Origin of the sequence: Pseudoduganella violacea (genome assembly GCF_014191875.1) — a bacterium.
GTDB lineage: Bacteria > Pseudomonadota > Gammaproteobacteria > Burkholderiales > Burkholderiaceae_D > Rugamonas > Rugamonas violacea_A.
In genome coordinates, this window is the sequence record NZ_JACHXD010000021.1 from 1 (window position 1) to 56091 (window position 56091).

The 56091-nt window shown below is 65.2% G+C and carries 56 protein-coding genes and 1 riboswitch (1 of these 57 only partly in view); of the genes, 33 read left to right on the forward strand and 23 right to left on the reverse strand.

Features of this window, described 5'->3' with window-relative positions; translation table 11 throughout:
- Positions 1–271 precede the first annotated feature (271 nt).
- From FHS03_RS24525 to aqpZ, 6 genes are all read left to right on the forward strand, one after another.
- Positions 272–832 (forward strand): iron transporter, encoded by a 561-nt coding sequence (locus tag FHS03_RS24525; RefSeq protein WP_183443542.1) that lies wholly within the window; start codon positions 272–274, stop codon positions 830–832.
- 3 nt (positions 833–835) lie between these two features.
- Positions 836–2311, forward strand: a complete 1476-nt coding sequence (locus tag FHS03_RS24530; RefSeq protein ID WP_183443543.1) for a carbohydrate porin — start codon at positions 836–838, stop codon at positions 2309–2311.
- A gap of 8 nt (positions 2312–2319) precedes the next feature.
- Positions 2320–2673: a cupredoxin domain-containing protein gene (locus FHS03_RS24535; RefSeq protein WP_371871771.1), complete on the forward strand. Its 354-nt coding sequence runs from the start codon at positions 2320–2322 to the stop codon at positions 2671–2673.
- 9 nt (positions 2674–2682) lie between these two features.
- Positions 2683–3486, forward strand: coding sequence for an FTR1 family iron permease (locus FHS03_RS24540; RefSeq protein ID WP_183443544.1), 804 nt, complete (start codon positions 2683–2685; stop codon positions 3484–3486).
- 10 nt (positions 3487–3496) lie between these two features.
- Positions 3497–4858 carry a 4Fe-4S binding protein gene (locus FHS03_RS24545; RefSeq protein ID WP_183443545.1) on the forward strand — a complete coding sequence of 454 codons (1362 nt, stop codon included), beginning with the start codon at positions 3497–3499 and terminating at the stop codon, positions 4856–4858.
- Between the two features lie 261 nt (positions 4859–5119).
- Entirely contained in the window at positions 5120–5848 is a 729-nt protein-coding gene (gene aqpZ, locus FHS03_RS24550) for an aquaporin Z (protein WP_183443546.1), read from the forward strand.
- A 106-nt stretch (positions 5849–5954) separates the two neighbouring features.
- On the opposite strand, the gene FHS03_RS24555 is transcribed toward aqpZ, so the two are convergent.
- The 4 genes from FHS03_RS24555 to FHS03_RS24570 form a co-directional block, all read right to left on the reverse strand.
- Complete coding sequence (locus FHS03_RS24555; protein ID WP_183443547.1) at positions 5955–7220, reverse strand: hypothetical protein; 1266 nt, start codon at positions 7218–7220, stop codon at positions 5955–5957.
- A gap of 44 nt (positions 7221–7264) precedes the next feature.
- Positions 7265–9301, reverse strand: a complete 2037-nt coding sequence (locus FHS03_RS24560; protein WP_183443548.1) for a hypothetical protein — start codon at positions 9299–9301, stop codon at positions 7265–7267.
- A gap of 4 nt (positions 9302–9305) precedes the next feature.
- The gene (locus FHS03_RS24565) at positions 9306–9788 is read right to left on the reverse strand and encodes a twin-arginine translocation signal domain-containing protein (RefSeq protein ID WP_183443549.1); all 483 of its coding nucleotides are present in this window, start codon (positions 9786–9788) and stop codon (positions 9306–9308) included.
- 215 nt (positions 9789–10003) lie between these two features.
- The gene (locus FHS03_RS24570; protein WP_183443550.1) at positions 10004–11800 is read right to left on the reverse strand and encodes an ATP-binding protein; all 1797 of its coding nucleotides are present in this window, start codon (positions 11798–11800) and stop codon (positions 10004–10006) included.
- 120 nt (positions 11801–11920) lie between these two features.
- Here FHS03_RS24570 and FHS03_RS24575 point away from each other — a divergent pair, with 120 nt between their 5' ends.
- Positions 11921–12250, forward strand: a complete 330-nt coding sequence (locus FHS03_RS24575; protein ID WP_176345382.1) for a cupin domain-containing protein — start codon at positions 11921–11923, stop codon at positions 12248–12250.
- Here the strand turns inward: FHS03_RS24575 and FHS03_RS24580 are convergent.
- The 5 genes from FHS03_RS24580 to FHS03_RS24600 all read right to left on the reverse strand — a co-directional run bounded on the left by FHS03_RS24580 (position 12231) and on the right by FHS03_RS24600 (position 15173).
- Entirely contained in the window at positions 12231–13280 is a 1050-nt protein-coding gene (locus tag FHS03_RS24580; protein WP_183443551.1) for an NAD(P)H-dependent glycerol-3-phosphate dehydrogenase, read from the reverse strand. The genes FHS03_RS24575 and FHS03_RS24580 overlap by 20 nt on opposite strands.
- A 2-nt stretch (positions 13281–13282) precedes the next feature.
- Complete coding sequence (locus FHS03_RS24585; RefSeq protein WP_183443552.1) at positions 13283–13732, reverse strand: SH3 domain-containing protein; 450 nt, start codon at positions 13730–13732, stop codon at positions 13283–13285.
- 92 nt (positions 13733–13824) lie between these two features.
- Positions 13825–14307, reverse strand: a complete 483-nt coding sequence (secB, locus tag FHS03_RS24590; RefSeq protein WP_050409950.1) for a protein-export chaperone SecB — start codon at positions 14305–14307, stop codon at positions 13825–13827.
- A gap of 172 nt (positions 14308–14479) precedes the next feature.
- Positions 14480–14743, reverse strand: a complete 264-nt coding sequence (gene grxC, locus FHS03_RS24595; RefSeq protein ID WP_183443553.1) for a glutaredoxin 3 — start codon at positions 14741–14743, stop codon at positions 14480–14482.
- A gap of 28 nt (positions 14744–14771) precedes the next feature.
- Positions 14772–15173 (reverse strand): rhodanese-like domain-containing protein, encoded by a 402-nt coding sequence (locus FHS03_RS24600; protein WP_050412567.1) that lies wholly within the window; start codon positions 15171–15173, stop codon positions 14772–14774.
- Between the two features lie 115 nt (positions 15174–15288).
- Between FHS03_RS24600 and gpmA the strand changes: the two genes are divergently transcribed.
- The 18 genes from gpmA to FHS03_RS24690 all read left to right on the forward strand — a co-directional run bounded on the left by gpmA (position 15289) and on the right by FHS03_RS24690 (position 35488).
- Positions 15289–16035, forward strand: coding sequence for a 2,3-diphosphoglycerate-dependent phosphoglycerate mutase (gpmA, locus tag FHS03_RS24605; protein WP_183443554.1), 747 nt, complete (start codon positions 15289–15291; stop codon positions 16033–16035).
- 9 nt (positions 16036–16044) lie between these two features.
- Positions 16045–17550 carry a murein hydrolase activator EnvC family protein gene (locus tag FHS03_RS24610; protein ID WP_183443611.1) on the forward strand — a complete coding sequence of 502 codons (1506 nt, stop codon included), beginning with the start codon at positions 16045–16047 and terminating at the stop codon, positions 17548–17550.
- A 16-nt stretch (positions 17551–17566) separates the two neighbouring features.
- Complete coding sequence (locus FHS03_RS24615) at positions 17567–19012, forward strand: S41 family peptidase (protein ID WP_183443555.1); 1446 nt, start codon at positions 17567–17569, stop codon at positions 19010–19012.
- Positions 19013–19015: 3 nt separating this feature from the next.
- On the forward strand, positions 19016–19771 hold the full coding sequence (locus FHS03_RS24620; RefSeq protein ID WP_183443556.1) for a HesA/MoeB/ThiF family protein: 756 nt from the start codon (positions 19016–19018) through the stop codon (positions 19769–19771).
- A 33-nt stretch (positions 19772–19804) separates the two neighbouring features.
- Positions 19805–21928 carry an amidohydrolase family protein gene (locus FHS03_RS24625; RefSeq protein WP_183443557.1) on the forward strand — a complete coding sequence of 708 codons (2124 nt, stop codon included), beginning with the start codon at positions 19805–19807 and terminating at the stop codon, positions 21926–21928.
- 127 nt (positions 21929–22055) lie between these two features.
- Positions 22056–22502: a type II secretion system major pseudopilin GspG gene (gene gspG / locus FHS03_RS24630; RefSeq protein ID WP_183443558.1), complete on the forward strand. Its 447-nt coding sequence runs from the start codon at positions 22056–22058 to the stop codon at positions 22500–22502.
- 12 nt (positions 22503–22514) lie between these two features.
- On the forward strand, positions 22515–22979 hold the full coding sequence (locus FHS03_RS24635; protein ID WP_183443559.1) for a GspH/FimT family pseudopilin: 465 nt from the start codon (positions 22515–22517) through the stop codon (positions 22977–22979).
- A 1-nt stretch (position 22980) separates the two neighbouring features.
- Complete coding sequence (gene gspI / locus FHS03_RS24640) at positions 22981–23370, forward strand: type II secretion system minor pseudopilin GspI (RefSeq protein ID WP_183443560.1); 390 nt, start codon at positions 22981–22983, stop codon at positions 23368–23370.
- Positions 23370–24038 carry a PulJ/GspJ family protein gene (locus FHS03_RS24645; RefSeq protein ID WP_183443561.1) on the forward strand — a complete coding sequence of 223 codons (669 nt, stop codon included), beginning with the start codon at positions 23370–23372 and terminating at the stop codon, positions 24036–24038. Before gspI ends, FHS03_RS24645 begins: the two co-directional genes overlap by 1 nt.
- Positions 24035–25015, forward strand: a complete 981-nt coding sequence (gspK, locus tag FHS03_RS24650) for a type II secretion system minor pseudopilin GspK (RefSeq protein WP_183443562.1) — start codon at positions 24035–24037, stop codon at positions 25013–25015. The genes FHS03_RS24645 and gspK overlap by 4 nt, the downstream gene beginning before the upstream one ends.
- Before the next feature lie 33 nt (positions 25016–25048).
- The gene (gene gspL / locus FHS03_RS24655) at positions 25049–26281 is read left to right on the forward strand and encodes a type II secretion system protein GspL (RefSeq protein WP_183443563.1); all 1233 of its coding nucleotides are present in this window, start codon (positions 25049–25051) and stop codon (positions 26279–26281) included.
- Entirely contained in the window at positions 26278–26796 is a 519-nt protein-coding gene (locus FHS03_RS24660; RefSeq protein WP_183443564.1) for a type II secretion system protein M, read from the forward strand. The genes gspL and FHS03_RS24660 overlap by 4 nt, the downstream gene beginning before the upstream one ends.
- Positions 26793–27566, forward strand: coding sequence for a type II secretion system protein N (gene gspN, locus FHS03_RS24665; RefSeq protein WP_183443565.1), 774 nt, complete (start codon positions 26793–26795; stop codon positions 27564–27566). Before FHS03_RS24660 ends, gspN begins: the two co-directional genes overlap by 4 nt.
- 2 nt (positions 27567–27568) lie before the next feature.
- On the forward strand, positions 27569–29815 hold the full coding sequence (gene gspD / locus FHS03_RS24670; protein ID WP_183443566.1) for a type II secretion system secretin GspD: 2247 nt from the start codon (positions 27569–27571) through the stop codon (positions 29813–29815).
- Complete coding sequence (gene gspE / locus FHS03_RS24675) at positions 29815–31236, forward strand: type II secretion system ATPase GspE (RefSeq protein ID WP_183443567.1); 1422 nt, start codon at positions 29815–29817, stop codon at positions 31234–31236. The genes gspD and gspE overlap by 1 nt, the downstream gene beginning before the upstream one ends.
- Before the next feature lie 3 nt (positions 31237–31239).
- Positions 31240–32460, forward strand: a complete 1221-nt coding sequence (gene gspF, locus FHS03_RS24680) for a type II secretion system inner membrane protein GspF (protein ID WP_183443568.1) — start codon at positions 31240–31242, stop codon at positions 32458–32460.
- Between the two features lie 15 nt (positions 32461–32475).
- The gene (locus tag FHS03_RS24685; RefSeq protein ID WP_183443569.1) at positions 32476–33066 is read left to right on the forward strand and encodes a type II secretion system protein N; all 591 of its coding nucleotides are present in this window, start codon (positions 32476–32478) and stop codon (positions 33064–33066) included.
- Between the two features lie 88 nt (positions 33067–33154).
- On the forward strand, positions 33155–35488 hold the full coding sequence (locus FHS03_RS24690; protein ID WP_229426403.1) for a patatin-like phospholipase family protein: 2334 nt from the start codon (positions 33155–33157) through the stop codon (positions 35486–35488).
- Positions 35489–35538: 50 nt separating this feature from the next.
- Here the strand turns inward: FHS03_RS24690 and FHS03_RS24695 are convergent, their stop codons facing one another.
- The 6 genes from FHS03_RS24695 to FHS03_RS24720 all read right to left on the reverse strand — a co-directional run bounded on the left by FHS03_RS24695 (position 35539) and on the right by FHS03_RS24720 (position 40824).
- Complete coding sequence (locus tag FHS03_RS24695; RefSeq protein WP_183443570.1) at positions 35539–35739, reverse strand: hypothetical protein; 201 nt, start codon at positions 35737–35739, stop codon at positions 35539–35541.
- Entirely contained in the window at positions 35739–37073 is a 1335-nt protein-coding gene (gene hslU, locus FHS03_RS24700; protein WP_183443571.1) for an ATP-dependent protease ATPase subunit HslU, read from the reverse strand. The genes FHS03_RS24695 and hslU overlap by 1 nt, the downstream gene beginning before the upstream one ends.
- Entirely contained in the window at positions 37070–37618 is a 549-nt protein-coding gene (gene hslV / locus FHS03_RS24705; RefSeq protein ID WP_176345402.1) for an ATP-dependent protease subunit HslV, read from the reverse strand. The genes hslU and hslV overlap by 4 nt, the downstream gene beginning before the upstream one ends.
- 70 nt (positions 37619–37688) lie before the next feature.
- The gene (locus tag FHS03_RS24710) at positions 37689–39044 is read right to left on the reverse strand and encodes a hypothetical protein (RefSeq protein ID WP_183443572.1); all 1356 of its coding nucleotides are present in this window, start codon (positions 39042–39044) and stop codon (positions 37689–37691) included.
- A 156-nt stretch (positions 39045–39200) separates the two neighbouring features.
- Positions 39201–39650: an RNA polymerase-binding protein DksA gene (gene dksA / locus FHS03_RS24715; protein WP_183443573.1), complete on the reverse strand. Its 450-nt coding sequence runs from the start codon at positions 39648–39650 to the stop codon at positions 39201–39203.
- 115 nt (positions 39651–39765) lie between these two features.
- Complete coding sequence (locus tag FHS03_RS24720; RefSeq protein WP_183443574.1) at positions 39766–40824, reverse strand: CobW family GTP-binding protein; 1059 nt, start codon at positions 40822–40824, stop codon at positions 39766–39768.
- Between the two features lie 168 nt (positions 40825–40992).
- Here FHS03_RS24720 and FHS03_RS24725 point away from each other — a divergent pair, with 168 nt between their 5' ends.
- Genes FHS03_RS24725 through FHS03_RS24735 form a run of 3 tightly spaced genes read left to right on the forward strand, consistent with a single transcriptional unit; the run spans position 40993 to position 42391 of the window.
- Positions 40993–41484 carry an Hcp family type VI secretion system effector gene (locus FHS03_RS24725; RefSeq protein WP_183443575.1) on the forward strand — a complete coding sequence of 164 codons (492 nt, stop codon included), beginning with the start codon at positions 40993–40995 and terminating at the stop codon, positions 41482–41484.
- 11 nt (positions 41485–41495) lie between these two features.
- Complete coding sequence (locus FHS03_RS24730; protein WP_183443576.1) at positions 41496–42011, forward strand: M74 family metallopeptidase; 516 nt, start codon at positions 41496–41498, stop codon at positions 42009–42011.
- Positions 42008–42391, forward strand: coding sequence for a hypothetical protein (locus FHS03_RS24735; protein ID WP_183443577.1), 384 nt, complete (start codon positions 42008–42010; stop codon positions 42389–42391). Before FHS03_RS24730 ends, FHS03_RS24735 begins: the two co-directional genes overlap by 4 nt.
- A gap of 42 nt (positions 42392–42433) precedes the next feature.
- On the opposite strand, the gene xerC is transcribed toward FHS03_RS24735, so the two are convergent.
- The 4 genes from xerC to FHS03_RS24755 form a co-directional block, all read right to left on the reverse strand.
- Positions 42434–43384 (reverse strand): tyrosine recombinase XerC, encoded by a 951-nt coding sequence (gene xerC, locus FHS03_RS24740; protein ID WP_183443578.1) that lies wholly within the window; start codon positions 43382–43384, stop codon positions 42434–42436.
- A 4-nt stretch (positions 43385–43388) separates the two neighbouring features.
- Positions 43389–44060 (reverse strand): DUF484 family protein, encoded by a 672-nt coding sequence (locus tag FHS03_RS24745; RefSeq protein WP_183443579.1) that lies wholly within the window; start codon positions 44058–44060, stop codon positions 43389–43391.
- A gap of 94 nt (positions 44061–44154) precedes the next feature.
- Positions 44155–45450 carry a porin gene (locus FHS03_RS24750; RefSeq protein ID WP_183443580.1) on the reverse strand — a complete coding sequence of 432 codons (1296 nt, stop codon included), beginning with the start codon at positions 45448–45450 and terminating at the stop codon, positions 44155–44157.
- A gap of 136 nt (positions 45451–45586) precedes the next feature.
- Positions 45587–46621 (reverse strand): porin, encoded by a 1035-nt coding sequence (locus FHS03_RS24755; protein WP_183443581.1) that lies wholly within the window; start codon positions 46619–46621, stop codon positions 45587–45589.
- Positions 46622–47072: 451 nt separating this feature from the next.
- On the opposite strand from FHS03_RS24755, the gene FHS03_RS24760 reads away from it, so the two are divergent.
- Complete coding sequence (locus FHS03_RS24760) at positions 47073–48686, forward strand: tetratricopeptide repeat protein (RefSeq protein WP_183443582.1); 1614 nt, start codon at positions 47073–47075, stop codon at positions 48684–48686.
- 151 nt (positions 48687–48837) lie between these two features.
- Here the strand turns inward: FHS03_RS24760 and dapF are convergent, their stop codons facing one another.
- Genes dapF through FHS03_RS24775 form a run of 3 tightly spaced genes read right to left on the reverse strand, consistent with a single transcriptional unit; the run spans position 48838 to position 51496 of the window.
- Positions 48838–49701, reverse strand: a complete 864-nt coding sequence (gene dapF / locus FHS03_RS24765) for a diaminopimelate epimerase (protein WP_183443583.1) — start codon at positions 49699–49701, stop codon at positions 48838–48840.
- Positions 49698–50579, reverse strand: coding sequence for an LpxL/LpxP family acyltransferase (locus FHS03_RS24770; protein ID WP_183443584.1), 882 nt, complete (start codon positions 50577–50579; stop codon positions 49698–49700). Before FHS03_RS24770 ends, dapF begins: the two co-directional genes overlap by 4 nt.
- Positions 50576–51496, reverse strand: a complete 921-nt coding sequence (locus FHS03_RS24775) for a lysophospholipid acyltransferase family protein (RefSeq protein WP_371871772.1) — start codon at positions 51494–51496, stop codon at positions 50576–50578. The genes FHS03_RS24770 and FHS03_RS24775 overlap by 4 nt, the downstream gene beginning before the upstream one ends.
- Before the next feature lie 129 nt (positions 51497–51625).
- Between FHS03_RS24775 and metK the strand changes: the two genes are divergently transcribed.
- The 4 genes from metK (at position 51626) to metF (ending at position 55674) form a co-directional block, all read left to right on the forward strand.
- Positions 51626–52792 carry a methionine adenosyltransferase gene (metK, locus tag FHS03_RS24780; RefSeq protein WP_183443586.1) on the forward strand — a complete coding sequence of 389 codons (1167 nt, stop codon included), beginning with the start codon at positions 51626–51628 and terminating at the stop codon, positions 52790–52792.
- A gap of 115 nt (positions 52793–52907) precedes the next feature.
- Positions 52908–52980: riboswitch (S-adenosyl-L-homocysteine riboswitch) on the forward strand.
- Between the two features lie 26 nt (positions 52981–53006).
- On the forward strand, positions 53007–54434 hold the full coding sequence (ahcY, locus tag FHS03_RS24785) for an adenosylhomocysteinase (RefSeq protein WP_183443587.1): 1428 nt from the start codon (positions 53007–53009) through the stop codon (positions 54432–54434).
- A 63-nt stretch (positions 54435–54497) separates the two neighbouring features.
- Positions 54498–54854: a phage holin family protein gene (locus FHS03_RS24790; protein ID WP_050409888.1), complete on the forward strand. Its 357-nt coding sequence runs from the start codon at positions 54498–54500 to the stop codon at positions 54852–54854.
- Complete coding sequence (gene metF / locus FHS03_RS24795; RefSeq protein WP_183443588.1) at positions 54841–55674, forward strand: methylenetetrahydrofolate reductase [NAD(P)H]; 834 nt, start codon at positions 54841–54843, stop codon at positions 55672–55674. The genes FHS03_RS24790 and metF overlap by 14 nt, the downstream gene beginning before the upstream one ends.
- Positions 55675–55689: 15 nt before the next feature.
- Here metF and FHS03_RS24800 read toward each other — a convergent pair whose 3' ends face one another.
- Positions 55690–56091: the 3' portion of a 5-formyltetrahydrofolate cyclo-ligase gene (locus tag FHS03_RS24800; protein WP_183443589.1), read on the reverse strand. 195 nt of this gene lie beyond the right edge of the window; only the last 402 of its 597 coding nucleotides appear in the window; the start codon falls outside the window, past its right edge; it ends in the stop codon at positions 55690–55692.

Genomic DNA, 56091 nt, shown 5'->3' on the forward strand with positions numbered 1-56091 from the left:
CAAATGTTTTACGTTTTCTTGTCGTCATGCTTTAACTCCTCAGATAGTGGATTTTCCACCTATTGAGGTGTCCGGGCAAATTAGACCACGGCAGTCACCATGTCAGCTGAGGCGGTGGTAGCTAGCTTGTTACCATTAATTTTTTAAAACCTTGATTTTCATCAAGTGAGAATGATTCTCATTTGTAATAGCATGTTGGTCTTTCTTTGTAAGCGACAAGCAGAGCTTGGCGCGGCATCGAACTTCTACAACAACAAAGGGATTCCCCGCCATGCTATCTTCCGCCCGTTTTTTCACGCCGCTTAAAGCCACGCTCGCTGTCCTCGCCGCAGTTTCCAGTTTCAGCGCCAACGCCGTCGAATATCCGATCGGCGCGCCGCAGCAGCGCTTTGGTATGGAAATCTCTGCCGTGTATCTGCAGCCGGTCGTGATGGAGCCGGACGGCATGATGCGCAAGGCGGAGGAGTCGGACATCCATATCGAGGCCGATGTGCGCGCGCTGAGCGGCAATCCGAATGGCTTCGAGGAGGGCGCCTGGATCCCTTACCTGCTGGTGAAGTACGAAGTGAGCAAGGCTGGCAGCAACGACAAGATCGCCGGCGATTTCATGCCGATGGTGGCCAACGACGGCGCCCACTACGGCGACAACGTCAAGCTGTTCGGCCCGGGCAAATACCACGTCAAATACACCATCCTGCCGCCGAGCGAAAACAAGCATGCGCACTTCGGCCGCCATACCGACCGCCTGACCGGCGTGCGTCCATGGTTCAAGCCCTTCGTGGTGGAGTACGACTTCACCTATGCCGGCATCGGTAAGAAGGGAGGATATTGAGCGATGCGCCGCACCTTCCCCTTGTCCACGCCTAAGGCGCTAGCGCTGGGCGCTGCCCTGCTGTGCGCCACTGCCGGCGCCCAGGCGGCGCCTTCGCAGGCTGAATTAATCAAGCTGCTGGAAAAACTGAGCCAGAGGGTTGAACGTCTGGAGCAGCGCAACACGGAACTGGAGCGCGAACTGCGCACGGCGCATGCGCCGCAAAGCGCGGCCAGCAATGTCGAAGAACGCGTGCAGGTGCTGGAGAAGCAGCAGGAAAGCCTGGCGCGCAGCCTGGAGACGGATGCGATCAGCGAGAAAGAGCCTGAGCTGACCATGCGCTTGAAAGCGATCGAGTCCCAGGCCCAGGGCATGCTCGCCGCCGCGCGCAAGGTCGATGCGCTCGATGGCATCAGCGCTGGCCTGAGCCTGACCACCGTGGTACAGAAAAACGCCAAGGCGGGCAGCCAGCTCAATTATCGCGGCGACGGCTATGTCAGCCTGCCGCTGGAAGCGATCGGCGATATCAAACATAAGGTGTTCGCGCAATTCCGCCTCGGCCAGGGTTCCGGTCTGAACGAACATCTGTCCACGTATTCCGCGCCGAACGCCACCGCCTTCCGCCTGGCCAGTCTGCCCAACGACGACTCGGCGGCGATGCTGGCGCAAGCCTGGTATCAGGCCGATATTCCGCTGCCGTTCGGCGGTTTCGCGCCGCGTTCCAAGGAGAGGCTGGAAGTCAATTTCGGCAAGATGGATCCCTTCGTCTTCTTCGACCAGAACGGCGCTGCGGGCGATGAAACGCGCCAGTTCATGAACGCGGCCTTCGTCCACAATCCTTTGCTCGATGCGGGCCATGATATCGGCGTTGACGGCAACGGCTTTGCGCCGGGCATGCGCCTGTCCTACTACAACGTGCAGGATAAGCAGCAGCCGTGGCGCCTTTCGCTTGGCGTCTTCGGCGCGGGCAAGCGCGGTGCTAACTATGAACACAGCCTGGCGCAGCCGATGGTGATGGTGCAGGCGGAAACCGAGCAGCGCTTCTTTGGCGGCCTGGCGGGCAACTACCGCGTCTATGCCTGGCGTAATCCGCAGGCGGCCCACTTCGACGAAAGCATCGTCGAGCCGGAAGTGCATACCGGCTGGGGCATTTCGGCCGACCAGCGTGTCGGCGATGGCGTGACCCTGTTCGGCCGCTATGGCCATCAGGTGAAGGGCAATGTGCGCTTCAACCGCGCGCTGACCTTGGGCGCGGAACTCAATGGTTCCTACTGGGACCGTGGCGCCGACAGTCTGGGTCTGGCCTTCGGCCTGTTGAAGAACAGCCGCAGCTTCAATGACGCCGGCAGCGGCGAGCAGGTGGCCGAGCTGTATTACCGCTACCGCATCAACAAGCAGTTCGAGCTGTCGCCCAATATCCAGTACATCGGCCATCCTGGCGGCGAGCGCGGCGCGGATGCGATGAGAATCCTTGGCGTGCGCGCCCAGCTGACTTATTGAGGCCCGCCATGCAGATGATTCGCCACTTGCTGTTGCCTCTGCTGCCTTTGCTGGCCGTGCTGGGCATCCTGGGCGCCGTGCCGGTGCAGGCGGAAGAAATGCCGACCTTCACCCTGGTGATGCGCGCCGGGCGCTTCCTGCCGGAGACGATCGAGGTGCCGGCCAATACCAAGTTCCGTTTGCTGGTGAAGAACGAGGGACCGGGCGCCGAGGAGTTCGAAAGCGTGGAGCTGCGCAAGGAGAAGGTGCTGGCGCCTGGCGCGTCGAGCTTCCTGATCTTCCAGCCGCTCAAACCCGGCACGTATAAATTCTTTGGCGAGTTCCACCCGGCGACGGCGCAGGGACGCATCGTTGCGAAGTAAGGAGTATTCATGCTGAGTTCCCTCTTTATCGTCTGGCGCGAAAGCGTGGAGGCCATGCTGATCATCGGCATCCTCTACGCTTGGCTGAAGAGTAATCCTCAGGGTGCGGTTGGCCTGCGCGCGCTGTGGGGCGGCGTCGTGGCGGGCATTGCGCTGGCCGGTCTGCTGGGCTGGACCATGCTGGCGGTGCAGGGCGAGCTGGCCGGCGAGGCGCTGGAGTGGTTCCAGACGGCGATGCTGTTCCTGGCTGCGCTGCTGATCGTGCAGATGGTGCTGTGGATGCAGAAACATGGCCGCCATATGCGGCAAGGCCTGGAACGCGAGCTGGCGCAGGCGTCCGAAAAGCTCGGCGTCCTCGGCGTGGCCGTCGTCGCCGCGCTGGCGGTGGCGCGCGAGGGCGCGGAAACCGTGATCTTCCTGTACGGGATGCAGATGGATGATCCGGCCGGCAGCGCCATCGCTTTTGGCGCGGGCGTTCTCCTCGCAGGGATCACCGCCTGGATCGTCAACCGTGGCCTGGGCATGCTCAATTACCGCAACTTCTTTCGCGTCAGCGGCCTGCTGCTGCTGCTGTTTGCGGTGGCGCTGCTGGCTGCCGGAACGGACCGCCTGATCGGCATGGGCGCCTTGCCGCCGCTGGTCGATCCGCTGTGGGATACCTCGCTGCTGCTCGACGACAGCAGTCCTTCCGGCGCCTTGCTGTCGGCCTTCACCGGCTACCGCGCGCGTCCATCGCTGATGCTGGCCATCGTGTATGTGGTGTTCTGGCTTGCGGTGCTGCGGGTGCAAAGGCGATTGAAGCGCAATGCGTGAGGTGGAGCTGATGGCCGCACCCAGGGCCGGCATGCTGGCGCGTCTTGGCGACGCGATGGCGCGCCGGCGCGGGACCATTCTCGCGCTGCAGTGGTGCGTGATCGTCTTCTATCTGGTGCTGCTGGTGGTGCCGGCCTTCATGCCGATTCCGGACCAGGACGCGCATCTGTATTCGAATCTGCGCCTGTTCGCGCAGTTCATGTTCTGGGGCATCTGGTGGCCCTTCGTGATGCTGGCCACCATGCTGTTTGGGCGCGCATGGTGCGGCGTCTTCTGTCCCGAAGGCGCGCTGACCGAACTGGCGAGCAGGCATGGCCTGGGGCGCTCGATTCCGCGCTGGATGCGCTGGGGCGGCTGGCCGTTCACGGCTTTCGTCTGCACCACCGTGTATGGACAGCTGGTCAGCGTCTACGAGTATCCGCAGGCGGCCTTGCTGGTGCTGGGCGGTTCCACCGTGGTGGCGGTCGCCGTCGGCTTCGTGTATGGCAAGGGCAAGCGCGTCTGGTGCCGCTATCTGTGTCCGGCCAGCGGCGTGTTCGCACTGCTGGCGAAAATCGCGCCCGTGCATTTCCGTGTCAGCGAAGAGGCTTGGCAGCGCGATACCAGCCGCAAACCGATGGTCAATTGCGCACCGCTGATCGATATCCGCCACATGAAGAGTGCGTCGGCCTGCCATGCCTGCGGGCGTTGCAGCGGCTATCGCGGCGCGGTGCAGCTGGCGGCACGCAGTCCGGCCGCCGAGATTCTGGCGCGCGGCAATAAGGAGGCTGGGCGCGGCGAAGTGCTGACGCTGATCTTTGGCGTGATCGGCATTGCCACCGCTGCTTTCCAATGGTCGTCCAGCCGCTTCTTCGTGCAGATGAAAACCGCTGCCGCCACCTGGCTGATCGAGCGCGACTCCTTCATGCTGCTGAACGATAACGCGCCCTGGTGGCTGCTCACGCATTACCCAGCGGCCAACGATGTATTCAGCTGGCTCGATGGCCTGTGCATCCTCGCCTATATTCTCGGTGGTGGATCGGCTTTGGGCTTGGCCGTGTTCGCGGCGGTCTGGCTGGCGGCCCGGTTGGCCGGTCCAGGCGCGCTGTCGTGGCGGCGTCTGGCCATGGGGCTGGTGCCGATGGCGGGAACGGGCGTTTTCCTCGGCCTGACCATGCTGACGCTGACGCATCTGAAGGCGGAACGCATTGTGCTGGCCTGGGTGCCGGCGGCGCGCATGCTGCTGCTCACTGGCGGCAGTGGTTTCTCCGCGTGGCTGGGCTGGCGGCTGGCGGATCGCGCGCCAATCGCGCGACGGCTGGCGACGTTCGCGGTGTATGCGCTGCCTTTAGCCCTGATCGATGCGATCTGGGGCCTTGCCGTTTTTTCGTGATGGCGCCAGCAGGCGGAGTGTTACCAACGGTTAGGATGTAAGCTTCGACGATGAGTTGTTTACGGTGGCGGATGGCGCGCAAGCCCGTTTTTCCGGGGCAGCGCGTGAATCCGGCTCAAAGGACAACTTGTTACAAAGTAATTTCTCCCTGCATTGTCTTTATTCTTTTCCAACAGTACACTCGGTTACAACATTGGCTGAATTGCAGCCTGTGTTGACTCAACCGGGGCATGTCCTCCAAATAAAGAAAAGGAGTATGAAGTGAAAAAATATGGGGCAGAATTTTTTGGCACCTTCTGGCTGGTGCTGGGCGGCTGCGGCAGCGCCGTGCTGGCGGCGGCGTTTCCTAACGTCGGTATCGGCCTGCATGGCGTGTCGCTGGCCTTTGGTCTGACGGTGCTGACCATGGCGTTCGCCATCGGCCACATCTCGGGCTGCCATCTGAATCCGGCCGTTTCCATCGGCCTGTGGGCGGGCGGACGCTTCCCGGCCAAAGACCTGGTGCCATACATCGTGGCGCAGGTGCTGGGCGGAATTGCGGCAGGCGGCATTCTCTACCTGATCGCCAGCGGCAAGGCCGGTTTCGACGTGAGCGCCGGTTTCGCCTCCAACGGCTATGGCGAACACTCGCCGGGCGGCTACAGCCTGGTCGCGGCGCTGGTCACTGAGATTGTGATGACCGCCTTCTTCCTGATCGTGATCCTGGGCGCGACCGACAAGCGCGCGCCGCAAGGCTTCGCACCGATCGCCATCGGCCTGTGCCTGACCCTGATCCACCTGATCAGCATCCCTGTCACCAACACCTCGGTCAATCCGGCGCGCAGCACCGCCGTGGCCCTGTACGTTGGCGATTGGGCCGTAGGCCAGCTGTGGCTGTTCTGGGTCGCCCCGATTGTCGGCGCTATCGTCGGCGCGGGCATCTACCGCTTCATCGGCAGCGAAGAAAACGCTACCGCCCCAGCAGCGGCACAAGCCGGCGCGCGCAGCTAACTCAGCATCACCGCAGCAACAAAAAGGGGCGCGAGCCCCTTTTTTGTTGTTCAGCCCGTGTCCGATTGGGGTCTGACCCCAAGGTGGACACGGGCTGGGCTGTAGGTCAGGAGAGTTTGAGCACTTGCGGTTTGCGGTCTTTGGCGCTGCAGTAGACGAAGGCTTGCAGCGAGGGGATCCAGCGGAACTTGGACCAGATGTTGTTGACGGCGCTTTGCAGCTTGGGCTGGCCAGCGGTGTCGTTGGGCCAGTGCTGCAGCGGCATCACACTCCAGGTCCACGGGCTGCCGGCGGGATTGGTGGCGGGCGGCTTCAGCTTCACGACCACCGGCGGATTGGCCGATTGGTCGAGGCCGACGATGCAGCCCAGCTCGTCCACCCATTGCAGGCCGAGCGCGTCGGGACGGTGGAAGTTGATGCCGTTGCCGTCATAGCCCTCCTGCAGCGAGGGCACATTGCCCAGCGTCGTCACCTGGGCGCTGGCGCCCGTGGCCAGGTTGCGGATGTAGAGGTTGCGGAAGCGTGTGCCGGCATTCGGCCCCAGCGAGTAGCCGCCGTCGACCGCCACCAGCAGGTTGAGCGCATTGCACAGCACCAGGGCGCCATTGGCGAGATTGCCGCCCACGGCCGGGTGCTGGGTGATGGCGCCGGTCTTGCTGACGAACAGGGTGTAGTCGGTCGGCCCCACGGCCGTCACCCACCAGCCCTGGCGCGCATTGTCCATCACCGTGATCGGGTAGCTGCCGGTGCTGTTCGAATTGGCCGACAGGCGGATGCGGTTGGGATCGGCATTTTGCGCCTGGCGCGTGGCCAGCTGGCTGTAGCCGTTCTGGGTCTTCGAGATGTCGAGCAGGTTGATGCGGTTTTCGAAGGGGCTGCCGGCCCAGAAGAAGGAGGCCAGCGAGCCGCGCGTGCCGCCGCCCCAGGCGCGCGGGAATTCCTGCAGGCCCAGATAGGTGTGCGGCGTGTACGGCGTGCCGTCCGGCGCCAGGCCGTTGACGAAGGCGCTGGCCAGGTTCGGCGCGGCCGGCACATTGGCGACGCTCCAGCGCAGCGTGGAGAAGTCGCAGATCAGCGAGAACTGCACGTTCGGCACTTCGCGGCTGGGCTCATGCCCGCCCGAGTAATACACTTGCGCGCCCAGCGGGCTGTAATCGCGCAACACGGCACTGCCGCCCCAGACATTGAAGGGATTGTTCATCGCCGCCGTGTCGCTGGGCGAGGTGCGGTAGAGCGCGGGCGTGACGTCCTGCGCATTGTTCAGCATCGGCACGTCGGCGAAGTAGCCGGCCGGCGGCACCCAGGCGGGCAGGCCGACCACCGGCTTGGCCACGATCTGGATGGTGAAGGGATTGGAAAATGCTTGCGCCATGAGGCGGCCTTTCTAAAACTGATATCGTCTAAATGCCCGCCGCATCAGGCATGCGGCATCACGCTCCATACCGGCGCCACATTGAAGCCGGCCGCGAAGCCGCTCCAGTTGGGGGCGCCCAGCATGCGGTTGTAGGCCGCTTGCGCGCCCGGCACATTGTGCTGGACCGCATACGCCAGCGCCGGCTGCAGATTGCCCCAGTAGCTGGTGGGGTCGGGGAAGTTGCCGCCGCGTAGGCCATTGGCCGTGGGCAGGGTTTCGGCTTGCGCCACCCGCATCGCCTGCGATGCGCGGTACAGATCGCCCCAGTTGGCAAACCAGGGACCACTGCCGCCCGCGAAGTCCGGTGCGTCGGCCGGCGCCACCACGATGGTGTAGACGGCTGCGTCGTAGTACAGGTATTCGTTGGCGGCCGTGCCGCCGAAGCGGCCCACTACGCTGCGCGCCTTCCACTGGAAGAAGGCGGCCAGCTTGTCGCGGTTACCCCCGGCCAGCGGCAGGTCGAGGTCGATGGCGTAGCCGATGGCGGCGGTGAAGAAGTCCTGCATCCACGTCGCTTCGGACAGGAAGCCGGTGCCGGGCGTGTAGTTCGAATACGATTGCACGAAGCCTTGCGGATTGTTCGGCTGGGCCACGTACTGCGTGTGGTAGAAGTCGACGTTGGCGGCCAGCGAGGCCAGGAACTCGTTGCGCAGCACGGTGTCGCTGTCGGGCGTGACGCAGGCCGCTTGCGCCAGCGTGCGGATGGCCCAGGCCGCGCCGCGCGCCGTGTTGGCGCCGGCGGTGGACTGGAACACGCCGGCCGAGAATTTGCGCGTGGTGTCGGTGTTCTTCAGATAGTTCACGGTGGCCGAGAACAGCACTTCTTCCATGAAGTAGAAGCGGCCCGTCAGCAAATAGGCGGTGAAGCCGACCGAGGGATGGTGCGGCGAGTCCCAGGTGGCGGGCGCGGTGCCGGTCGGCGCCGGCGTGTACGTGCCCTTGCTCGATGCGCCGGTGTTGGCGATGGCCGTGGCTGTGCCTCCGTCCACCACCAGATTCGGGTAGCTGGAGAAGCGGAAGGGCCGCTGCGTGGTCTGGTCGCGGTAGTGGATGCCGTAGCGTCCCGCGCTATAGGCGTTGACGATCACGCCGGCAAAGGCGCGGGCGTCGTTGCTGGCGAGGTACAGCACATCCCATTCCGGCAGCAGGCCGATGGCGGGCTGGTAGCCGCCCTGGCCCATGCCGTTCGAGTAATTGCCCTGTTGCAGGGGCGTATAGCTTTGCGCCAGCTTGCTCCATACCGCCGCCGTCGGCGCCACGCTGGCGCGGTAGGCGGGCACCAGGCGGCTCGCCTGCAGATAGGCCTTGTCGTGGTTGATGCTCAGCGAAGGCGCGGCGCCTAGCCAGTGGCTCTGGGCCGCGCCGGAAACCAGCACGGTGCGGCAGTGGTTCGGCAAATCGATGGCGGCGCTGAAGCGCTGGCTGCCGCCCAGGGTGAAGGCATAGGTCGCGCTCTTATTGGTGGGCGCGGCCACCGATAGGTAGCCGTTCTCGATCCACGGCAGCACTTCCACCGCGCCGCCCGCGTACAGGCGCACTTCCAGCCAGCCCACCAGGTGGGCATCGCCGCCGATGGCTTTGCGGTAAATCCAGGAGCTCATTTGCGGGCCGCTGACCCAGGTCTGGAACGGCGTGCCCCAGTCCGCGCCCGACCAGGAGGCGCTGCCGAAACCGCCCGCAGCGATGCTGGCCGTGATGCCGGTGGCGGCCAGGTTGGCGGTGGTCAGCGCGGCGCCGCCGGCCGGCGTGCCGAGGGCCAGCGTCACGGTCTGCGTGGCGCCCGCGGCCAGGGTGGCGAAGCCGGAAATGGTGGCGAATTTCAGCGAGCCGTCGGACCAGTAATTTTTCGGCGTGACCTGCAGGCCCGGCAGGCTGCCGCTGACGCCGGAGCCGCCCGGCACATCGCCCTTGCGGAAGGCATAGCCCAGGGTGAAGGGCAGGTTGCTGCCGCCGCTGGCCGAATTCAATTGGAAGCTCGCCGCAAACGCGGCGGGCCGGCGGATCTGGATGGTAAACGGATTGGATACGGACTGGCCCATCGCCTTACGCTCCGGTGGCGGTCAGCACAAAGCCATCCACGCTGGCGAGTCCGCCCACGCCGTCGTAATCGAAGGAGCGGGTCAGGTCGTTGTAGATCACGCCTTCGGGCAGTTCGATGTCGTTGAGGCGGATCGCGGCCACACTGCCGCTCACATACTGGCCGATCGGAATGCTGCCAGCCACGCCGAGGGTGAAGGTCAGGGTGGGGATCTCGCTCCACGCTGGCGTGCTGCCGGTGCCGGTCGGTGGATTGGTGGTGGGCGGGTTGGTGGTCGGCGGCGGCGTGGTGGGCGGTGGTGTCACCGGCGTCACGCCGCTGGTGGTGGCGCTGCCGCCACCGCCGCCGCCGCAAGCCTGCAGGGCAATGCTGCCGGCGCCCGCTGCCGCGAATTTGATGAAGTGGCGGCGCGTGAGGGCAGGGCTGCCGGTGCTTGTGTCCGCATCAGGGGTTGCGGAAACCAGGGGAGTATCGCTCGAATGCTTCATTGCTAAGTGTCTGTCCAAAAAAGAAAAACATGGCGCTTGCCGGTAGAAACGACCTCAGCCATGTGTGCGCACAGTGTCGCATAAATCAAAAAAAGCTGCCTAAAAAAGTGGCGGCAATTGTGCGCAGGAAATCGCAGGAGGCCAGTAAACACGGGCCTTCCTGCTAACACTCAGTACTGGTCTGCAAGCTTGGTGAGCGCTTCGATAACTAGTTGTCAAGCGAGCCGGCGCGGCAGCCGGAAGCTGAAACGCACGCCCTGGCCGGGCGCACTATCAAGATGGATGCTACCTTTCAGGACGGCTTGCGCGATGTTGTGGACGATGGAGAGGCCCAGGCCATTGCTGCCCTGGCCCAGGCGGGTGGTGTAGAACGGTTCGAAGACGTGCGGCTGGATGGCAGGATCGATGCCGCAGCCATTGTCTTCGTAGACCAGCTCCACCTCGTCCTCGCTGGCGCTGGCCGACAGGCGCACGCGGCGCTCTTCGTCCTTGCCGGCGAAGGCATGGGTGATGGAATTGGCGGCCAGGTTGGCGATGATCTGTTCGATGTGGCCGGGGTAGCTGTCCATGGCGATGCCGGGCGCCACATCGAGCTGCAGTTCGATGCGGGCGCGCCGCAGCGAGGGGCCGAGCGCCGCCACCACATCGTGCACCGCCTGGTGCAGCTCGAATGCGCGCCGCTGCTGCGTGCTCTGGTCGACGGCGATCTGCTTGAAGCTGGCGATCAGGTTGCTGGCGCGCGTGGCATTGCGTTCGATCAGTTCGCAGGCTGCCTTGCCCTGGTGCAGAAAGTCGTCGAGCGCGCTGTGCGTGAGCTGCTTGCTGGCGGCCTGGCGTTCCAATTGTCCTATCCATTCCACCAGGGTGGAGGAGGTGAGCACCGCATTGCCCACCGGCGTATTCAGTTCGTGCGCGATGCCGGCCACCAAGCGCCCCAGGGACGCCATCTTCTCGGTGATGGCGATCTGCTCCATCGCCTTCTGCAATTCGGCGCTGCGCTCGGCCACGCGCTCTTCCAGGTGCTCGTTCAGGGCCAGCAGGTCCACCTGGGCCTGTTTGCGCAGCGTGATGTTGGAGCAGGTGCCGATCATGCGCAGCGGCTGGCCCAGCGCGTTGCGGCCGACCACCATGCCGCGCACCAGCAGCCATTCCCACTTGCCTTGCACGCGGAAGCGGTGTTCGGAGGCGAAGGTGGCGGCCGGGCTTTGCAGGCAGGTGTCGATGGCGGCCATGGCCGCCGCCAGATCCTCGGGGTGGATGTATTGCTGCCATTCGCCGAAGCGGTGCACGGCGCGTTCCGGCGGCAGGCCAAGCAGTTCGATGCAGCGCTTGGAATAGAACACCGTGTCTTTCGGCAGATCCCAGTCCCACACGCCGTCACCGGCACCCTCCAGCGCGAAATGCCAGCGCCGCTCGCTTTCCTGCAGGGCGGCCAGGGCGCGCTGCTCGCCGGCGCGCAGCTGGATGAATTCGCGCCGCACGCGCTCGGCCTCGTCGGCGCGCAGGGCGGCATCCTCGAAGCTGCGCCGCTGCGTTTCGTAGATTTGCTTCAGGTCGGTTTCGACGATGCCGCGAAATTGCTGCAGCAGCTGGAGGAAGGTAGTGCTATAGGCGTTTTCCTGCTTGTCGAGCACGCAGATTGTGCCGAACACATGGTCGTTGGGCCAGACCAGGGGCAGGCCCATATAGGAAATCATGCCAAGCTTGATGTCGGGATTTTCGCACCAGTCGCGGTCCGTCAGCGCATTCGGCACCAGCAGCGGGGCGCGTTTGGCCATCACGGTTTCGCAATACAGGCCGGTGCCGAGCGGGGCCAGCTCGTGTTCTTCGTAGGGATTGCCGGCCGATTGGCTGGAAAGGAAGACCTTGATCTGCGGCGGCTCGACCTTCATGATGAGGGCGGCCGGCACATTCACCAGGCGCGCGATCAGGTCCAGGATGCCCTGCCATTTATGCGCCACCTCGTCGGCGACGGTCAGCGTTCGCGTATCGATCACTTCGAGAGCACCCATCAGTTCCCTCCATTGACTGCCTCATTATAGAACAAGCCTCCAGCTCGGCAATACGGCCGCGCCGCAACCCATCCGCTCCTGCTACCATAGGGGCATTCACCGAGCACAGAGAGGCCCGCCATGGCACTACAGCACGCAGCGTCCGGAGAAGTCATCGTGATCCAGCGCGAGAGCGAAGACTTGTCGCAGTTTTCCTCGATCGCCCTGCGCAAGACGGCGCAGATGGAATTGATCCGCATGGTGCTGCCGGCCGGCAAAGGCCTGCCGGAGCATAAGGTGGCAGGGGAGATCACCCTGCAATGCCTGCAGGGCGAGATCGAGGTCGACGCTTACGGCCGCGGCGTGCTGCTGCGCGGCGGCGAAATGCTCTTCCTGGAAGGCGGCGCGCCGCACGCCGTGCGGGCGCTGCAGGACTCGCTGGCCCTGCTGACTATTTTGCTGAAGGACTGAGCCCGCTCAAGCCTTCGCCGCGCGGATCGCGCGCCAGCAGGCGCGAGACGGTGGCTTGCAGTTGCTGGCCGTCGAACAGCACGCTGGCCACGGCTTGCGTGATCGGCATGTCGACGCCGAGCCGGCCCGCCAGTTCGCGCACGGCCTTGGCGCAAGGCACGCCTTCGGCCACATGGCCCAGCTCCTTGACGATGGCGTCCAGCGCCTTGCCCTGGGCCAGGCCCAGGCCGACGCGCCGGTTGCGCGACAGGTCGCCGGTGCAGGTCAGGATCAGGTCGCCCATGCCGGTCAGGCCCATGAAGGTTTCCAGCTTGCCGCCCAGGGTGGTGCCGAGGCGGGTGATTTCGGCCAGGCCGCGCGTGATGAGCGCGGCGCGCGCATTCAGGCCCAGGCCCAGGCCGTCGGCCGCGCCGGTGGCGATGGCCAGCACGTTCTTCACCGCGCCGCCCACTTCCACCCCGACCAGGTCGTCGCTCGAATACACGCGCATGGAGCCGCCGTGCACCGTGCCCACCACCAGCTCGCACAGGGCGGGCGAGGCGCTGGCAATGGTCAGCGCGCAAGGCAGGCCGCGCGCCACTTCCTGCGCGAACGAGGGGCCGGACAGGGCGCCGCCGGGAATGGCGCCGCCCAGGATCTCAGCGAAAATCTGGTGCGGCAGCAGGCCGGTTTCGTATTCGAAACCCTTGCACAGCCAGACCAGATTGGGAATGGGGCGTCCCTTGAGCGTCTGCAGCAGCGGCCGCAGGCCGGCTACCGGGCAGGCGGCGATCAGCAGGCCGTCGCTGCCGGCATGGGCCACGGCGGCGTCGAAGTCGGCGCTCACCCGCAGGCTGTCCGGCAGCGGGAAACCAGCCAGGTAGGCGCTGTTTTCGCGCGCGCCGGCCATGGCCTGCATGGCGGCCTCGTTGCGGCCCCACAGCAGCACATCGTGGCGCGCGGCGACGGCGATCGCCACCGCCGTGCCCCAGGCGCCGGCGCCCAGGACCGCAACCTTGCGCCGTGGCGCTGTCGTTTGGCTTGCCTGCATATTCAATTGCCCCAGACTTCGCCGCTCTTCACATAGCCGACCAGGCCGTCGCGGTGGCGCACCTTGAGCCAGCCGTTGCCGCCCGGTTCCGCCAGCTCCAGCAGCACGCCCTTGTCGGCGCTGAAGACGATGGCCGCGCCATCCTCGGCGGCGGCGCGCACCTTGGCGTTCGGCACGCGCACGATCAGGCTGCGCTTGGCGCTCAGGCCGCGCGCCTCGGTCCAGGCCAGGTCGCCGCTGGCGTCGCGCACCTTGACCCAGTCGCCGTAGGTGAGCACCACTTCGAGCGGGGCGCCGCGCGGCACCACGAACAGTTTGCCGCCTTTGGTCGATGGCGCGTCATACAGCACGGCGGGCGCTGCGCCCACCGACTTGAAGTCGAGCGCGCTGCTCGCGGCGCTGGCCAGCAGGCAGGCGGCCCCCAATATCAAACGGGAAACGGTCGTTACCAAATTGTTCTCGCAAAAATAAGCAAAGGCCACGAGGGCCTTTGCAATACGGCGCCGCCAGACGGGCTGGCGGTGCCGGATGGGACGCGACAGGATTACTGTACGGTCGCGCTGCCGTCGGCGGCCGCGGTGGCGGCTTGCTGTTCGGCGATCGCTTGCAGGCGCTGCTGGTAGAACACTTCGAAGTTGATCTCAGCCAGGTGCACAGGCGGGAAGCCGGCGCGGGTGATCGTATCGGCGATGTTGGCGCGCAGGTAGGGGTACACGATGTTCGGGCAGCCGATGCCGAGCAGCGGGTCCAGCTGTTCGGCTGGGATATTGCGCGCTTCGAAGATGCCGGCTTGCTTGCCTTCGACCAGGAAGGCCACTTTGTCCTTGACCTTGGCGGTCACGGTGATGGTCACGGTCGATTCGTAAATGCCTTCGGCCAGCGGCTCGGCGCCCACGTCCAGCGCCACTTCGATGGTCGGCGCATCCTGTTCCAGGAAGATGGCTGGGGAGTTAGGCTGTTCCAGCGACATGTCTTTCAGGTAGACGCGTTGGATTTGGAATACGGGTTGCAGGTTTTCGTCAGACATGGAAACGCTTTCGATGTGATAGTGGGCTAGACGCCCGGATATGGTTTAAGTGCTTGGCCAGGCTTGGCAGCCCAAATCAAACGCGACGGCAATTGTATCAAAACCAATATGGCTGCCAACGTTTTCCGCCCTGCGGCATGGCGTTGGCTTGATCCATGTTGCTATCTGGTGCTTATTGGCCGTTTAACAAGGGGGTCAGGCCGCCCGCCTGGTCCAGCGCGTGCAGGTCATCGAAGCCGCCCACATGGGTGTCGCCGATATAGATTTGCGGCACGGTGCGGCGGCCGGTCTTTTCCATCATCAGCTGGCGCTGGGCCGGGTCGAGATCGACGCGGATCTTGTCGATCTGCGTCACGCCCTTGGCTTCCAGCAGGCGCTCGGCACGCACGCAGTAGGGGCAAACGGCGGTGGTGTACATCGTGACATTGGCGGTCATGGCGGATTCCTTGTGTTCTTGAACGTGCTTATTTTTTCAGCGGCAAGCCTTGGCTCTGCCAGGCGGCTTGGCCGCCCTCGAGCGCGACCACATCGCCGAAACCGGCTTTGCCCAGGATGCTGGCGGCGGCCGGGGCGCGCGCGCCTTTTTCGCATACCACGACAATGGTCTTGCTCTTGAACTTCTCCAGCTCGCCGCTGCGCTTGGCCAGCTCGGCCACCGGAATATGTTTCGCGTCCGGCAGGTGGCCGCCGGCAAAGGCTGCCGCGTCGCGTACATCCACAATGGTGGCTTTACCGCGGTTTATCAACTGCGTCACCTCCAGCGGGGTGGCTTTTTTCCCGCGCTGGGTGAGCAGCGGAGCGAGCAGGGCGCCGCCCGACAACACGACGATGGCGATCAGAAAAATATGGTCAAGAATGAATTTCACGGCGTTCCAATGGTTGAAGTGAATCCGCGCATTATAAAATAGAAGCTTGAAGCCGGGCTCAAGCCGCATCGCCCAGCACTTTCCACCCATTTCCCCAACTTTTAAAGATTGCTCTATGTACAAAATTGTTTTCATGCGTCATGGCGAATCCACCTGGAATCTGGAAAACCGCTTTACCGGCTGGACCGATGTGGACCTGACCGAAAAAGGCGTGGGCGAGGCCAAGGTCGCCGGCCAGGTGCTGAAGGAAGCCGGTTTCAAGTTCGACCTGGCCTACACCTCGGTCTTGAAGCGCGCCATCCGCACCCTGTGGCTGACCCTGGACGAGATGGACTTGATGTACCTGCCGATCAAACATGACTGGCGCCTCAACGAACGCCACTACGGCGCCCTGCAAGGCCTGGACAAGGGCGAAACGGCCGCCAAATACGGCGACGCGCAAGTGCTGGTCTGGCGCCGCAGCTACGACACGCCGCCGCCGGCGCTGGAAGCGGGCGACGACCGCGCCTCCTTCAACGACCCGCGCTACACCGGCCTGCCCAAGGACAGCATCCCGCTGACCGAATGCCTGAAAGACACCGTGGCGCGCGTGATGCCGGCCTGGGACGACGAAATCGCCCCGGCCATCCGCGCCGGCAAGCAGATCATCATCTCGGCCCACGGCAACAGCCTGCGCGCCCTGATCAAGATGCTGGACGGGATCAGCGACGAGGAAATTGTCGGCCTGAATATTCCCAACGGCCAGCCCCTGGTGTATGAGCTGGACGCCGAGCTGAAGCCGATCCGCCACTACTATCTGGGCGACGCCGCCGCCATCGCCGCCGCGCAAGCCGCTGTGGCCAACCAGGGCAAGGCGAAGTAAAACCCGATGATGCAGTTCTTCACCCGCCGCGCCGGCGCGCGGCGCGGGCTGTCCCTGCTGCTGGCCGCCTTGTTGGCGGGACTGGCGGCCGGGCCGGCCGGCGCCGCGCCCCGTCCCACGGAGCGCAGCAAGCAAAAGCAGGCCGCCGAAACCGAGCGCAATGCGCTGCAGCAGAAGCTGACGGCGCTCAAGCGCGACATCAGCAAGACCGAGAGCGCCAAGGACGACGCGGCCGACACCCTGGCCGAATCGGAGGAGGCGATCTCCAACGCCAACCGTTCGCTGCGCGAGCTGGCCGCCGAACAAGGCGAGACCAATGCCCGCCTGCAGCAGCTGGGCGCCGAGCATGCGCGCCTGCAGAGCGTGACGGCGCAGCAGAAGCAGCAGCTGGCCAAGCTGCTGCGCGAGCAATATGTGGCGGGCAATGAAGACCGCATTAAGTTGCTGCTGTCGGGCGACAACCCGAACCGCATCAACCGCGAACTGCAATTGATGGCCTATGTGTCGCAGGCCCAGGCGCGCCTGCTGGAATCGCTGCGCGCCAACTTGAAAGCGGTGGAGAGCAATCAGGCCGAGGCGCAGAACGCCAAGGATGAGCTGGAAGAAATCGCGCAGGAAGAGCGCCAGCAGAAAAGCGTGCTGGAACAGGAAAAGGCGCGCCGCGCCGGCCTGCTGTCCCAGTTGTCGAAAAAGCTGGTGGCCCAGCGCAAGGAAGCGGGCGACCTGGAACGCGACGAGCAGCGCATGTCCGGCCTGATCGAACGCCTCAACAAACTGATCGAAGAGCAGGCGCGCGCCGCCGCCGCCGAGAAGAAGCGCCAGGAGCAATTGGCCGCCGCGCGCGCCGCCAAGGCCAAGGCGGACGCCGAAGCGAAGGCGCTGGCCCTGGCCCGCGCCAAGGCCGCGAAAGAGGAGCGCGAGCGCCTGGCCCAGCAAAACCGCAAGCCGGGAGCCAAGCCGGCCGAGCCCCGTGTCGTGGAGCCGAAACCGGCCGAAAAACCGTTCAAACCCGATCCGATCGACGCCGACGAACCGAAAGTGGCGGCGCGCACGCCGGAACCGGCGCCGCAGCCGGCCGCCCGTCCCTCCGATATCGCGCTGGCCCCGGCCGCGCCGGATGGCGCTTTCGCCGCCCTCAAGGGCCAGATGCGCCCGCCGGTGGCGGGCAAGCTGGCGGCGCGCTTCGGCGCGCGGCGCGGCGATGGTCCGAGCTGGAAGGGCGTCTTCATCCGCTCCGGTGAAGGGGCGGAAGTGCATGCTGTGGCCGGCGGCCGCGTGGTCTTCGCCAACTGGCTGCGCGGCTTCGGCAACCTGATCGTGATCGACCACGGCGGCCAGTATATGAGCGTGTACGGCTTTAACGAGAGCCTGCTGAAACGTCCGGGCGACGTGGTCAGGGCCGGCGATCCGATCGCCGCCGTGGGAAACACCGGTGGCAACGAGGAAACCGGTTTATACTTTGAGCTAAGGCATCAGGGCCGGGCATTCGACCCCGCCGGGTGGGTGAAATTCTAAAGGCGCGGAAAGCATAATGGGCAACAAGTTCAAAAGCATGGGCCTGATCGGCCTCGGTATGGTGGCCGGCGTGGCCGCTTCTATGCAGTTTTCCGCCATTGCGCAGAAATCCGGCACACCCTTGCCGCTCGAAGAGCTGCGCCAGCTGTCCGACGTTTTTGGCCTGATCAAATCAGACTACGTGGAAGACGTGGACGACAAGAAGCTGGTGCAGGAAGCGATCGCCGGCATGGTGTCCTCGCTCGACCCGCATTCCGTCTACCTGGATAAGAAGGCCTTCAAGGAGATGCGCGAATCGGTGCAGGGCAAGTTCGTCGGCATCGGCATCGAGGTGGGCATGGAGGATGGCTACGTCAAGGTCGTCTCGCCGATCGAGGATTCGCCCGCCTTCAAGGCCGGCATCAAGGCCGGCGACCTGATTACCCGCATCGACAACGCGCCCATGAAGGGCTTGTCGCTGGACGAGGCGATCAAGAAGATGCGCGGCGAGCCGCACACCAAGCTGGTGCTGACCCTGTCGCGCAAGGGCGAGGACAAGCCGGTGGTGGTACCCGTGATGCGTGAGGAAATCCGCGTGCAGAGCGTGAAGGCGAAGATGGTGGAGCCGGATTACGCCTGGCTGCGCATCTCCCAGTTCCAGGAACCGACGGTGGAAGACATGGCGAAGAAAGTCACCGCCCTGTATGCCCAGAACCCAAACATCAAGGGCATGGTGCTGGACCTGCGCAACGATCCGGGCGGCGTGGTGCCGGGCGCGATCGGCGTGTCGGCCGCCTTCCTGCCCAAGGACGTGGTGGTGGTCTCCACCAACGGCCAGCTGCTCGATTCGAAGCAGACCCTGTATGCCCGGCCCGAATTCTATGCCGGCCGCCATCCTGGCGACCCGCTGCAAAAATTGCCGGCCGCGCTGAAATCGGTGCCGCTGGTGGTGCTGGTCAATTCCGGCTCGGCTTCGGCCTCCGAGATCGTGGCCGGCGCCCTGCAGGACTACAAGCGCGCCACCATCATGGGTAGCCAGACCTTCGGCAAGGGTTCGGTGCAGACCCTGCGCCAGCTGACCGCCGATACCGCCGTCAAGCTGACCACCGCGCGCTACTACACGCCGAACGGCCGCGCCATCCAGGCCAAGGGCATCGTGCCGGATATGGCGATCGACGATACGCCCGACGGCGAAGGCATCGACAGCCTGCGCCTGCGCGAAGCCGATCTGGAAAAGCATCTGGCCAACGGCAACGGCGAGGAAGAAGTGAAGAGCCGCAACGGCCGCGTCGATGAGCTGGAGGAAGAGCAGCGCATCCTGGCCCTGGCCAGGAAACACAAGCCGATCGAATTCGGCAGCAAGGAAGACTTCCCGCTGGCCCAGGCCTTGAACCACCTGAAAGGCTTGCCGGTCAAACTGGCCAAGGCCGACGCCCCCGTGGCCGCCGCCGCCAAACCGGAAGAGAAAGCGGCGAAGAAATAAGCAATGGATGACGCCCAGCTGCTGCGCTACTCGCGCCATATCCTGCTCGATGAAATCGGCATCGAGGGCCAGCAAAAGCTGCTGGCGGCCAGGGTACTGGTGATCGGCGCCGGCGGCCTGGGTTCGCCGGCCGCCATGTACCTGGCCTCGGCCGGCGTCGGCCGCCTGACCCTGGTCGACCACGACACGGTCGACCTCACCAATCTGCAGCGCCAGATCGCCCACACCACCGAGCGCGTGGGCCAGCCCAAGGCCGCGTCGGCGGCCCGGACCCTGGGCGCCATCAATCCCACCATCGACATCGTGGCGCTGTGCGAGCGCGCCGACGAGGCACGCCTGCGCGAGCTGGTGACGCAGGCCGATGTGGTGCTCGACTGTACCGACAATTTCCAGACCCGCCATGCCGTCAACCGCGCCTGCGTGGCGCTGCGCGTGCCCCTCGTCTCGGGCGCCGTGATCCGCTTCGATGGCCAGATCAGCGTCTTCGATCCGCGCGGCGGCGAGCAGCCCTGCTATTCCTGCCTGTTCCCGCAGGACCAGGCGTTCGAGGACGTGGCCTGTTCCACCATGGGCGTGTTCGCGCCGCTGGTGGGCGTGGTCGGCGCCATGCAGGCCGCCGAGGCGCTGAAGCTGCTGATGGGCATCGGCGAATCCTTGGCCGGCCGCCTGCTGCTGCTCGATGGCCTGCATATGGAATGGACCAGTATCCGCATCGCCCGCAATGCCGACTGTCCGGTGTGCGGCCAGCCGCACCCATAAAAACACCTAAACCCCTCTCAGGAGACGAAACCGATGAAGCGAGTTCCCGCAGTATTGGCGCTGGCGATCGCCAGTGCCTTTGGCGCGCAGGCGCAGGCAGCACAGACGACGAAGTATCTGATCCTTGCCGAAAACGGCAAGCAGACCGGCGAACAGGTGGTCGAGCGCGGGGACGACGGCCTGACCAAGGTGCGCTTCATCTACAAGGACAATGGCCGCGGCCCGGAGCTGAACGAGGAATTCCGCCTGGCCGCCGACGGCACCATGACTTCCTATGCGGTGAAGGGCAGCTCGACCTTCGGTTCGGTGGTGGACGAGCGCTTCACGCGCCAGGGCCGCCAGGCCAGCTGGAAGTCCACCACGGAGCAGGGCAGCACCAGCGTGGACGGCGCCGCCATCTACGTGCCGCTGAACTCCAGCTTTGAAGTGACGTCGGCCTCGATCACGGCGCTGGCGGCGGCCGGCGGCCAATTACCGCTGCTGCCTTCGGGTACACTGAGCCAGCGCAAGCTGGACGAGGTGCAGGTCGCCAGCGCCGACGGCAAGACCCAGACCGTGCAATTGCTGGCCCAGACCGGCCTTGGCCTGTCGCCGCAGTTCTACTGGGCCACCACGGGCGAGAAGCCGCGCCTGTTCGCGGTGGTGGTGCCGGGCGCCTTCACGGCGGTGGAAGAGGGCTGGCAGGCCAGCGGCAAGCTGCTGGCCGAGCGTCAGCAGAAGGCCGAGGACCAGATGCTGGTGGAGTTGGCGGCCAAGCTGCAGCATCCGCTGCCGGGCCTGACCGTGGTGCGCAATGCGCGCGTCTTCGACAGCGAAAAGGCGGTGCTGGGCGCGGCCTCCGACGTGTATGTGCTGCGCGGCCGCATCACCGCCGTGCTGCCGGCCGGCTCGCCGGTGCGCGGCGCCGTGGCCGAGATCGACGCCGCCGGCCGCGTGCTGCTGCCTGGCCTGTTCGATATGCACGGCCATGTGGGGCGCTGGGAGGGCGGCCTGAATCTGGCGGCCGGCGTGACCACGGTGCGCGATATGGGCAACGACAACGCCAAGATGCAGCAGATCCTGGACGGCACGGTGGCCGGCAAGCTGCTCTCGCCGCAGGTGGTGCCGGCCGGCTTTCTGGAGGGGGAAAGCCCGTATTCGGCCAACAGCGGCTTCGTGATCAAGGATTTGCAGCAGGCGAAAAACGCCATCGACTGGTACACCGAGCATGGCTATCCGCAACTGAAGATCTATAACTCCTTCCCCAAGGCCATCCTGAAGGAGACGGTGGCCTATGCCCACCAGCGCGGCCTGCGCGTCTCCGGCCACATCCCGGCCGGCCTGCGCGCCCAGGATGCGCTGGACGCCGGCTATGACGAGATCCAGCACATCAACCAGGTGATGCTGAACTTCTTGGTCACGCCGACCACGGAAACGCGCACCCTGGAACGCTTCATCCTGCCGTCGGAAAAGGTGGCGGGCCTGGACTTCGATTCGGCCGCGGTGCGGAAATTCATCGCCACGCTGAAGAAAAAGCAGACCGTGATCGACCCGACCCTGGCCACCTTCGCCTTCCTCAAGCAGAAGGATGGCGAGATGAACGAACCATTCGCGCCGATCGCCAAGCATATGCCGCCCGATGTGCAGCGCGGCTTCCACGTCGGCACCATGAAGATCGCCGACGAGGCGACCCTGCAACGCTACCGCAAGTCCTACGCCAAGATGGTGGAATTCGTCGGTCGCCTGCACCGCGCCGGCGTGCCGATCGTGGCCGGCACCGACGAACTGGCCGGTTTCACCCTGCAGGCCGAGCTGGAAATGCTGGTGAAAGCGGGCCTGAGCCCGGCCGAAGCCTTGCAGATCGCTACCCGAAACGGCGCGCGCTACACCCGCACCAGCCATGAACGCGGCAGCATCACGCCGGGTAAATTGGCCGATCTGGTGCTGGTCGACGGCGACCCGACCAAAAACATCGGCGACGTGCGCAAGGTGGCGGCGGTCATCACGCGCGGCTATCTGATTTACCCGCATGAGGTGGATCAGGCCTTGGGCATCCAGCCGTTTGTGGCGGCGGCGCCGCAGTTGAAGGCGCTGGAAGCGGTGTCCAGCAATATCGCGGCGAGCGGCAACGAGGCGGCTTTGCAGCGTATTTCGGCCGGCGCCCGCCAGCGCGATTAAGCTCCCGCCGGCCGCCGCTGGCGGCCGGACCCCGGGTCCGCATGTTTTGCCATAGGCGGCGCGGCGATTCCGTCTTATACTTGTGGACCTGTCAATCTGTTCCGAATATCAACCCGAACCGTATCTTATGAAAAACTTGAAGCACCGTACCGTCCGCCGCGCGCGCGGCTTCACCCTGATCGAAATCATGGTGGTTGTCGTCATCATGGGCGTGCTGGCCGCACTGGTCGTGCCCAAGCTGCTGAGCCGCACCAGCGAATCGAAGGTGGCCGCGGCCAAGGTCGATATCGCCACCATCATGCAGTCGCTCAAGCTCTATAAGCTGGACAACAGCCGCTATCCGACCACCGAGCAAGGCTTGCAGGCGCTGCTCACCAAGCCCACCTCCGGCCCGGCCGCGAATGGCTGGAAAGCCGGCGGCTACCTGGAAAAAATGCCGAAAGACCCTTGGGGCAACCCCTACCAGTTCCTGTCCCCCGGCGTGAAAGGCGAGATCGACGTGTTCTCGCTGGGCGCCGACGGCCAGCCTGGCGGTGCCGGCGAAGACGCCGACATCGGCTCCTGGGACAACTGATCCCCGACGGCCATGGCGAACCGCCAGCGAGGCTTTACCCTGATCGAGCTGCTGGTGGTGATGGTTATCCTCGGCATTACGCTCGGTCTGGTGTCGCTGAACGCGGCGCCCAGCCTGCGCCAGAACATGGAGCAGGAGGCGCAGCGCGTGGCCTTGCTGCTGCAGCTGGCGCGCGACGAGGCCATCGTGCGCAACCGTCCCATCGCCTTCGAGGCGAACCAGGAGAGCTACCGCTTCCTGGTGCGCAATGAGCGCAGCTGGGAACCGCTGGCCCAGGACGATATGCTGCGCGAGCGCCAGTTCAAGTTCAGCCCCATTACCTTGCTGCTCGACCCGCCCACCAATCTGCCCGGCGCCAACCTGCGCGTCGTTTTCGGCCGCGAACCGGTGGATAAACCGTTTGTGCTGACCTTCGTCAATGGTGACGCCAGCGTCGCTATCCGCGCCGACGGCATCGGCCATTTCACCGTTGAATAAGATGCGCACCTTCCGTCTCCGGCCCGCCGCCGTGCGCGGCTTCACCCTGCTGGAAGTGCTGGTGGCGCTGGCCATCGTGGTCACCGCGCTGGGCGCCTCGCTGCGGGCCATCGGCAGCCTGACCCAGAACAGCGACGGCCTGCGCTCGGCCATGATGGCCACCTGGTCGGCCGAGAACCGCCTGGTGCAGATCCGCCTGGGCAAGGTCTTTCCGGCCGTCGGCAAGACCAGTTTCGAATGCCCGCAGGGCGACCTGCAGCTGACCTGCGTGGAAGAGGTGATCGTCAGCCCCAATCCGCTGCTGCGCCGGGTCGAGGTCAGCGTCTACGATATCCGCCAGCCCGAGCGCCGCATCATCAAGCTGGTGCAACTGGTGATGAGGGAGCTCTGATGGCGCGCCGCGGTTCGCGTTTCCCTTCCCATTCCGGCTTCACCCTGGTCGAGCTGCTGGTGGCGATCGCCGTGCTGGCCATCGTGGCGGTGCTGGGCTGGCGCGGACTGGACGGCATCGTGCGCTCGCGCCAGACCCTGACCGGGCAGATGGAACAGGCGCGCGGCATGCAGCTGGCCTTCGCCCAGATGGAGAGCGACCTGGAACAGCTGGCCGGCAAGGAGTTGCTGCAGCAGCGCGAAAACCTGGTGGCCGACAACGAAGGTCTGACCCTGGTGCGCACCTCTTCGCCGGAAAATGGCCCGACTCAGATGATGGTGGTGGCTTACCGCTTGAACAATGGCGTGCTGACGCGGCGCGAATCGCGCGGCACGCGCGACCTGGCCCAGCTCGACGCGCTGTGGCAGGCCAGCGTCGGCCATGCCGATGCAACGCCCGGCATCGCCCTGCAGTCCGAGGTGCAATCGCTGGCGGTGCGGGTGTGGGAAGCCGGCAACTGGCGCGCCCTGGGCAGCGGCCAGGCCGTTAATTCGAATGCCCCACCGCCGCCACTGGTTGCACCGCCGCCAGCGTCCGCGCAGGTTGGCCCCGAAGGCCTGGAAATCTCGCTGCGGCTGAACAATCTGCCGAACACCCTGGTCAAAGTCTTCCTGCTGGGGGCCAAATGAAGATCCCGCACCGCTCCCGCCAGCGTGGCGTGGCCGTGGTCACGGCCCTGCTGCTGACCACCTTGGCCGTGACCATCGTCGCCAGCCTGTTCTGGCAGCAGCAGGTGCAGGTGCGCTCGATGGAAAACCAGCGTCTGCACCTGCAGACGCGCTGGATTCTGCGCGGCGCCCTGGACTGGGCGCGCCTGATCCTGCGCCAGGATGGACTGGACAGCCAGGGCAAGGGCACGGTCACGCTGAACGGGGTCTGGGCTACGCCGCTGGCCGAAACCCGCCTCGATCAGTACGTGGAGCGCGAGCGCCTGCAGAACGAAAGCTACGATGCCAGCCTGTCGGGGCAGATTCAGGACGCCCAGTCGCGTTACAATCTCATTAATCTTGCCGATAAAGTACCCGGCCAGAAGAAGCCGGAGGAGCTGCAGATGTTTACGCAGCTGCTGGTGAACTTGCAGATGAATCCAAGCCTGGCCCCCTTGATCGCCGACTATGTGGCGCAGTCGCAGTCCTTTACCGGTACGCCGAACCAGCCTTTGAGCGGTTCGAACAATGGTGAGGAACCGATGCCGCTGACGCGGGTGGAGGATTTGCTGGCGGTGAAGGGTATCGATGCGAATACCGTGGAAAAGCTGCGCGACTTCGTCATCGTGCTGCCGGTGCAGACGTCGCTGAATGTGAACACGGCGCCGGCCGAGTTGCTGGCGGCGCTGGTGCCGGGAGCGTCGGTGGCGCAGGCGAAGACATGGGCGGAATACCGTAAGCGGACGCCGTTTGAGGATAAGGTTGCCTTTACTACTTATATGAACGGAATCATGGCGGATAAGCCCATTAAAGCGGCGCACGATGTTAAAAGTACCTACTTCCTCGTGCAAAGCCGCATTTTGCTGGACCGCGCCGCGCTGAACGCCCAGACGCTGATCCATCGCGCGGATGGCAATAACGGCTGGCGCGCCTCAGTGGTCTGGACCAGGGAATATTGAGAGCAGGGCAGCAATCAACGAAAGCGAGATTCTTTGACAACTCTATACATACGCTATCCGGCCCGCAGTGCCGCCGACAGCGGCGCGCTGCACAACTGCCAGTTCGCGCTGGTGGGCGAGGGCGGCAATGTGATGCAGCAGGGCGCGGGCGCGCCCGGCAACCTGGCCAGCGTGGTGGCCGGCGCGCGCCGCGTGGTGCTGCTGCTGGCCGCTTCCGACGTCAGCCTGCTGCGCGTGAAAGTGCCGCCGCTGAGCGGCGCGCGTTTGAAAGCGGCCTTGCCCGGCTTGGTCGAAGAACAGGTGCTGGGCGACCCGGCCGACTGCGCGCTGGCGATCGCCCCGGCCCAGGCCGAGGAAAGCGAACGCACCGTGGCCGTGGCGCAGCGCGCCTGGCTGGAGGTGCTGGTGCAGGCCGTGGTGGCGCAGGGCGCGCACAGCGTCTCGGCCCTGCCGGCCCAGCTTTGCCTGCCTTTGCAGCCGGGCGCCGTCTCGGCCGCGCTGACACCGGCCGACGGCGCGCTGGAGCTGGCGCTGCGCCAGTCCCAATACCAGGGGCTGGGCATGACCGTCGCCATCGACGCCGACAACGCCCTGCACACCCTGCGCGCCTTGGCCGGCGACACCCCGATCACGCTGTATCTGCCGGCCGCCCTGCGCGCCCAGTACGAGCCGCTGCTGGCCAACCATCCCGGCATCACGCTGGAAGAAGAACACTGGGCGCACTGGATCGCCGCCGCGCGCGGCCTGCAGCTCGACCTGGCGCTTGGCCTGTCCGCGCTGAGCGGCACCCAGGCGCGCAAATGGCAGCGCTGGCGCTGGCCGTTGCGCATTGCCGCGCTGGCCGTGCTGGTGAATGTGGCGGGCATGAATATCGAGTGGCTGCGCCTGAAGCGCGAGGCCGACTCGGTGCGCCAGGCCATGACCCAGACCTTCCGCGCCGCCTATCCGAAAGAGGCGGTGATCCTCGACCCGGCGGCCCAGATGCGCAAGAACATCGCGCTGGCCAAGGCCAATAGCGGCGAGGTCGCGCCCGACGAGTTCACCGCCCTCAGCGCCGCTTTCGGCGAAGCGCTGGCCGGCCTGGCGCGCCACGATATCGCCGCCAGCATCGAATACCGCGAACGCAGCCTGACCGTCAAACTCAAGCCGGACAGCGTGGACGCCAACGGCCTGGCCCAGGTCAAAGCCGCGCTGGCCGGGCGCAAGCTGGCGCTGACCGAAACCGCGCCGGGCATCTGGAAGATCAGCGCCGGAGGAAAATCATGAGTTCATTGCGCACTAGCCTGGCCCAATATCAAGCGCGGGCTGGCGAGTTCTGGAATGCGCGCACGGAGCAGGAGCGCAAGCTGTTGACCATCGGCGGCGCGGTGGTGGGCCTGGCCCTGTTCTATGTGCTGCTGGTCGATCCTGCCCTGAGCGGACGCGCGAAACTCAACAAGGAATTGCCCGAGCTGCGCCAGCAGGCCGCCGAGCTGCAGGCCTTGGCGGTGGAAGCGGCGGCCCTGAATGGCCAGCCGTCCGTGCCGCCGGCGCCGATGTCGCGTGAAAGCATCAACACCAGCTTGCAGGCGCGCGGCCTGACGGCGCAGAACGTGATGGTCACGGGCGAGTATGCCAAGCTGGAATTCAAGGGCGTGGCCTTTGCCGGCCTGGTGACCTGGCTGGACGCCATGCGCCGCGAGAATCAGCTGACCGTGCAGGAGACCACGGTCACGGCGCAAAGCACGGCCGGCATGGTGGATGCGGCGGTGACGCTGCATCAGAGCGGCGCGGCCCGATGAAGCGTCTGGTTTTATGGTTGCTGGCGGTGGTGGGGAGCGTGCTGGCGACGGTGCTGGTGTGCTTCCCGGCCAGCTGGGTGGCGCAACTGGTGGAAGAGCAGAGCGGTGGACGTTTGACCTTGGGCGACGCGCAAGGTACGCTGTGGCGCGGTTCGGCCTTTCTGGGCGGGGCGGCCAGCGGCAAGGGGGCGGTAACGCCGCTGCTGCCGGGCCGCTTCAGCTGGAAGATTTCGCCGCTGGTGCTGTTCGGCAGTGTCGATCTGGTGCTGGAAAACCCGGAGGCGCTGAGCCAGCCCGTGAATTTCCGCGGCGGCTGGAAGCAGTGGCGGCTCAGCCCCGCCGCCCTGAACCTGCCGGCCGATGGCCTGGCTGGCCTGGGCGCGCCCTTGAATACCCTGGCGCCGAGCGGCCAGATGCGTCTGTCGTGGACGGCGCTGGAGCTGGCCCTGAACGGCCAGCAGTTGGCCGTGAACGGCCGCACCACGCTGGAGATGCAGGACATGTCGTCGCGCCTGTCGCCGATCCGGCCGCTGGGCAGCTACCAGCTGGCGCTGGATTGGCAGGGCCAGAACGCCGGCCTGGCACTGAGTTCCGTCAAAGGACCGCTGCTGTTGAGCGGTTCCGGCAGCCTGAATCAGGGCCGCCTGCAATTTTCCGGTCAGGCCGAAGCGGCCGGCGGATATGAAGAAACCCTGGGCAATCTGCTTAACCTTCTGGGCCAGCGCCGTATGGTTGGCGGTAAAAACATCATCGCATTAGAGTTCAGATAAAAATGAAAAAACAGTCTGCTAGCAAACACACCATTCCCGCCCTGCGCCGCCTGAGTGCTGCCGTGCTGCTGTGCTGCGCGATGGCGCCCACCGTGGCGCCGGTATGGGCCGCCCCCAACGATGAGGCGGCGCTGAACTTCGTCAATGCGGATATCGAGTCCGTCATCAAGGCGGTCGGCCACTACACCAATATCACCTTCCTGATCGACCCGCGCGTGAAGGGGACGCTGACCCTGGTGTCGGAAAAATCGATCAGCAAGTCGCAGGCATTCAGCCTGCTCACTTCCGCGCTGCGCCTGCAAGGCTTCGCCATCGTCAGCGGCGACGGCTATGCCAAGGTGGTGCCGGAAGCGGAAGCCAAGCTGCAGGCCAGCCCGACCCAGATCGGCACCGGCGGCGCCGTGCTCAAAGGCGACCAGGTGGCGACCCAGGTCTTCCACCTGAATTACGAGGCGGCCACTAATGTGGTGACGGTGCTGCGCCCCCTGATCACGCCGAACAACACCATCAACGCCAACCCGGGCAACAACACCGTGGTCATCACCGACTACGCCGACAATCTGAAGCGCCTGTCCAAGATCATCGCCGCCCTCGATGCGCCGGCCGCCACCGACCTGGACGTGATCCCGGTGCGCCACGCCATCGCCAGCGACCTGGCGACCATGATCAACAAGCTGATGGAACCGAGCGCCGGCTCCGGCGGCGACAGCGGCAAAGTCACCGTACTGGCCGATCCGCGCACCAATTCCCTGGTGCTGCGCGCGCCGTCGGCGGCGCGCGCCAACTTGGCCAAGTCGCTGATCGCGAAACTGGACCAGCCCACCACGGAGCTGGGCAATGTGCACGTGGTCTACCTGAAGAATGCGGAGGCGGTGAAGCTGGCCGAAACCCTGCGCGCCGTGATGGCGGGCGACAGCTCGGCCGGCGGCTTGAGCGGCAACGCCGCCAGCGCGGCGGGCAGCCTGTCGCAGCAAGGGAGCCAGCAGGGCCAGAACACGCAGGGCAGCAGCTTTAACCAGGGCGGCAGCGGCGGTACCGGCGGCCCGACCAACCCGGCGCTGACCGGCGGCGGCAACCGCAGCCAGGGTTCGACCGGCGGCGCTGGCTTCATCCAGGCCGACGCCTCGACCAACACCCTGATCATCACCGCGCCCGATGCGGTCTACCGCAATCTGCGCGCCGTGATCGACCAGCTCGATATGCGCCGCGCCCAGGTGTATATCGAAGCGCTGATCGTCGAGCTGAGCGCCGAGAAGGCGTCCGAGTTCGGTGTGCAGTGGGTGGGCTTGAGCGGCAACGAGAAGAGCACTTACCGCATCGGCGGTCTGCAGACCATGACTGCCGGCCCCAATAATCTGGCCACTTTGTACGCCGGCTCGCGCGCCGGCAAGCTGGCTCCGCCGGGCAACGGCCTGACCATCGGCGTGTTCAAGCAGCTGGCCGACGGCAAGCTGGGACTGGGCGCCGTGGCGCATACGCTGGAGAACGACGGCAACGCCAATATCCTGTCCACGCCGAATATGCTGACGCTCGATAATGAGCTGGCCATGATCCGCGTCGGCCAGAACGTGCCGATCCTGACCGGCCAGTTCACCACGTCCTCGGGCACCAACAGCAACCCCTTCCAGACCATCGACCGCAAGGATATCGGCGTGACGCTGAAGGTGCGGCCGCAAATTTCCGAGGGCGGCACCGTGAAGCTGGCCATCTATCACGAGACTTCCTCGGTGGACGGCTCGGCCCCGGTCACCAATGGCTTGACGCTGAACACGCGCACCCTGGAAAACAATGTGATCGCCGATGACGGCCAGATCATCGTGCTGGGCGGCCTGATCGAAGACAAGACCAACGACAATGTGGAGAAGGTGCGCGGCCTGGGCGACATCCCCGTGATCGGCAATCTGTTCAAGTACCAGAACCGCGGCCGCAAGAAGACCAATCTGATGATCTTCCTGCGTCCTGTGGTGGTGCGCAGCCGCGAGCAAAGCATCAGCCTGACCACCGACCGTTACGATTATATGCGGACCTCGGAGCAGGAATACAAGCCGAACGACACCTTGCTGCTGAAGGATGTCGGCCGTCCGCTGCTGCCGGTGCTGCAGGATGGCCAGCCGACCGCCGGTCAAGGCATGTTGGCCTCGCCGGTGCCGGCCCTGCCGCCGCAGCCGCAGCGCGGCAACACCGCGCCCGGCGCCGCCGTGCCGGCCACCCAGCCCACCACCCCAACCGACGCGGGCCAGCGCAAATAATGAGCAACCTCCTGCCTTTCGCCTTCGCCCGCGACTTCCTGCTGCTGGCCCGGCCCGGCGAGGAAGCCGAGCACACGGTTGATGTGCTGGTGTGCGGCGCCACCGCGCCGGCCGCCATCGCCGAAGTGTCGCGCCGTTTCGGCCGCATCCGCATCAAGACCCTGCCGCGCGCCGACCTGGACGCCGCCATCGCCGGCGCCTATGCCGGCGCCGGCGGCGACGTCTCGCAGGTGGCCGACGAATTCGACGCCGATCTCGACCTGACCAAATTGCTGCAGGACGTGCCGGCCATCGAGGACTTGCTGGAATCGTCGGACGACGCGCCCGTGATCCGCATGATCAACGCGCTGCTGACGCAAGCGCTGCGCGACGGCGCCTCGGACATCCACATCGAGCCATTCGAGCAGACGTCGGTGGTGCGCTTCCGCGTCGACGGCGCCCTGCGCGACATCGTGCGGCCGCGCAAAGCCATCCACGGCTCGCTGATTTCGCGCATCAAGATCATGGCCCAGCTGGACATCGCCGAGAAGCGCCTGCCGCAGGACGGCCGCATCACCCTGCGCGTGGGCGGCAAGCCGGTCGACGTGCGGGTCTCGACCCTGCCGACCGGCCACGGCGAACGCGCCGTATTGCGTCTGCTGGACAAGGAAGCGGGCCGCCTCGACCTGCAGCACCTGGGCATGAGCGACGGCATGCTGGGCCAGTTCAACGGCCTGCTCAAGCAGCCGCACGGCATCGTGCTGGTGACCGGCCCGACCGGCTCCGGCAAGACCACCACCTTGTACGCCGCCCTGTCCCTGCTCAATTCCAGCACCACCAATATCATGACGGTGGAAGATCCGGTCGAGTACGACCTGCCCGGCGTCGGCCAGACCCAGGTCAACGCCCGCATCGACATGACCTTCGCCAAGGCCCTGCGCGCCATCCTGCGCCAGGACCCGGACGTGATCATGATCGGCGAGATCCGTGACCTGGAAACGGCGCAGATCGCGGTGCAGGCGTCGCTCACCGGCCACCTGGTGCTGGCCACCTTGCACACCAACGATTCGGCCGCCGCCGTCACCCGTCTGCTGGACATGGGCATCGAACCGTTCCTGCTCTCGTCCTCGCTGCTGGGCGTACTGGCCCAGCGCCTGGTGCGCAAGCTGTGCGGCGCCTGCAAGAGCTTCGAGCATGGCGAGTGGCGCGCCGTCGGCTGCGAGCAATGCGGCAACACGGGCTACCAGGGCCGGGTCGGCATCTATGAGCTGCTGCAGACCACGGAACAGATCCGCGCCCAGATCCACGACCGTTCGTCCGAGGCCGAGATCCGCACCGTGGCCCAAAGCGACGGCATGCTCACCATGCGCCAGGACGGCGAACGCTGGCTGGCGAACGGCACCACCACGCCGGCCGAGCTGCTGCGCGTTACCAAGGACTAAACCATGCCAGCCTTCCGTTATGAAGCCGTGGATGCGGGCGGCGCCACCCGGAAAGGCGTGGTCAATGCCGACAGCGCGCGTTCGGCGCGCTCCGACCTGCGCGCGCAAGGCCTGGTGCCGATCAAGGTGGACGCCATCGCGGCCCAGGTGGACGCCAGCGGCACAGCCACCCGGCGCGGCCTGGGCGAGCGCCTGAGCACCGTCGAACAAGCCCTGTTCACGCGCCAGCTGGCCAGCCTGCTGGAAGCGGGCCTGCCGTTGGAGCAGGCGTTTACCGCCTTGCTGGAGCAGGCCGAACGCACCTATGTGCGCGACCTGATCGCCTCCATCCGCTCCGAAGTGATGGGCGGCTCCTCGCTGTCCGACGCGCTGAGTCGCCATCCGCGCGACTTCCCGGAGATCTACCGCGCGCTGGTGGCCTCGGGCGAGCAGATCGGCCAGCTCTCGCGCGTGCTGTCGCGCCTGGCCGACTATATCGAGCGGCGCAATGCCCTGATGCAGAAGGTCAAGCTGGCCTTCCTCTATCCGGGCATCGTGACCGTGGTGGCTTTCGCCATCGTCATCTTCCTGCTGACCTATGTGGTGCCGCAGATCGTCTCGGTGTTCGCCAACACCAAGCAGAAGCTGCCCTTCCTGACGGTGATGATGCTGGCGGTGTCCGATTTCACCCGCCACTACGGCATCCTGGTGGCGGTGGCGCTGGGCGGCGCCTGGTGGGCCTGGCGCCGCGCGCTGCAGAATATCGCGCTCAAGACGCGCTGGCATACCTGGTTGCTGACCGCGCCGCTGTACGGCAAGTTCGAACGCAGCCTGAACACGGCGCGTTTCGCCAGCACGCTGGCGATCACCACCGGTTCCGGCGTGCCGATCCTGCGCGCGCTGGAGACCAGCCGCGATACGCTCAACAACGTGGCCATGAAAAACCTAGTGCAGGAAGCCAGCGACGCCGTGCGCGAAGGCGTCAGCCTGGCGCGCGCGCTGTCGGCGCAGAAGCATTTCCCGCCCATGCTGGTGCATATGATACGGGCCGGCGAAATCACCGGCGAGCTGCCGAGCATGCTGGAACGCGCGGCCACCGCGCAGGAAGCGGACCTGGAACGGCGGACCCTGACCATCGCCGGCTTGCTGGAGCCGGCCCTGATCCTGACCATGGGCCTGGTGGTGCTGCTGATCGTGCTGGCGGTGCTGATGCCCATTATCGAAATCAATCAGCTGGTGCGCTGATACTGGAGAAAAGAATTGAAGCGTTTGCCCTTGATTAGCACGGTGGCCGCGGTGGCGGCTTTATCGGCCTCGCTGGCTTACTGGGGCCTGCAACTGTATAAGCCGCAGCAGCGTCCCATCGCCGCGCCGCCGGTGCAGGCGGCGCCCGGCCCGCAGATCGACAGCGCGCGCGGCCTGTTCGGCGGCGAGGTCGCGGTGGCCGCGGCCAGTAGCTACCAGTTGCGCGGCGTGGTGGCGGCGGCCAATGGTCGCGGCAGCGTGGCCATCATCGCCACCGACAGCCAGCCGGCCAAGGCCTTCCCGGTGGGCGCCGAGGTGGTGTCCGGCGTGACGGTGAAGGAAGTGCAGCCGCGCTTCGTGCTGCTGCAGGAAGGCGGCGTGCAAAAGCGCGTCGACCTGATGCCGGTGGATAGCGCGCCCTCGGCCTCGCTGGCGCCGCCGCTGCCGGGCCAGCCCGGCCAGCCGATGTCGCCACCGCCGAATGTGCAGCCGCAGTCGCCGATGACGGGCGGCCCGGCCGAACCTACGCCCGGTCCGATCCTGACCGCGCCGCCGCAGCGCGTGGTCACGCCGCCGCCCGGCAACGCGCCGCCGCAGCTGCAGTAAGCCTGCTCCGCGCAGCCCGGCCGCCCGGCCGGGCTGGCATGCCCCACCCCGACATGCAGGCCACTCTGCTGACCATCTGGAGAGCCCCATGAAGCCGTTCCGCTTCCTGCTGCTGTGCTGCGCCCTGGCGCTGGCAGCGCCCACCCGCGCCCAAATCCCCGTTGAAGCCCAGACCCGGCCGGACGCCGTGCTGCTGCCGCCCATGCCGCTGCCGCGCACGGCCACGCCGGTGGGCGAGCCGGTGCTGCTGCCCCTGGCCGTGCCGACGGCATCGGCCCCGGCGCAATCTGCGCGGCAGGCGCCGGCGGATGGCAAGCGCCCGCGCGTGGCGCTGGTGCTGTCCGGCGGCGGCGCGCGCGGCTTCGCCCATATCGGCGTGCTGCGCGTGCTGCAGGAAATGAAGGTGCCGATCGACATCGTGGTCGGCACCAGTATGGGCAGCGTGGTGGGCGGCGCGTTTGCCGCCGGCGCCTCGGTCGAGGAACTTGAGCACCTGGCGCGCAAGACCGACTGGAACCGCGTGATGGCTGACCGCTCGCCACGCGACGAGCTGAGTTTCCGCCGCCGCGAGGAAGACGTGCGCCTGGCGTCCCGCCTCGAATTCGGCATCAGCAAAAAGGGCGCGACCCTGCCGCCGGCCGCCGCCAGCAACGCCGCGTTGGAGATGGCGCTGGAACGCCTGCTGCCGTCCGGCACCCGCAATATCGCGGTGGACCAGCTGCCGCTGCCCTTCCGCTCGGTCGCCTCCGACCTGGTGACGGGCGAGCTGGTGGACCTGAAGGACACGCCGCTGTTCCTGAGCATGCGCGCCTCGCTGGCCGTGCCGGGCGTGTTCGCGCCGGTGCGCATCAACCACCGCTTGGTGGTTGATGGCGGCCTGGTACGCAATCTGCCGGTCGACCTGGCGCGCGATATGGGCGCCGACGTGGTCATCGCCGTCAACGTTGGCACGCCGCTGGCGCCGGAGTCGGAACTCGATAGCGCGCTCGACGTCGCCAACCAGATGCTGCAGATCCTGACCGAGCAGAATGTCCAGCGCTCGCTGAAGGAATTGCGGCCCGAGGACATCCTGGTCGCGCCCGACCTGAGCGGCATCAGCTTCCTCGACTTCGAGCTGCACGACAACGCCATGAAGGCCGGCATGGCGGCGGCGCGCGCGCTGGCGCCGCGCCTGGCCCGCCTGGCATTGAGCGATAGCGAGTTCATTGCCTTCGAGCGCCGCCGTCTGGCCGCGCCCGCCCTGGACGACCATGCGCGCCCGCTGGGCAAGGTGGAGATCGCCGGGCAGGGCGAGATCAATCCCGCCATCCTGCGCGCCCAGAGCGGCCTGGTGGAGGGCCAGCCCTTCACCAAGGCGCAGATCCGCGACGCCGCCGCCAGCCTGTATGGACGCGGCGACCTGGCCCGCGTCGAAACGGAAATCCACGACCGCTTCGGCGAGCGCAATGTACTGATCCGCACCAGCGAGGCGGAATGGACGCGCAACCGCGTGCGCGTCGGCCTCGAACTGCAAAGCGACTTCCAGGACAGTAACAGCTTCGCGCTCAAGCTGCTGCACGTGAGCTCCTCGCTGAACCGCTGGGGCGGCGAACTGCGGACCGATCTGCGCATCGGCAAGGAGCGCGCACTCGGCGTGCAGTTCTGGCAGCCGCTGGGCGAGGGTTCGCGCTGGTACCTCTCGCCCACGCTGCAATACAACTCGACCGGGGCCGATCTGTTCAACGATGGCCGGCGCATGGCCCGCCTCACCTACAGCAAGCGCAGCGCCCAGGTCAGCCTGGGACGGGAGCTGGGCAACTGGGGCGATATCCAGGCCGGCGTCACGCGCCAGAGCTTCCACGGCCGGGTGGCTGTGCCGGAAGACTTGAAGCTGCCCTTCGATTCGGTGTTCGGCACCGCCTATTTCCTGCGCTTCCGCGTTGACACGGTCGATTCCCTGGCCTTCCCCACGCGCGGCACCCTGCTCGACGCGACTTACTCGCGCCCCATCGGCGAAGACGCCGCGCTGACCACCGCCACCTCCGCCGTCACGGCCATGCGCGCCTTCACCTATGGACCGTGGAGCGGCCATGTGTACGGCGAATGGGCGCGCGCCAGGAGCGGCGCGGCGCCGCTCAATCTGGGCGGCTTCATGCGCCTGTCCGGCACGCCGGCCGAATCGGTGCAGGGCCGCACCGTGGCCTTCAGCCGGGTGGTGATGGCGCGCCGCTTCGACACCCTGGGCAATGATGTGCGCGTCGGCTTCTCGCTGGAGGCGGGCGGCGGCTTCGAAGGCGTGAACGGCGTGCGCAGCCGCTCGGTGATGCAGGCCGGCAGCGTCTTCCTCTCGCTCGACACGCGCGCCGGCCCGATCTATCTGGGCGGCGGCGCCACCAAGGGCGGTTACCAGTCGCTGTATCTCTTCCTCGGCCCGATCTGGTAAGAAGAAAGGGGCAGGCGTTTCCGCCTGCCCCTTTCTTTTTTCGCCCGGATTTACTCGGGTTTCTTGAATGGATCGATTTTCTTCAAGGCCTGCTTGTCGGCCTGGCGCTGCGCGCCCTTGCTCTTGCCATGCGGCCCGGACGCGCGCGCCTTGGCCAGCCCCGCAAACGGATTGCGCGGCTTGCCGAAGGTTTGCGACGGCTCGATGCGGATGCGCATTTTCTGCCGGGTCGCCAGGGCCTTGTTCGCCATTACAGCACGTAGCGCGACAAGTCTTCGTTGACGGCCAGCGCGTCCAGGCGCTGGTTGACGTAGGCGGCGTCGATCAGCAGCAGCTTCTCGCCCGTTTCGGTGGCGCTGAAGGAAATCTCTTCGAGCAGCTTTTCCATCACGGTGTAGAGGCGGCGCGCGCCGATGTTTTCGGTGCGCTCGTTGACCTGGTGCGAAATCTCGGCCAGGCGCGTGATGCCGTCCGGCGTGAAGTCGATCTGCACGTCCTCGGTCGCCAGCAAGGCCTGGTACTGCTTGGTCAGGCAGGCGTCGGTGCTGGTCAGGATGCGTTCGAAATCGGCGATCGACAACGACTCCAGTTCCACCCGGATGGGGAAGCGGCCCTGCAGTTCCGGAATCAGGTCGGAGGGCTTGGCCAGGTGGAAGGCGCCGGAAGCGATGAACAGGATATGGTCGGTGCGGATCATGCCGTACTTGGTATTGACGGTGGTGCCTTCGACCAGCGGCAGCAGGTCGCGCTGCACGCCGGCGCGCGAGACGTCGGCGCCGCCCACCTCCGAGCGCGAGGCGATCTTGTCCACCTCGTCGAGGAAGACGATGCCGTTCTGCTCCACATTGTGGATGGCTTTCTGCTTCATTTCGTCTTCGTTGACCAGCTTGGCCGCCTCTTCCTCGACCAGCAGCTTCATGGCTTCGGCGATGCGCACCTTGCGCGCCTTGCGGCGGCCGGCGCCCATGCCGGAGAACATGGACTTGATCTGCTCCGTCATTTCCTCCATGCCGGGCGGCGCCATGATTTCCATCTGCGGGCTTTGCTCGGCCAGCTCGATCTCGATTTCCTTGTCGTTCAAGTCGCCCTGGCGCAGGCGCTTGCGGAAGGTCTGGCGCGTGGCGTCGCTGGCCGGCGCTTCCTGGGTGCCGGCGTTGAAGCCGAAGTCGCGCGGCTGCGGCAGCAGGATGTCGAGCACGCGGTCTTCGGCCGCATCCTCGGCGCGCGCGCGCACCTTGGCCATTTCGGCCGAGCGGGTCTGCTTGACGCCGATGTCGATCAGGTCGCGGATGATGGTGTCGACGTCGCGGCCCACATAACCGACTTCGGTGAACTTGGTTGCTTCCACCTTGATGAAGGGCGCGTCGGCCAATTTGGCCAGGCGGCGCGCGATCTCGGTCTTGCCGACGCCGGTGGGGCCGATCATCAGGATATTCTTGGGCGTGATCTCATGGCGCAGCGGCTCTTCCACCTGCTGGCGGCGCCAGCGGTTGCGCAGCGCGATGGCGACCGCGCGCTTGGCCTTGGCCTGGCCGACCACATGTTTATCGAGTTCGCCGACGATTTCCTGTGGAGTCATATTCATGCTGGGCTTTCTTCCAGGGTTTCGATGATGTGGGAGAGGTTGGTGTAGATGCACAGCTCACCCGCGATGGTCAGCGATTTCTTCACGATGTCGGCCGGCGCCAGCTCGGTGTTTTCGAAGAGCGCCTTGGCGGCCGACAGGGCATAGCTGCCGCCCGAGCCGATGGCGCCGATGCCGTCTTCCGGTTCCAGCACGTCGCCGTTGCCGGTGATGACCAGGGTCGATTCGCTATCGGCCACCAGCAGCATCGCTTCCAGGCGGCGCAGCACGCGGTCGGTGCGCCAATCCTTGGCCATTTCGACCGAGGCGCGCAGCAGATTGCCCTGGTGCTTTTCCAGCTTGGCTTCGAAGCGGTCGAGCAGGGTGAAGGCGTCGGCCGTGCCGCCGGCGAAGCCGCACAGCACTTTGCCCTGGTACAGCTTGCGCACCTTGCGCGCGGTGCCCTTCATGACGATATTGCCCAGGGTGACTTGACCGTCGCCGCCGATGGCGACTTGCTTGCCGCGGCGCACGCACAGAATGGTGGTGCCGTGAAATTGTTCCATAGTTGCCTCAATGTTATGACGCTGCGTGCGTCCCAGCGCCGAAATGGGGCTGTTTCGCCGGATTGCAAGTTCAATACTTGTGGGGAAACAGTCGCACGCTGGCGCCCGCGCCCAGCAGGCGCAGCAGGGCCGCCGCCAGATGGTTCAGGTCCCGGAATTCTATCCTGCGCTCGCCCAGGCCTTGCAGGGCGCCGAGCAATTGCTGGGCCGCGCCATAGTCGATGCGGGCCAGGCGCGCGCAGTCGAAGACCAGGGCCGGATACTGTTCAGCATAGGCGAGAATGGCTTCGATGACGGCGCTGGCGTCGCCGGCGAGCAGATAGGGCAGGACGAAGCGGTCGGCGGCGGCCGCCGCCAGCGGCTGCTCGGGCGCCAGCGCCACGCGCTGCGGCGGCGTGAACGGCGGCGGCGACACCTCGAAGGTGACGCAGTAATCCATGCTGCTTTCCTCGAAATCCTTTTCGCGGTGTTGCAGGCGCAGCAGTTCCAGGCGCAGCAGCCAGGGCGCCTCGCCCTCGTCGCGCCGGCCGACGGCGAGGATGGCGCCGACCTGGCGTTCCAGCTCGGCTGCGCCGGCCACGGTCAGCTCGCGCTCGGCCGCCTGCACGGCGCGCAAGGCGGCCAGCAACAGGGCGCAGCCTTCGGGCGTCACGCCGCGCACGCGGCTGCAGTCGAGGCGCAGCGGGCCGGTATGGTCGGCACCGTGCTCGGTGGCGGCCGGGATGGCGCCGTCCTGGACCGGGTGCAGGCGCGCCAGCTGGGCGGCGGCGCCGGCGTCGAGCATGCCGCTGAGCGCCACGGTGGGGACCAGGCCGGCCGGCGGCGGCACGGCGCTGTCGGGCGCGGCGGGCGGATTCCACGGCGGCGGCGAGGTTTCGAAAGTGCTGGCGTAGTCGATCGAGAGGCTGTCGAACGCGTCCTGGCGGCCCAGGATCTGGTACAGGTCGAACAGCATCCACCACACGGTACGGTCGCGCTGGTCGCGCGCGGCGGCGGCCAGCAGTTCGGCGGCCAGCTCGGCTTGGCCGTTGGCGTAGAGCAGGGCCACTTCCTCGACCACGGGCGCGGTTTCGGCGGCGGCGGCCTCGGCCGGGATGTCGGGTTCGCCGAGCAGCTCGGTGGTGCCGGCGTCCAGCAGGGGCAGGGTATTGCCGTCGATGGCGGCGGCGCGCGGCGGGCGGGCCGGGCGGCTGGCCCAGGGCATCTCCTCGTCGTCGAAGATGTCGGCCGCCATGGCCGCCTCGATGGCGTCGATCTTCATGGCGGTGGCGCGCGCGATATCGCGCTGCAGTTCTTGCTGGACGCGCTGGCGCTCCAGCTCGCTATGCGCGGCCAAGCGCGCGGCGGCCTCGCCCTCGTCCTCGGCCATGGTGCCGGCTTGGTCTTCCGCGGCCTTGTTTTTTTTGAACAGAGAAAACAGTCCCACCGCTTTTCCTTGTCCGCTCCCGGAGCAGATAGTGTAGCCCAAGGGCCGCCGCCGCTTCGCAAAGCCGGCCGTGGAAATGAAAAAAGCACGCGCGGGGCGTGCTTTTTTGCTGCAAAGCAGGGGGGGCGGCCGCTGCGGAAGCGGGGCCGCGGCGGCTTAATCGCCGTAGAGCTTCTGCTTCAGCTCGCGGCGCTGCTGGGCTTCCAGCGACAGCGTGGCGGTGGGGCGGGCGATCAGGCGCGGAATGCCGATCGGCTCGCCCGTTTCTTCGCACCAGCCGTATTCGCCGTTATCGATGGCCACGATGGATTGCTGCACTTTTTTCAGCAGCTTGCGCTCGCGGTCGCGGGTGCGCAGCTCCAGGGCGTGCTCTTCCTCGATGGTGGCGCGATCGGCCGGGTCCGGCACCAGCACGGTTTCGCGCAGGTGTTCCGTGGTTTCGCCGGCATTTTTCAGCAGTTCTTTTTCCAGCGCCTGGAGCTTGGCCTTGAAAAACGCCATCTGCGCCGGGTTCATGTAGTCCTTATCGCTCATCGCCAGAATTTCTTCGTCGGTGAGGATACGGTCGGGACTAGCGGCGGAGGTCGATTTATTAGTTTTAGTCATCACTTCTTACCTTCGATACGACAGAGTTTTCAAATTTCAGCTGTCGGACTCTCAAGGCCAACAACTGTACCGGCTTGCGCTGGGCTAACCGGCACCCCAGAAAAACCCGGTTAGTTTATACCAAACATTGTTCCAGGCCGCGAATAAAGATATCTTTCGGTAGATTTTTACCAATAAACACCATTTTACTGCCGCGAGCCTCATTTTCCGCCCATTTGGCGCCCAGGTCGCTACCCATCAATTGGTGCACGCCCTGGAATACGACTTTACGATCCGCGCCCTGCATTAACAATACGCCTTTGTAGCGCAACATGCGAGGGCCGTACACATTGACCAGGCCGGCAAGGAATTCATCGAGCTTTTCCGGATCGAATGGGCGCTCGCTTTTAAACACGAAAGCGGCGATTTCATCGGTGTGGTGGCTGTGGTGGTGGTCGTGGGCGCAATGCTCGCCGTGTTCGTGGTCATGCTGGCAATGTTCGTCATGCTCGTGCTCGTGCGCATGGTCGTGCTCGTCGGCGGCCAGGAAATCCGGGTCCAGCTCGAGCTTTTCATTGAGATTGAAGCCGCGCAGGTCGAGCACCTCGGCGATCGGGGCGCGGCCGAAGTCGGAAGTGCCGATCGGCGCGCGCGGATTGATGCGTTTCAGGCGCGCCGTCAGCGCGGCGACGGCATCGGCGTCGACCAGATCGGTCTTGGACAGCAGGATCTTGTCGGCGAAACCGACCTGGCGCTGGGCTTCCTCGTTATCGTCCAATTGCTGCATGGCGTGGCGCGCATCGACCACGGTGACAATCGCATCGAGCAAGTAATTACTGCCCACTTCATCGTCGACAAAGAAAGTCTGGGCCACCGGGCCGGGATTGGCCAGGCCCGTGGTTTCGATGACCACGCGGTCGAATTGCAGCTCGCCGGCCGCGCGCTTTTTCGCCAGATCGGACAGGCCGATAATCAGGTCGCCGCGCACGGTGCAGCAAATGCAGCCATTATTCATTTCGACGATTTGCTCGCGGCTTTCCTGCACCAGGATCTCGTTGTCGATATTTTCCTGCCCGAATTCATTCTCGATGACGGCAATGCGCATGCCATGCTGTTCCTGCAGAATGCGGTTGAGCAAGGTGGTTTTGCCGGCGCCGAGGAAGCCGGTCAGGATGGTGGTCGGAATCAGGTCCATGGTCTGCCTTGCTGCAAATAGAATCGGCCGATTATGCCGGAATTTCCGGCGCGCTGCCAAATCGGGGCGGTCACGCTTGAAATCACGAATGCTTGCGAATGGGCAATTCATCCGGCCATGTGTTGTTGGAGAATGATTTCTCCCAGCAACGCTACGGAGAGCATGACCATGGCAACCGACGCATATTTGTACATTGATGGCATCAAGGGCGAGTCGGCCGATTCCGCCCACCCGACTTGGATTGAAGTGACGGCAGCGCATTGGGGCGTGACGCAGCCCCGCAGCGCCACGGCATCGACGGGCGGCGGCCACACGGCCGAGCGCTGCGAGCACCGCACCTTGTCCCTCTCCAAGCTGGTTGATCTGGCCTCGCCCATTCTGATGCAGACCTGTTCAATGGGCAAGACCATTCCGCAAGCCAAGCTCGAGTTCATGCGAGCGGATGGCGACGGTATGCGGGTGAAGTACTACGAAGTCGAGCTGGATAACGTCATGATCGCCCATGTGGAACAGGTACTGGGTGAAAGCGGCCTGTTGCACGACGAGATCGGGTTGCGCTTCTCCAAGGTCAAATGGAAGTACGCCCAGCAAAAAATCGGTGGCGGCACAGGCGGCAATACCGCCGGTGGGTGGTGCCTTGCAAGTAATCGGTGCGCGTGAGGAGGCCGCTCATGTCCACTGGCGTTCCAATCCAGCCGCGCGATTCACGCGGCTATGTCATGTTGCCGCAGGCGCCCGAGGATGCCGGTTACTACGTGTATGGAAACGTAGGCCATGTGCGGGGTACCGGCCACTTGGCGCAATACGCTCACCCTAATCTGCTGTCCCTGATTTTCTTCATTGAACGGGAGTGGCAGGCCGTCGATGAGCGGAAGTTCGGCATCGGCAATATCAGCTTGGCCGAGGGCCGCAAATACGAACACGATGGGCACCGAAAAGGTATTGAGATGGATATCCGACCGGTCCGGAAGGACAAATTGACAGGCGAAGCGGCGCGCTGCTCACGCTTTGATGTGAAGGTCTATGATCGCGAGGCCACAATCAAACTGATCTGCCTGTTTTTGCAGCATCCGATGGTGAGCAAAGTCTTTTTTAACGATGACAAGGTGCAGCAGGCGTGTGGCCGCGTTCGCTCTCTGAAAGGCCATGATGACCATATTCATATCGAGATCCGGGAGTGTCCATGACGGCGCGGATCGTATGCTTGGTCGGTGCGTTAGCGCTCTATCCCTTATCACACGCTGTTGAGAAGAGAGAGGAGCGTCGCTACGGCGCCCAGATGCTTAAGGGCGACTACTATGTCTATGGCGGCACATTGGCGGAGATGCTGCCGCCGACGCGCAAAGACCGGAAAGTGGCGTTCATGCTCAAGGGGGCGCTGGCGAAGGAACTTTTCGACCAGATCGGGCCGGATGTGAAAAAAGCCGATGCATGTAGTTCCGCTTTGGATTTCCGGCAAAGGCGAAGAGCCGATCTCGATTGCACCTATACGCAAGAAGACGGCTATTCATGCTATTTCGGACTGGACGTGGTTACCGGCAAAGGTACCCATGGCTCCATCTGTTGATGTTCAGTGATGGGGCGGCGCGCTTGCCTTGGACCGCCGGGCTTACTTGATTTTAGCCCGTGGATGGGCCTTGTCGTAAACCTGGGCCAGATGCTGGAAATCGAGGGCGGTATATACCTGGGTCGAGGTGATGCTGGCGTGGCCCAGCATATCCTGCACGGCGCGCAGGTCGCCCGAGGATTGCAGCACGTGCGAGGCAAACGAATGGCGCAGCATATGCGGGTGGACGTGGACCGGCGCCCCCGTGGCTTGGGCATGGCGGGCCAGGCGCAGCTGCACCACGCGCGGCGAGACGCGCCGGCCACGCTCGTTGAGGAAGAGGGCGGCGCTGCCGTCGCTGGCGGCCGGGCGCACGGCCAGCCAGGCGGTGAGGGCGGCCAGGGCGGCGTGGCCGACCGGCACGCGGCGCATCTTGCCGCCCTTGCCGGTGACCACCACTTCGGCATTTTCGGCTTCCAGCCAGCCGGACGAGGCGGGCTGGCCATCTTCGGCCTTGTGGAAGCGCACATCGAGGCCGGTCAGCTCGGACACCCGCAGCCCGCTCGAATACAGCAGCTCGAACATGGCGTGGTTGCACAGCTCGGCCGGCTCCCGGGCGGCGGCGGCCGTGCGCGCCGGCGTCGCCACCAGTTGCACGGCGTCGTCCACCGACAGGGCTTTGGGCAGGGTTTTGGCGCGTTTCGGCGGGCGCACGCCCTGCACCGGGTTGGCGGCCAGGCTGGCATGCCGGCTGAGCCAGTCGAAAAAGCCGCGCCAGCTCGACAGCTTGCGCGCGATCGAGCGCGGATCGAGGCCGCGCGCATGGAGTTTGGCCGTGTAGCGGCGGATGGCGTGCTGGTCCAGTTCGGTCCAGGCCGTTTCGCCGCTGAGTTCGTGCAGCTCGCGCAGGTCGCGGCCGTAGGCGGCCACGGTATGCGCGGACAGCTTGCGCTGCGCGGCCAGCTGGTCGAGGAAGGCGTCCACCCAGTCCGGCTTGGCGCGCGGCGCGCTCATGGGATCAGGCCGTCAGCGGGGCCAGCGCGACGCTGGCCGTTTCGCCGATATGCACCAGGAAGTCGGTGGCCATCAGCGAGGTGAAGCGTTCGGTATCGGGCGAGCCGAGGATCAGCAGGCCGAAGGCGGCGCCCTTGCTGCCCGGCTGGCGCAGGGCGATGATGACGGTGGACTGGATGCCGGCGGCGTCGTCCAGCCAGCGCACGGCCTCGAAATCGTTATTGCTGCCGCAGTAAGGCGCTTGCAGGCTGTTGGCGAACAGGCGCGCGTCGTCCGACACGTCCTGGGCGAACCATTCGCCGGCATAGGCGGCGGCCGGAGTGAACAGGCGCAGCGTGGCTTGCGGCACGTGGAAGCTGTGTTTCAGTCCGTCCACCAGATCGCGCGGCAGCGCGGCCAAGGCGCGCGGCTGCAGCAGTTTCTGGTTCCAGCTGTGGAAGCGGTTGGCGATGGTCTGGTTTTCCTGGGCATTGCGGCTCAGATCGGCCATGCGCAGTTCCAGCGCCTTGTATTTCTCGCGCATCACTTCCATTTGGCGCTCTTGCAACGACACGGCCCGTCCCGTCAGCGGGCTGGACAGCTTTACTTCGCCCAGCAGATTAGCGTGTTCTTCGAAGAAATGCGGGTGGTCAGCCAGGTATTGCGCGACGGTCTTGGAATCCAGTGTTGCGGTCATTTTAATCAGGTCGAATTGGAGCCAACAGACATTTTACCCGACGCGGGCCAGAAAAAAGACGCCCGCAGGCGTCTTTTTGCGGGGTGGGCGCGGTTTAGAAGCGGTGGCGCATGCCGATCTGGATGCCTTTGCTGGACTGGCCGGGCACGGCGGTGAAGCCGCCCGAGGCGCTGGCGGCGCCGATAGCATATTGGCCTTCGTTCTTGTTTTTAATGTAAGCGGCCACCGTGTAGATATCGGTGCGCTTGGACAGATTGTAGTCGTAGCCGATGCCGTACTGGGTGGCGTCGCTCGGATTGGCGCGCCGGTCGTCCTGCTTGACGACGGAGGCCATCAGGCGGCCCGCCCCCATGCGGTAGTGGAAGCCGACCTGGTAGCTGACCGCGTCCAGGTAGAAATTGCGCACCAGCGCGGCGTTGAGCTGGCCCGCCAGCAGGGGGCCGAGAGCCGGGCCGAAGGCGGTGAACGTGGGCGCCAGCTGCTCATTGGCGTAGCGGATGATGACCGAGTTCTCGTTCTTCTGCTTGTGGGCGCCGAGGAAGAGCTTCCAGTTGTCGAAGGCATAGGAGCCGGCCAGGGTGTGCGTCACCAGGCCGCGGTTGCCGACCTGGTCGGCGCCGTAGTTATAGGCCGCGCCCAGATCCCAGCCATTGGCCTTGTAGCGCAGGTTGGCGCCATAGGATTTCTTGTCCATGCCGATATAGCCGGAACGCTCGAAGCCATACATCAGAGCGGCGCCGATGCCGTTCGGCAGCTCGATGCGGTATTGAATGGATTTGTCGGAGCGGATCGCGATGCCGGCCGTGAGCAGGCCGCCCAGGCCGCCGACGATGCCGCCCCAGCCGGCCGCCGTGCCGGACTCGAACACATCGCCGTTATTGAACACTTCATAGCCCGGCGTGTACATGCGGCCCATCAGGATCGCGCCCACCGGCGTGATCAGGCCCACCATCGAGGTGCGGTCGAACAGGGCGCCATTGATATTGACGTTGACGGCCGGCTGCAGCGCGCCCTGCACTCCGGCCAGCAGGCGGGCGGCGGTGGCGGCGCCGCCGGCGGCCGCCGGCACCGTGAAGTTCAAGCCCTTGGTCAAGGCATAACCCTGGTTCGAGCTGAGGTTGCCGGTCTGCTGGCGCCCGGTGTCGAGCTCCACCCGCGCTTCCAGATTGAAGATGGCTTTGTAGCCGCCGCCGAGGTCTTCCGTGCCCTTGAAGCCGAGGCGCGAGCCGTCGGCGATGCCGCTCACCAGCTTGGTGCGCGAATCGCTGCCGCCATTGTTCACATACATGACGCCGGCATCGGCGATGCCGTAGATCGTGACCGAGGATTGGGCCAGGGCCGGCCCGGCAAAGCATGCTGCAATGGCTAAGGCAAGGAATCGGTTCTTCATGCTGTCTCCTGAATGTTTTTGTATTGAAAAACGAACGTCCGTACTAATTCAATGCGCAACACGGCAGCGGCCACGTCTCCGTCGAAAAAAAGGCGGCATGGTTGCCCATGGCCGCCCAGTTCATGCGCGAGGCATCTCAGAAGTTGTGGTGCACACCCAGGCTGAAGGTATTCACCTTGGTGGCGGCTTTTTTATTCGAAGCGTCGATATACAGATAAGTGCGGGCCGACAGATTGTGCTCGTAGCCCAGCGAGAACTGCTTGGTCTTCGGCAGGCCGTCCGGCTCCTTGCGGCCATAGCCGGCCAGGATCTTGCCCATGCCCACGGTGTAGTTGGCGCCCACCACCCAGGCCTTGGTGGTGTCGTTGACGGCCTTGGTATGGCCCTCGTCCTGGTGCTGGTAGGAGGCCATCAGTTTCAGGTCGGCGATCGGCTTGACCCAGGCGGCCACGGACCACAATTTGGTTTCCACGGCATTGCGCTCGCCGCCCGCCATCAGCGAGAAGCTCGGCGCGGTATACGTGGCGCTGACCGAATACGGATTGGCCGACGGCACGGCATTGGCCGGGTATTGCGGCGCCAGCGCGGTGCCGCGGCCGATGATGGCCGGGCTGTTGTTCGCTTCCTTGGCGGCCACCGTCACATTCAGCTGGAAGCCGTTGTAGACCGGGGTGTTATAGAAGACCGCGTTGGAGAAGCGGTTGCGCGAGTTGCCCACCTGGCTCAGCGGATCGCTGGTATAGCCGGCCACGTGCAGGTCGGTCTGGAAACCGGCCGGGGTCGGCATGCCGGACCAGGGCTCGTAGCCGGTCGAGGTTTCCTGGTAGGCGGTCAGGCCGCGGCCGAAGCGGATGGTGCCGAAGTCGCCTTGCAGGCCGACCCGGCTCTGGCCCTGGAATAGCGGACGGCTGTTGGCGCCGGAAGTGTTTTCGATGGTGCCGGTATCCGACTCGTAGCGGATTTCCAGCTGGAACAGCGCTTTCAAACCGCTGCCCAGGTCTTCCACGCCGCGGAAGCCCAGTTTATTGTTATCCCGTTTGCTTACTTGGGTGGTCGTGCCCGTTTGTTTGAGCAGGCCGGCATCGACCGTGCCGTAGATCGTGACAGACGATTGCGCGTAGGCGCCGCTGAAGGCTCCCATCATTGCCAAGGCCAGCAGGGATTTCTTCATTTGTTCTTCCTTTATAAGAATAATCGGTCAAAAGATCCAAAAGCCAGGAGTGCGTCTCGAACACTCGCGGGAGTGCGCTGCGTGCACCCGGATGACTGCACCTTACTGGCTGGTCCCGGCAAACACCGCCGTCTTGGTTGATTGAAGCCAGAAGATTTGGTCAAAAGCCCGTGTTTTCAGGCTTCCTGTTGTATTTCTGAAACGCTTAATTCCAACGCATTGCTGATTTGTTGTCTATATTGCCCCTTGAGTCTGGCCGCCTGGTATCCCCCGCTTTTTTGCGCCAGATCAAGCGCCCGCCATTTTGCGGCGCGGAGTGAGGCGGCTACGCGACACTCGCTGCAATCAGCCATCGCGTAGTGCATTTGGTTTGTGGCAATATCATCGGAAAAGCAGCTCGGATCCGCATGCCAGCAGTGTTTGCTGGGATGAACCAATACATAGTGGAACGATGGCGAACCGTGAAGAGCTAGGGATCATCCGGGGGGCGCGCGCAGGCGACCCCTCCTGCCAGCTGGCCCTGGGCCGGCTGTATTTATTCGGCGGCGCCAGCCTGCCGATGAGCATGCCCACCGCCTTGCACTGGCTGAGCCGTGCCGCCCAGCAAGGACAGGAAGACGCTTGGCGCCTGATCGGCCAACACATCAGTTTTGAATATGCCCAGCATGGCGGCGAAGCCGTGCTGGCATGGTATGAGCGCGCCAGCGATGCGGGCCTGCTGCCGGCGGCCGTGGTGCTGGCCCAGCTGGTGCAGCAGACGGCCACGGCCAACGCCGCCTTGCGCGGCAAGGCTTGGCGCGCGCTGCAGGCGGCGGCCCAGGCCGGCATGCCGCAGGCGCAGCGTCTGCTGGCCGGCTGGCCCGGCATGGCGCCCACCGCGCCGCGCGGCGCGGCCAGCGTGGCGCCCGCGCCGGCGGTCCGCGCCAGCGCCGTCCCGGCCGCCACGCCAGCCAGCCAGCCGCTGCGCGGTGACAGTGCGCCGGCTTGCCTGGCCGACGCCGCGCGCGCCGCCAACGCCATCAACGCTCAGCTGGAACAAGCCTGGCAAGACTTGCCGCGCCGCGGCTTCCTGGCCCAGGCCCAGGACTTGGCGCGCACGCTGGCCCAGCAGGCGCCGCAAGACTTGGAAGCGGCGCGCGCCGCCGGCTGGCAGCTGGAAACCCCGCAGAGCCAGTTGTTCGCGCGCTGCGCCCAGGCCTTGAGCGAGCTGGCCGACAGCGGCGCCGCGCTGGACGCGGCCGATGAGGCCGACCTGCAGCGTTTTCGCGAACTGGCCGCCCATGGCGGCGACCGCAACGCCCAGCTGGCGCTGGGCCTGTCGTTTGCGCGCATGAACTGTGAAGGCGACCGCATGCCGCGCGGCAATGGCGCCGTCAATTTCAAGCGCGCCATCCGCTGGCTGACCCAGGCCGGCGAGCAAGGGCTGGCCGAAGCCTGGTTCGCCCTGTCGCGCATCTATAACAAACCGGAATTTTCCCAGCGCAGCCTGCTCGAAGCGCAAGCCTGCCTGGAGCGCGCCGCCGATATGGGCCACAGCGGCGCCCAGCTCGAATGCGGCATCCACGCCTGGCGCACCCGGCGCGGCGGCGAGCAGAACGATGTGCGCGCCGCCTACTGGCTGCAAAAAGCCGCCGCCCAAGGCAGCGCCGAAGCGCAAGCCGCGCTCGAACGCATCGCCCCGGCCGGACCGCCCGAAAGCTGGGCCAGCACGCTCTTGCCCCTGCTCACGCGCGAACTGCTCAGCAGTCAACCGCTGCTGGCCGCCCGCATCGAACTGGCCAGCCTGTTCCAGCTCAGCCGCGCCGAAGCCCTGCTGCTCGACGTCAAGGCCGCCGACCAGGGCCACTGCCTGGTGATCGACATCCGCGCCAGTTATGGCCGCAGCAAACGGCGGCTGGTGCTGATTCGCAGCGCCCAGCAGCGCCAGGCGCTGGACCGCATCCAGCGCCAGTTCGAACAGATCGACTGCAGCCTGGCCGGTCCCGAAGGCAACTACCGCCAGCGCCTCTACCGCTTCAAGACCTGGCTCATCAGTGTCGCCGGCGGCGACTTGCTCGCCGCCTGAGTCCGCCACCGTTTGATCTTGCGCAAACAATGCCCACCCTGGTGTCAGGCACTGGGGCCGGACATTTGCTGATCTAGATCAAAGAATGTCACACCCTGGTGCCTGACACCAGGGTGTGACATTGTTTGATGTGGCGCAAACGGGAGCGGGTTTAGACGGTGATTTCGCCTTCGAAGACGGTGACGGCGGGGCCGGTCAGGTAGACGGGCTGGCCTTCGCCGGCCCAGGCGATCGAGAGGCGGCCGCCGCGCGCGTCCACCGTGACCGGGGAGTCGAGCAGGCCGCGCCGGATGCCGGCCACGGCGGCGGCGCAGGCGCCCGTGCCGCAGGCCAGGGTTTCGCCGGCGCCGCGCTCAAACACGCGCAGCTTGATGTGCTGGCGGCTCATCAGCTGCATGAAGCCGGCGTTGACGCGCTTGGGGAAGCGCGGGTGATGCTCGATCAGCGGGCCGGTCAGCTCGACCGGGGCCAGGTCGACGTCGGCCACCACTTGCACGGCGTGCGGGTTGCCCATCGATACCACCGACACTTGCACCTGCTCGCGCTCGCCGCCGAGTTCGAGCAGCAGCGGCCACAGCGTATCGCGGCCTTCGGGCTGGCCGCTCAGGCCATCGGCGTCGAAGGGGATGGCGGCCGGCTCGAGCACGGGCGCGCCCATGTCGACCGTCACGCTGCCTTCGCTTTCGAGGCGCGGCGAGATGATGCCGGCCTTGGTTTCGACCGTGATCTGGGCCTTGCCGGTCAAGCCTTTTTCGGCGACGAATTTGACGAAGGCGCGCGCGCCGTTGCCGCATTGCTCGACTTCGCCGCCATCGTTGTTGAAGATGCGGTAACGGAAGTCGCAGCCGGGCTGGCTGGCCGTTTCGACCACCAGGATCTGGTCGGCGCCGATGCCGAAGCGGCGGTCGGCCAGCGCCTGCCACTGGGCCGCCGTGAAGTCCACTTGCTGGTTGATGGCGTCGATGACGATGAAGTCATTGCCGGCGCCGTGCATCTTGGTGAATTTGAGTTTCATCGTGGGTTCGTATAGAAGGACGGTTCGCCATCGGGACGCGTCTTGAAGCGCTTATGCGTCCAGAAATATTGTTCCGGGTATTCGCGCACGCGCTCTTCGATGAATTCATTCATGCGGCGCGTCGCGGCGACCATATCGGTGCCGGGGTAATTGTCCCATACTGGATAGAATTTGACGCTATACCCCGCGTAATCCGGCAGGAAGGTGCAGATCACGGGCATCACCTGGGCGCCGGTGGCGGCGGCGATGCGCGCCGTGGCCGTCAGCGTGGCCGCCGGGATGCCGAAGAAGGGCACGAACTCGGCGTCTTTGGCGCCGAAATCCATGTCCGGCAACATGAAATACGGCAGATGTTCGCGCAAGGCGCGCAAAATCGGCTTGATGCCGTCTTGCCGCGTGAACAGGCGCACCGGCTTGAAGCGGGCGCGGCCGGCGCGCAGCACTTCGTCGAACGTATCGTTCTTTTGCTGGGAGTACATGGACGATGCGCTCGTTTCCATGGCGATGGCGGCGCCGGCCACATCGAGGCAGACAAAATGCGGACACAGCAGCACGGTCGGTTTTTCCGTCATCGCCGCCACCGGAATCGCGCCCATCGGGTCGACGCGGATCAGGCGCCGGAGGCGCGCTTCGGGCGCCCACCACAGGATGGAGCGTTCCAGCACGCTGCGCGAATAAGCCTGGAAGTGGCGCCGCGCCAGCGCCACGCGCTCGGCCTCGCTCAGTTCTGGCATGGTCAGGCGCAGATTGGTGAGGGCGATGCGGCGGCGCGGCCCCATCACGCGGAACAGCAGGCTGCCGATGGCGTTGCCCAAACGGCCGAGCAGGGGCAGGGGCAGCCAATGCAGCAGCCACATCAATCCAAGCAAGAGCTTCATGCGGCCTCCTGCGCGGAGCCCGGGGCGGCGACGCCGGCCGGCACCTTGTAGCGGTTGTAGCTCCAGTAATACTGGGCCGGGCTGCGCTGGATCAGGGTTTCCATGGCGGCATTGATGGCGCGCGCCTGGGCCGCCGAGTCGCCCTCGAGCGAACCGGTGAACGGCACGAAGCGCACCACATAGCCGCGGCCGAAGGACAGACGCTCGGCGTAAGTGATGATGACCACCGCGTCGCCCAACTGGGCCAGCTTGGCCGGCAAGGTCATGGTGTAGGCGCTGCGGCCGAAGAAGTCGGCCCAGACGCCATCGCCTTCCTGCGGCACCTGGTCGGGCAGGAGGCCGATGGGCTGGCCCTTCTTGAGGAATTTGGCCAGCATGCGCACGCCGCCCATATTGGCTGGCGCCAGCAGCAGGTTCTTGCGCGCGCGCGCGCCTTCGATCAGCGGCTTCATCGCCTCTTTTTTCGGCGGCCGGTACATCACCATCAATTCCTGGCGCAGCGCGATTTCCTGCGCCACGATTTCAAAGCAACCGAGGTGCGGGGTCAGGAAGACGATGCCGCGTCCGGCGTCCAGCGTCTGCTGCACCAGTTCCCAGTTTTCCATGCTGGCGTGGCGCGAGACGCGGGCCGGATCGGCGCACCAGATGAAGGGCAGTTCGGCGATGGCCTTGCCGGCCTCGGCCACCGCCTGCGGCAGGTGGGCGCCGACTTTGGCTTGGCGCATATTGGCGCGCATGCGCTTGCGGTAAGACGGGGACAGCAGGAAGACGAGCCAGCCCAGCACGCTGCCCAGGGCATGCAGCACGGGCAGGGGGAAAAAAGAAAAGAAACGAAAGAGTTGTACCAGCATCGGAATAGTGTAATATCGACAACTTCGCGTTGTCTCTAGCCAAAAATTTTTGAAGAAGCGTAAAATACCACGTTAGAAGTAGCCGCTGAGTTAATCAGACAACTTGCGAAGCGGAATAAAAATATCGCTAAAGCGTCGCAGGCCCCGAAAGGTGATGCGACCTCATTGTTTGTATCAATCTTCTGGAGTTTGCGTATGTCTAATCATTACCTGTTCACCTCTGAGTCCGTATCCGAAGGCCATCCCGACAAGGTTGCCGACCAGATTTCCGACGCCATCCTCGACGCCATCCTGACCCAGGACCCGAAAGCGCGCGTCGCCGCCGAAACCCTGTGCAACACCGGTCTGGTGGTGCTGGCCGGCGAAATTACCACGCACGCCAACGTGGATTATATTCAAGTTGCGCGCGAAACCATCAAGCGCATCGGCTACGACAACACCGACTACGGCATCGATTACAAAGGCTGCGCCGTGATGGTGTGCTATGACAAGCAGTCGCCCGACATCGCCCAGGGCGTGGATGAAGGCGCCGGTCTCGACCTCGACCAGGGCGCCGGCGACCAGGGCCTGATGTTCGGCTACGCCTGCGACGAAACCCCGGAACTGATGCCGGCCGCGATCTACTACTCGCACCGCCTGGTCGAGCGCCAGTCCCAGCTGCGCAAGGATGGCCGCCTGCCATGGCTGCGTCCGGATGCCAAATCGCAAGTCACGCTGCGCTATGTCGACGGCCGTCCGGTGGCGGTCGATACCGTGGTGCTGTCCACCCAGCACGCGCCGGAGATCGCCCACGGCCAGATCGAAGAAGCCGTGATCGAGGAAATCATCAAGCCGGTGCTGCCGAGCGAATGGCTGAAGGACACCAAATTCCTGGTCAATCCGACCGGCCGCTTCGTCATCGGCGGTCCGCAAGGCGACTGCGGCCTGACCGGCCGCAAGATCATCGTCGACACCTACGGCGGCGCCGCGCCGCACGGCGGTGGCGCCTTCTCCGGCAAAGACCCGTCCAAAGTGGACCGTTCCGCCGCTTACGCCGCCCGCTACGTGGCCAAGAACATCGTCGCCGCCGGCCTGGCGCGCCAGTGCCAGGTGCAGGTCAGCTACGCCATCGGCGTGGCGCGTCCGATCAATATCACGGTCTACACCGAAGGCACGGGCGTGATCCCGGACGAGCAGATCGCCGCCCTGGTCAACGAGCACTTCGACCTGCGTCCGAAAGGCATCGTGCAGATGCTCGACCTGCTGCGTCCGATCTACGCCAAGACCGCCGCTTACGGCCACTTCGGCCGCGAAGAGCCGGAATTCACCTGGGAGCGCACCGACAAGGTCGCCGCCCTGCGCGCCGCCGTCGGCCTGAAATAAGCCTGCCTGCCGCTTGGCAAAACCGGGGACGCGTCCCCGGTTTTTTCGTTTACGGGCCGTGGCATTTCCCCATCAAAATGGCGGGCGTGCCGGGGGAATGATGCTACAATGCACGTTCTCCGAGGAGCGTTGCGACGAATCGCCCGATTCGCCAGGCTCGGATACTTCTGCAACCGCGCTCACGTTACTTTTTTCAACATGAAAGGAGGGCGTGATGAACGCCGTACTCAAAGCTTCCCAAGATTACATCATCGCCGACATCGGCCTCGCCGCCTGGGGCGAAAAAGAAATCAAGATCGCCGAAACCGAGATGCCGGGCCTGATGGCCATCCGCGAAGAGTTCGCCGCGGCCCAGACGCTGAAAGGCGCGCGCATCACCGGCTCGCTGCACATGACCATCCAGACCGCCGTGCTGATCCGCACGCTCGAAGCGCTGGGCGCGCAAGTGCGCTGGGCTTCCTGCAATATCTACTCGACCCAGGACCACGCCGCCGCCGCCATCGCCGCTGCCGGCACCCCGGTCTTCGCCGTCAAGGGCGAAACCCTGGCCGACTACTGGGATTACACCCACCGCATCTTCGAGTGGCCGAACGACGCCGCCGGCAATGCCGTGTACTCGAATATGATCCTGGACGACGGCGGCGACGCCACCCTGCTGCTGCACCTGGGCGCGCGCGCCGAGAAGGATCTGTCCGTGCTGGACAACCCAGGTTCGGAAGAGGAAATCTGCCTGTTCAACTCGATCAAGGCCCGTCTGGCCACGGACGCCACCTGGTATTCCAAGCGCCTGCCGCACATCCTGGGCGTGACCGAGGAAACCACCACCGGCGTGCACCGCCTGTACCAGATGCACAAGGACGGCAAGCTGGCCTTCCCGGCCATTAACGTCAACGATTCCGTCACCAAGTCCAAGTTCGACAATCTGTACGGCTGCCGCGAATCGCTGGTGGACGGCATCAAGCGCGCCACCGACGTGATGGTGGCCGGCAAGATCGCCGTGATCGCCGGCTACGGCGACGTGGGCAAGGGTTCGGCGCAAGCCATGCGCGCCCTGTCGGCCCAAGTGTGGGTGACCGAGATCGACCCGATCTGCGCCCTGCAGGCCGCGATGGAAGGCTACCGCGTGGTGACCATGGAGTACGCCGCCGAACACGGCGACATCTTCGTCACCTGCACCGGCAACTACCACATCCTGACCGAACAGCATATGCTGCGCATGAAGGACCAGGCCATCGTCTGCAATATCGGTCACTTCGACAATGAAATCGACGTCGCCTCGCTGAAGAAATACACCTGGGAAAACATCAAGCCGCAAGTCGACCACGTGATCTTCCCGGACGGCAAGCGCATCATCCTGCTGGCCGAAGGCCGTCTGGTGAACCTCGGTTGCGGCACCGGCCACCCATCGTATGTGATGAGCTCGTCCTTCGCCAACCAGACCATCGCCCAGATCGAGTTGTTCGCCAACACCAAGGCTTACCCGGTCGGCGTCTACACGCTGCCGAAACACCTGGATGAGAAGGTCGCCCGCCTGCAGCTGAAAAAGCTCAACGCGCAACTGACCACGCTGACCGACGAGCAGGCCGCTTACATCAATGTGCAAGTGGCAGGCCCGTACAAGCCGGACCACTACCGTTATTAATCAGTAAGGAAGAGCCGGCCCCGGCGGCCGGCTCTTTTTTTATCCGCTGCGAGGCTTTCATTCATGCGTCTGGTCCTGACCTGGTTAATCAATGCCGCGGCCCTGTTTGCCGTGCCTTACCTCATGCATTCCGTCGATGTCACAAGCATCGGCGCCGCCCTGGTTGCAGCCCTTTTGCTGGGCCTGGTGAATACCCTGATCCGTCCGCTGCTCCTGCTGCTGACCCTGCCCGTTACCGTGCTCTCGCTCGGCCTGTTCATCTTCGTCATCAATGGCCTGATGTTCTGGCTGGTGGCCAAAGTGGTGAGCGGTTTCCATGTCGATAGTTTCTGGTCGGCCATTGGCGGCGCGCTGCTGTACAGCATCATCTCCTGGGCCTTGTCCACCTTATTGTTGAAAGACAACGATGGCAAGTCATAACTTCAGTATCGAATTCTTTCCGCCCAAGACGGCGGAAGGGGCGGAAAAGCTGCGCGCCACGCGCGCCAAGCTGTCCGAGCTGCATCCCAAGTATTTTTCCGTGACCTTTGGCGCCGGCGGTTCCACCCAGCGCGGCACGCTCGACACCGTGCTGGAAATCATGGCGGCCGGCGAAGACGCCGCGCCCCACCTGTCCTGCGTCGGCGGCACGCGCGAGTCGATCCGCGCCATCTTGAGCGAGTACAAGGCGCACGGCATCAAGCGCCTGGTGGCGCTGCGCGGCGACCTGCCGAGCGGCTATGGCGCGGCCGGCGAGTTCCGCTATGCCAACGAGCTGGTCGAATTCGTGCGCCAGGAAACGGGCGACTGGTTCCATATCGAGGTGGCGGCCTATCCCGAAGTGCATCCGCAGGCCCGTTCGCCGCAGGACGATCTGCAAGCGTTTGTACGCAAGGTGGACGCGGGCGCGAACGCCGCCATCACCCAGTACTTCTACAATGCCGACGCCTACTTCCAGTTCGTCGAGCAGGCGCAGAAGGCGGGCGTGACAGTGCCCATCGTGGCCGGCATCATGCCGATCACCAATTACACCCAGCTGATGCGCTTCTCCGATATGTGCGGCGCCGAAATCCCGCGCTGGGTGCGCCTGAAGCTGGCGTCCTTCGGCGACGATAGCGCCTCGATCAAGGCGTTCGGCCTGGACGTGGTGACCCAGTTGTGCGAACGCCTGCTGCAAGGCGGCGCGCCCGGCCTGCATTTCTATTCGATGAACCAGGCCGCCGCCACCACGGCGCTGTGGCAGCGCCTGGTCAAGGATTGAAGCGCGGCAGGGACGCTAAGCCTGGGCCTCGGTAATGATGCGGTCCAGCGCAATATCGTGGTTATCGCTGCCGAATTCCGCCGCCAGGCAGGAATAGGCGATGCCCACCGTGGCCGGACGCGGCGCCTTCGCCAGCGTCCGGTCATAAAATCCGCCGCCATAGCCGAGGCGGAAGCCGCCGCTGTTATAGCCCAGGCAGGGCACCAGAATGGCCGGCGGATAGGGCTCGATGCGCAGTTCGGCCGGCACCGCCACGCCCATGCCATCCTTCACCATCGCCTCGCCGATCTGCCACGCAGCGAATTCCAGCGGCGCGGCTTTCTGCAGTACCACCGGCAGCAGCAGGCGCGCGCCCAGCCGCGCCAATTCCGCATACGCTGGATGCAGGTCCGGCTCGTCGCGCAGCGGCCAGTACAC

Bases quoted from the DNA above. Each gene is read 5' to 3' on its own strand.
- FHS03_RS24525 (WP_183443542.1), top strand. From the start codon at position 272: ATGCTATCTTCCGCCCGTTTTTTCACGCCGCTTAAAGCCACGCTCGCT.
- FHS03_RS24530 (WP_183443543.1), top strand. From the start codon at position 836: ATGCGCCGCACCTTCCCCTTGTCCACGCCTAAGGCGCTAGCGCTGGGC.
- FHS03_RS24535 (WP_371871771.1), top strand. From the start codon at position 2,320: ATGCAGATGATTCGCCACTTGCTGTTGCCTCTGCTGCCTTTGCTGGCC.
- FHS03_RS24540 (WP_183443544.1), top strand. From the start codon at position 2,683: ATGCTGAGTTCCCTCTTTATCGTCTGGCGCGAAAGCGTGGAGGCCATG.
- FHS03_RS24545 (WP_183443545.1), top strand. From the start codon at position 3,497: ATGGCCGCACCCAGGGCCGGCATGCTGGCGCGTCTTGGCGACGCGATG.
- FHS03_RS24555 (WP_183443547.1), bottom strand. From the start codon at position 7,220: ATGGCGCAAGCATTTTCCAATCCCTTCACCATCCAGATCGTGGCCAAG.
- FHS03_RS24560 (WP_183443548.1), bottom strand. From the start codon at position 9,301: ATGGGCCAGTCCGTATCCAATCCGTTTACCATCCAGATCCGCCGGCCC.
- FHS03_RS24565 (WP_183443549.1), bottom strand. From the start codon at position 9,788: ATGAAGCATTCGAGCGATACTCCCCTGGTTTCCGCAACCCCTGATGCG.
- FHS03_RS24570 (WP_183443550.1), bottom strand. From the start codon at position 11,800: ATGGGTGCTCTCGAAGTGATCGATACGCGAACGCTGACCGTCGCCGAC.
- FHS03_RS24575 (WP_176345382.1), top strand. From the start codon at position 11,921: ATGGCACTACAGCACGCAGCGTCCGGAGAAGTCATCGTGATCCAGCGC.
- FHS03_RS24580 (WP_183443551.1), bottom strand. From the start codon at position 13,280: ATGCAGGCAAGCCAAACGACAGCGCCACGGCGCAAGGTTGCGGTCCTG.
- secB (WP_050409950.1), bottom strand. From the start codon at position 14,307: ATGTCTGACGAAAACCTGCAACCCGTATTCCAAATCCAACGCGTCTAC.
- grxC (WP_183443553.1), bottom strand. From the start codon at position 14,743: ATGACCGCCAATGTCACGATGTACACCACCGCCGTTTGCCCCTACTGC.
- gpmA (WP_183443554.1), top strand. From the start codon at position 15,289: ATGTACAAAATTGTTTTCATGCGTCATGGCGAATCCACCTGGAATCTG.
- FHS03_RS24610 (WP_183443611.1), top strand. From the start codon at position 16,045: ATGCAGTTCTTCACCCGCCGCGCCGGCGCGCGGCGCGGGCTGTCCCTG.
- FHS03_RS24615 (WP_183443555.1), top strand. From the start codon at position 17,567: ATGGGCAACAAGTTCAAAAGCATGGGCCTGATCGGCCTCGGTATGGTG.
- FHS03_RS24620 (WP_183443556.1), top strand. From the start codon at position 19,016: ATGGATGACGCCCAGCTGCTGCGCTACTCGCGCCATATCCTGCTCGAT.
- FHS03_RS24625 (WP_183443557.1), top strand. From the start codon at position 19,805: ATGAAGCGAGTTCCCGCAGTATTGGCGCTGGCGATCGCCAGTGCCTTT.
- gspG (WP_183443558.1), top strand. From the start codon at position 22,056: ATGAAAAACTTGAAGCACCGTACCGTCCGCCGCGCGCGCGGCTTCACC.
- FHS03_RS24635 (WP_183443559.1), top strand. From the start codon at position 22,515: ATGGCGAACCGCCAGCGAGGCTTTACCCTGATCGAGCTGCTGGTGGTG.
- gspI (WP_183443560.1), top strand. From the start codon at position 22,981: ATGCGCACCTTCCGTCTCCGGCCCGCCGCCGTGCGCGGCTTCACCCTG.
- FHS03_RS24645 (WP_183443561.1), top strand. From the start codon at position 23,370: ATGGCGCGCCGCGGTTCGCGTTTCCCTTCCCATTCCGGCTTCACCCTG.
- gspK (WP_183443562.1), top strand. From the start codon at position 24,035: ATGAAGATCCCGCACCGCTCCCGCCAGCGTGGCGTGGCCGTGGTCACG.
- FHS03_RS24660 (WP_183443564.1), top strand. From the start codon at position 26,278: ATGAGTTCATTGCGCACTAGCCTGGCCCAATATCAAGCGCGGGCTGGC.
- gspN (WP_183443565.1), top strand. From the start codon at position 26,793: ATGAAGCGTCTGGTTTTATGGTTGCTGGCGGTGGTGGGGAGCGTGCTG.
- gspD (WP_183443566.1), top strand. From the start codon at position 27,569: ATGAAAAAACAGTCTGCTAGCAAACACACCATTCCCGCCCTGCGCCGC.
- gspE (WP_183443567.1), top strand. From the start codon at position 29,815: ATGAGCAACCTCCTGCCTTTCGCCTTCGCCCGCGACTTCCTGCTGCTG.
- gspF (WP_183443568.1), top strand. From the start codon at position 31,240: ATGCCAGCCTTCCGTTATGAAGCCGTGGATGCGGGCGGCGCCACCCGG.
- FHS03_RS24690 (WP_229426403.1), top strand. From the start codon at position 33,155: ATGAAGCCGTTCCGCTTCCTGCTGCTGTGCTGCGCCCTGGCGCTGGCA.
- FHS03_RS24695 (WP_183443570.1), bottom strand. From the start codon at position 35,739: ATGGCGAACAAGGCCCTGGCGACCCGGCAGAAAATGCGCATCCGCATC.
- hslU (WP_183443571.1), bottom strand. From the start codon at position 37,073: ATGAATATGACTCCACAGGAAATCGTCGGCGAACTCGATAAACATGTG.
- hslV (WP_176345402.1), bottom strand. From the start codon at position 37,618: ATGGAACAATTTCACGGCACCACCATTCTGTGCGTGCGCCGCGGCAAG.
- dksA (WP_183443573.1), bottom strand. From the start codon at position 39,650: ATGACTAAAACTAATAAATCGACCTCCGCCGCTAGTCCCGACCGTATC.
- FHS03_RS24720 (WP_183443574.1), bottom strand. From the start codon at position 40,824: ATGGACCTGATTCCGACCACCATCCTGACCGGCTTCCTCGGCGCCGGC.
- FHS03_RS24725 (WP_183443575.1), top strand. From the start codon at position 40,993: ATGGCAACCGACGCATATTTGTACATTGATGGCATCAAGGGCGAGTCG.
- FHS03_RS24730 (WP_183443576.1), top strand. From the start codon at position 41,496: ATGTCCACTGGCGTTCCAATCCAGCCGCGCGATTCACGCGGCTATGTC.
- FHS03_RS24735 (WP_183443577.1), top strand. From the start codon at position 42,008: ATGACGGCGCGGATCGTATGCTTGGTCGGTGCGTTAGCGCTCTATCCC.
- xerC (WP_183443578.1), bottom strand. From the start codon at position 43,384: ATGAGCGCGCCGCGCGCCAAGCCGGACTGGGTGGACGCCTTCCTCGAC.
- FHS03_RS24745 (WP_183443579.1), bottom strand. From the start codon at position 44,060: ATGACCGCAACACTGGATTCCAAGACCGTCGCGCAATACCTGGCTGAC.
- FHS03_RS24750 (WP_183443580.1), bottom strand. From the start codon at position 45,450: ATGAAGAACCGATTCCTTGCCTTAGCCATTGCAGCATGCTTTGCCGGG.
- FHS03_RS24755 (WP_183443581.1), bottom strand. From the start codon at position 46,621: ATGAAGAAATCCCTGCTGGCCTTGGCAATGATGGGAGCCTTCAGCGGC.
- FHS03_RS24760 (WP_183443582.1), top strand. From the start codon at position 47,073: ATGGCGAACCGTGAAGAGCTAGGGATCATCCGGGGGGCGCGCGCAGGC.
- dapF (WP_183443583.1), bottom strand. From the start codon at position 49,701: ATGAAACTCAAATTCACCAAGATGCACGGCGCCGGCAATGACTTCATC.
- FHS03_RS24770 (WP_183443584.1), bottom strand. From the start codon at position 50,579: ATGAAGCTCTTGCTTGGATTGATGTGGCTGCTGCATTGGCTGCCCCTG.
- metK (WP_183443586.1), top strand. From the start codon at position 51,626: ATGTCTAATCATTACCTGTTCACCTCTGAGTCCGTATCCGAAGGCCAT.
- ahcY (WP_183443587.1), top strand. From the start codon at position 53,007: ATGAACGCCGTACTCAAAGCTTCCCAAGATTACATCATCGCCGACATC.
- FHS03_RS24790 (WP_050409888.1), top strand. From the start codon at position 54,498: ATGCGTCTGGTCCTGACCTGGTTAATCAATGCCGCGGCCCTGTTTGCC.
- metF (WP_183443588.1), top strand. From the start codon at position 54,841: ATGGCAAGTCATAACTTCAGTATCGAATTCTTTCCGCCCAAGACGGCG.